The 46,934-nt window shown below is 72.4% G+C and carries 39 protein-coding genes and 1 riboswitch; of the genes, 20 read left to right on the top strand and 19 right to left on the bottom strand.

What is annotated here, in order from left to right; genetic code table 11:
- On the top strand, positions 1 to 771 hold a 771-nt coding region (locus E1295_RS23815), incomplete at its 5' end, for an ATP-binding cassette domain-containing protein (protein WP_132632784.1).
- Positions 768 to 2,555, top strand: coding sequence for an ABC transporter ATP-binding protein (locus E1295_RS23810; RefSeq protein ID WP_132632782.1), 1,788 nt, complete (start codon positions 768 to 770; stop codon positions 2,553 to 2,555). The genes E1295_RS23815 and E1295_RS23810, both read left to right, overlap by 4 nt.
- Before the next feature lie 82 nt (positions 2,556 to 2,637).
- Here the strand turns inward: E1295_RS23810 and E1295_RS23805 are convergent, their stop codons facing one another.
- From E1295_RS23805 to E1295_RS23795, 3 genes are all read right to left on the bottom strand, one after another.
- Entirely contained in the window at positions 2,638 to 3,324 is a 687-nt protein-coding gene (locus E1295_RS23805) for a CHAP domain-containing protein (protein ID WP_132632780.1), read from the bottom strand.
- Between the two features lie 12 nt (positions 3,325 to 3,336).
- Positions 3,337 to 3,473, bottom strand: a riboswitch (cyclic di-AMP (ydaO/yuaA leader).
- 114 nt (positions 3,474 to 3,587) lie between these two features.
- On the bottom strand, positions 3,588 to 4,541 hold the full coding sequence (locus tag E1295_RS23800; protein WP_166427377.1) for a Gfo/Idh/MocA family protein: 954 nt from the start codon (positions 4,539 to 4,541) through the stop codon (positions 3,588 to 3,590).
- A 19-nt stretch (positions 4,542 to 4,560) separates the two neighbouring features.
- On the bottom strand, positions 4,561 to 5,382 hold the full coding sequence (locus E1295_RS23795) for an aldo/keto reductase (RefSeq protein WP_220448850.1): 822 nt from the start codon (positions 5,380 to 5,382) through the stop codon (positions 4,561 to 4,563).
- A gap of 97 nt (positions 5,383 to 5,479) precedes the next feature.
- Between E1295_RS23795 and E1295_RS23790 the strand changes: the two genes are divergently transcribed.
- A complete protein-coding gene (locus E1295_RS23790) occupies positions 5,480 to 6,436 on the top strand; it encodes a hypothetical protein (protein WP_132632774.1) in 957 nt (318 codons plus the stop codon).
- A complete protein-coding gene (locus E1295_RS23785; RefSeq protein ID WP_246080283.1) occupies positions 6,433 to 7,734 on the top strand; it encodes a DUF6716 putative glycosyltransferase in 1,302 nt (433 codons plus the stop codon). The genes E1295_RS23790 and E1295_RS23785 overlap by 4 nt, the downstream gene beginning before the upstream one ends.
- Positions 7,735 to 7,809: 75 nt before the next feature.
- Here E1295_RS23785 and E1295_RS23780 read toward each other — a convergent pair whose 3' ends face one another.
- From E1295_RS23780 to E1295_RS23760, 5 genes are all read right to left on the bottom strand, one after another.
- Complete coding sequence (locus tag E1295_RS23780) at positions 7,810 to 9,063, bottom strand: polysialyltransferase family glycosyltransferase (protein ID WP_181958036.1); 1,254 nt, start codon at positions 9,061 to 9,063, stop codon at positions 7,810 to 7,812.
- The gene (locus E1295_RS23775; RefSeq protein ID WP_132632772.1) at positions 9,060 to 10,046 is read right to left on the bottom strand and encodes a glycosyltransferase family 2 protein; all 987 of its coding nucleotides are present in this window, start codon (positions 10,044 to 10,046) and stop codon (positions 9,060 to 9,062) included. Before E1295_RS23775 ends, E1295_RS23780 begins: the two co-directional genes overlap by 4 nt.
- A 23-nt stretch (positions 10,047 to 10,069) precedes the next feature.
- A complete protein-coding gene (locus E1295_RS23770) occupies positions 10,070 to 12,133 on the bottom strand; it encodes an N-acetylneuraminate synthase family protein (protein WP_132632770.1) in 2,064 nt (687 codons plus the stop codon).
- Positions 12,134 to 12,206: 73 nt separating this feature from the next.
- Positions 12,207 to 12,872 carry a response regulator gene (locus E1295_RS23765; protein ID WP_132632768.1) on the bottom strand — a complete coding sequence of 222 codons (666 nt, stop codon included), beginning with the start codon at positions 12,870 to 12,872 and terminating at the stop codon, positions 12,207 to 12,209.
- On the bottom strand, positions 12,869 to 14,368 hold the full coding sequence (locus tag E1295_RS23760; protein WP_132632766.1) for a sensor histidine kinase: 1,500 nt from the start codon (positions 14,366 to 14,368) through the stop codon (positions 12,869 to 12,871). Before E1295_RS23760 ends, E1295_RS23765 begins: the two co-directional genes overlap by 4 nt.
- A gap of 114 nt (positions 14,369 to 14,482) precedes the next feature.
- Between E1295_RS23760 and E1295_RS23755 the strand changes: the two genes are divergently transcribed.
- Positions 14,483 to 15,808, top strand: coding sequence for a cation:dicarboxylate symporter family transporter (locus E1295_RS23755; protein WP_132632764.1), 1,326 nt, complete (start codon positions 14,483 to 14,485; stop codon positions 15,806 to 15,808).
- Positions 15,809 to 15,833: 25 nt separating this feature from the next.
- On the opposite strand, the gene E1295_RS23750 is transcribed toward E1295_RS23755, so the two are convergent.
- On the bottom strand, positions 15,834 to 17,177 hold the full coding sequence (locus tag E1295_RS23750) for a sensor histidine kinase (protein WP_246080281.1): 1,344 nt from the start codon (positions 17,175 to 17,177) through the stop codon (positions 15,834 to 15,836).
- A gap of 65 nt (positions 17,178 to 17,242) precedes the next feature.
- The gene (locus E1295_RS23745; protein WP_132632762.1) at positions 17,243 to 18,736 is read right to left on the bottom strand and encodes a glycoside hydrolase family 13 protein; all 1,494 of its coding nucleotides are present in this window, start codon (positions 18,734 to 18,736) and stop codon (positions 17,243 to 17,245) included.
- A 290-nt stretch (positions 18,737 to 19,026) separates the two neighbouring features.
- Between E1295_RS23745 and E1295_RS23740 the strand changes: the two genes are divergently transcribed.
- Both E1295_RS23740 and E1295_RS23735 read left to right on the top strand, forming a co-directional pair.
- Positions 19,027 to 20,274, top strand: a complete 1,248-nt coding sequence (locus E1295_RS23740) for a right-handed parallel beta-helix repeat-containing protein (RefSeq protein WP_246080279.1) — start codon at positions 19,027 to 19,029, stop codon at positions 20,272 to 20,274.
- A gap of 36 nt (positions 20,275 to 20,310) precedes the next feature.
- Positions 20,311 to 20,610 (top strand): hypothetical protein, encoded by a 300-nt coding sequence (locus E1295_RS23735; RefSeq protein ID WP_132632760.1) that lies wholly within the window; start codon positions 20,311 to 20,313, stop codon positions 20,608 to 20,610.
- Positions 20,611 to 20,616: 6 nt separating this feature from the next.
- Here the strand turns inward: E1295_RS23735 and E1295_RS23730 are convergent, their stop codons facing one another.
- The gene (locus E1295_RS23730) at positions 20,617 to 21,183 is read right to left on the bottom strand and encodes a TetR/AcrR family transcriptional regulator (RefSeq protein ID WP_166427376.1); all 567 of its coding nucleotides are present in this window, start codon (positions 21,181 to 21,183) and stop codon (positions 20,617 to 20,619) included.
- Positions 21,184 to 21,236: 53 nt separating this feature from the next.
- On the opposite strand from E1295_RS23730, the gene E1295_RS23725 reads away from it, so the two are divergent.
- On the top strand, positions 21,237 to 24,350 hold the full coding sequence (locus E1295_RS23725) for a bifunctional cytochrome P450/NADPH--P450 reductase (RefSeq protein WP_132632756.1): 3,114 nt from the start codon (positions 21,237 to 21,239) through the stop codon (positions 24,348 to 24,350).
- A gap of 24 nt (positions 24,351 to 24,374) precedes the next feature.
- Here E1295_RS23725 and E1295_RS23720 read toward each other — a convergent pair whose 3' ends face one another.
- A complete protein-coding gene (locus E1295_RS23720; protein ID WP_132632754.1) occupies positions 24,375 to 25,454 on the bottom strand; it encodes a serine hydrolase domain-containing protein in 1,080 nt (359 codons plus the stop codon).
- A gap of 202 nt (positions 25,455 to 25,656) precedes the next feature.
- On the opposite strand from E1295_RS23720, the gene E1295_RS23715 reads away from it, so the two are divergent.
- From E1295_RS23715 to E1295_RS23695, 5 genes are all read left to right on the top strand, one after another.
- Entirely contained in the window at positions 25,657 to 26,280 is a 624-nt protein-coding gene (locus E1295_RS23715) for an ACT domain-containing protein (protein ID WP_132632752.1), read from the top strand.
- Positions 26,281 to 26,339: 59 nt separating this feature from the next.
- Positions 26,340 to 26,852: a MaoC family dehydratase gene (locus E1295_RS23710; RefSeq protein ID WP_132632750.1), complete on the top strand. Its 513-nt coding sequence runs from the start codon at positions 26,340 to 26,342 to the stop codon at positions 26,850 to 26,852.
- Between the two features lie 16 nt (positions 26,853 to 26,868).
- Positions 26,869 to 28,032 (top strand): acyl-CoA dehydrogenase family protein, encoded by a 1,164-nt coding sequence (locus tag E1295_RS23705; protein ID WP_132632748.1) that lies wholly within the window; start codon positions 26,869 to 26,871, stop codon positions 28,030 to 28,032.
- Positions 28,033 to 28,117: 85 nt separating this feature from the next.
- Positions 28,118 to 29,431: an acyltransferase family protein gene (locus E1295_RS23700; protein WP_246080277.1), complete on the top strand. Its 1,314-nt coding sequence runs from the start codon at positions 28,118 to 28,120 to the stop codon at positions 29,429 to 29,431.
- Between the two features lie 425 nt (positions 29,432 to 29,856).
- A complete protein-coding gene (locus tag E1295_RS23695) occupies positions 29,857 to 31,050 on the top strand; it encodes a CysS/YqeB C-terminal domain-containing protein (protein WP_132632744.1) in 1,194 nt (397 codons plus the stop codon).
- A 13-nt stretch (positions 31,051 to 31,063) separates the two neighbouring features.
- Here E1295_RS23695 and E1295_RS23690 read toward each other — a convergent pair whose 3' ends face one another.
- A complete protein-coding gene (locus E1295_RS23690) occupies positions 31,064 to 32,344 on the bottom strand; it encodes an ABC transporter ATP-binding protein (protein WP_132632742.1) in 1,281 nt (426 codons plus the stop codon).
- 230 nt (positions 32,345 to 32,574) lie between these two features.
- Here E1295_RS23690 and E1295_RS23685 point away from each other — a divergent pair, with 230 nt between their 5' ends.
- The 5 genes from E1295_RS23685 to E1295_RS23665 are packed head-to-tail and all read left to right on the top strand — an operon-like array spanning position 32,575 to position 37,619.
- Complete coding sequence (locus E1295_RS23685) at positions 32,575 to 34,044, top strand: glycoside hydrolase family 13 protein (protein ID WP_132632740.1); 1,470 nt, start codon at positions 32,575 to 32,577, stop codon at positions 34,042 to 34,044.
- Positions 34,041 to 35,066, top strand: coding sequence for a LacI family DNA-binding transcriptional regulator (locus E1295_RS23680; protein WP_132632738.1), 1,026 nt, complete (start codon positions 34,041 to 34,043; stop codon positions 35,064 to 35,066). The genes E1295_RS23685 and E1295_RS23680 overlap by 4 nt, the downstream gene beginning before the upstream one ends.
- On the top strand, positions 35,063 to 35,938 hold the full coding sequence (locus E1295_RS23675) for a carbohydrate kinase family protein (protein WP_132632736.1): 876 nt from the start codon (positions 35,063 to 35,065) through the stop codon (positions 35,936 to 35,938). Before E1295_RS23680 ends, E1295_RS23675 begins: the two co-directional genes overlap by 4 nt.
- Before the next feature lie 20 nt (positions 35,939 to 35,958).
- Positions 35,959 to 36,867: a dihydrodipicolinate synthase family protein gene (locus E1295_RS23670; RefSeq protein ID WP_132632734.1), complete on the top strand. Its 909-nt coding sequence runs from the start codon at positions 35,959 to 35,961 to the stop codon at positions 36,865 to 36,867.
- A gap of 50 nt (positions 36,868 to 36,917) precedes the next feature.
- On the top strand, positions 36,918 to 37,619 hold the full coding sequence (locus E1295_RS23665) for a FadR/GntR family transcriptional regulator (protein ID WP_132632732.1): 702 nt from the start codon (positions 36,918 to 36,920) through the stop codon (positions 37,617 to 37,619).
- On the opposite strand, the gene E1295_RS23660 is transcribed toward E1295_RS23665, so the two are convergent.
- Positions 37,616 to 38,944 (bottom strand): MFS transporter, encoded by a 1,329-nt coding sequence (locus tag E1295_RS23660; RefSeq protein WP_132632730.1) that lies wholly within the window; start codon positions 38,942 to 38,944, stop codon positions 37,616 to 37,618. The two genes, E1295_RS23665 and E1295_RS23660, sit on opposite strands and share 4 nt — an antisense overlap.
- A gap of 106 nt (positions 38,945 to 39,050) precedes the next feature.
- Between E1295_RS23660 and E1295_RS23655 the strand changes: the two genes are divergently transcribed.
- Both E1295_RS23655 and E1295_RS23650 read left to right on the top strand, forming a co-directional pair.
- A complete protein-coding gene (locus E1295_RS23655) occupies positions 39,051 to 39,803 on the top strand; it encodes an IclR family transcriptional regulator (RefSeq protein ID WP_132632728.1) in 753 nt (250 codons plus the stop codon).
- Positions 39,800 to 40,705 carry a D-isomer specific 2-hydroxyacid dehydrogenase family protein gene (locus E1295_RS23650; protein ID WP_132632726.1) on the top strand — a complete coding sequence of 302 codons (906 nt, stop codon included), beginning with the start codon at positions 39,800 to 39,802 and terminating at the stop codon, positions 40,703 to 40,705. Before E1295_RS23655 ends, E1295_RS23650 begins: the two co-directional genes overlap by 4 nt.
- Before the next feature lie 205 nt (positions 40,706 to 40,910).
- Here E1295_RS23650 and E1295_RS23645 read toward each other — a convergent pair whose 3' ends face one another.
- The 5 genes from E1295_RS23645 to E1295_RS23625 all read right to left on the bottom strand — a co-directional run.
- The gene (locus tag E1295_RS23645; RefSeq protein WP_166427374.1) at positions 40,911 to 42,980 is read right to left on the bottom strand and encodes a serine/threonine-protein kinase; all 2,070 of its coding nucleotides are present in this window, start codon (positions 42,978 to 42,980) and stop codon (positions 40,911 to 40,913) included.
- Positions 42,981 to 43,131: 151 nt separating this feature from the next.
- Positions 43,132 to 44,277, bottom strand: coding sequence for a cytochrome P450 (locus E1295_RS23640; protein ID WP_132632722.1), 1,146 nt, complete (start codon positions 44,275 to 44,277; stop codon positions 43,132 to 43,134).
- Positions 44,278 to 44,495: 218 nt separating this feature from the next.
- Positions 44,496 to 45,308, bottom strand: a complete 813-nt coding sequence (locus tag E1295_RS23635) for an IclR family transcriptional regulator (protein ID WP_132632720.1) — start codon at positions 45,306 to 45,308, stop codon at positions 44,496 to 44,498.
- Between the two features lie 161 nt (positions 45,309 to 45,469).
- Positions 45,470 to 46,084 carry a bifunctional 4-hydroxy-2-oxoglutarate aldolase/2-dehydro-3-deoxy-phosphogluconate aldolase gene (gene eda / locus E1295_RS23630; RefSeq protein ID WP_132632718.1) on the bottom strand — a complete coding sequence of 205 codons (615 nt, stop codon included), beginning with the start codon at positions 46,082 to 46,084 and terminating at the stop codon, positions 45,470 to 45,472.
- 77 nt (positions 46,085 to 46,161) lie between these two features.
- Positions 46,162 to 46,934, bottom strand: a 773-nt coding sequence (locus E1295_RS23625) for a glucokinase (protein ID WP_132632716.1), incomplete at its 5' end; no start/stop codon positions are given.

Genomic DNA, 46,934 nt, shown 5'->3' with positions numbered 1-46,934 from the left:
GCTTCCGCCCGCGCCGCCTCGGTGGCTGAGCCGGGCGCCGGGGAGCCTGCGCTGGTCAAGGTGAGCTTCGGCTATCCCGGCCGGGCGGAGCCGGTGCTGAAGGAGGTGGACCTGCGGGTGCGGCCGGGGGAGCGGCTGGCCGTGGTCGGGCTGAACGGCGCGGGCAAGACCACCCTGGTCAAGCTGCTCGCCGGCCTGTACGCCCCTCAGAGCGGCACCGTCGGCACCGCCCGGGACGCCGCCGTGGTCTTCCAGGACTTCGCCCGCTACCCGCTGCCGCTGCGGGACAACGTCCGCCTGGGCGCGCCCGCGCACGGGGGGACGGACGCCGACGTGCTGGCCGCGCTGGCCGCCGTCGACGCGCTCGACCTGCTCGAAGGGCTTCCGCACGGGCTGGACACGCCACTGTCGCGCTCGTTCACGGGCGGGCGCGACCTGTCCGGCGGGCAGTGGCAGAAGGTGGCGCTGGCCAGGGCGGTGTACGCCCTCGACGCGGGCCGCCGGATCCTGATCGTCGACGAGCCCACCGCCCACCTGGACGCGCGGACCGAGCAGGAGGTGTTCGAGCGGCTGCTGGAGCGTACGCGCGGGCGCACCCTGGTGCTCATCTCGCACCGTTTCGTCACCGTACGCCGGGCGGACCGCATCGTCGTCCTCGACGGCGGCACCGTGGCCGAGCAGGGCGGCCACGCCGAGCTGCTGGCGATGGGCGGCCGGTACGCGCGCTGGCACCGCCTCCAGACCTCCCTCATCGCGGGGACGAACCGGTGACCGCGACCCTGCGCACGCTGGTGGCACTGGCCTGGCGCACCGACCGGCGGGCCTTTCTCACCCTGACCGTCTTCCTCGCTCTCGGCGCCGTCAGCCACGGCATGGTCGGCGTCTTCCTGCGCGAGCTCACCGACGCCGCCACCGCCGGCGACGGCCTGCGGGCCTCGTCCTGGGGCCTGGCCGCGGGGGCCGCGCTGGCCACGGGCGTGGCGTTCGGCCGCGCGGAGCTGACGCTGATGGAGGAGCTGGGGGAGCGCATGGGCCTCGCCGTACAGGAGGAGATCCTCACCCTCACCTCCGGCGTGCCCACCATCGAGCATCTGGAGCGGCCCGCGTACCTGGACAGGCTGGCCACGTTGCGCGAGGAGAGCCGGCAGCTGTACTTCGCGGTGTGGGCGCTCGCGCTGGTCGGCGAGCACGCCGTGCAGATCGGGCTCGGCGTCGTGCTCGTGGCCGCCGTGCATCCGCTGCTCACGCTGCTGCTGGGCGGGGCCGTGCTGCCGTCGCTGCTGGTACGCGGCCGTGCGGCCCGCCACGTCGACGCGGCCGTCGAGCGCACCGCCGAGACGGCCAGGCTGGAGGAGCACCTGTCGCAGTCCGTCACCACGCCGGGAACGGCCAAGGAGGTACGGCTCAGCCGCGCCGCGCCCGCCCTGGAGGCGATGGCGGCGCAGCGGTGGGAGGAGGTGTCGGCGGGGTTGTCGCGGGCCAGGGTCCGCGCCGCGCTGCTCACGTTCGCCGGGTCCGGCACGTTCCTCGCCGGGTACGTGGCGGCGCTCGGCTGCGCGGCGTGGCTGGCCGCCCGGGGGCAGGCCACGGCCGGCGACGTGGTCCTGGTGGCCACCGTCGGGGTGCAGTTCGTCACCCAGGCCTCACGGCTGGCCTTCCACGTGGGGTCGGTGGCCGCCGGCCTGCGCGCCGCCGGGCGGCTGGCCTGGCTGCGCGCCTACGCCAGGACCCGTACGCCACCCGCGGCGAAGCCCGGAAGGGCCGAACCGCCCGGGAGCCTCACGTACGGCATCACGCTGCGGGACGTGTCGTTCACCTACCCCGGCACCACGAGACCCGTGCTGCACGGGATCGACCTCCGCCTGCCCGCCGGCGCGACCGTCGCGCTGGTCGGATCGCCGGGCTCGGGCAAGACCACGCTGGCCAAGCTGCTGTGCGGCCTGTATCAGCCCACGGGCGGCGAAATCCTGCTGGACGGCGTCCCGCTCCGCGACGTGCCCGCGGGGCGCTGGCGGCGCCGGATCAGCGCCGTGTTCCAGGATTGGGTGCCGTTCGAGCTCACCGCCGCGGAGACCGTCGGCATCGGCGACCTGCCCCGCATGAGCGACCGCGCAGCCGTGGACCGGGCGCTGGAGCGGGCCGGCGCCACGGACGTGGTGGCCGGGCTGCCGGACGGCCTGGACACCGAGCTGGGTGACAGCTTCGCGGGTGGGGTGAAGCTGTCCGGCGGGCAGTGGCAGAGGCTGGCGCTGGCGCGCGCCTCGATGCGGGAGGAGCCGCTGCTGCTCGTGCTGGACGAGCCGACCGCCTCCCTGGACGCGCCCGCCGAGAGCGCGCTCTTCGCCCGGTACGCGCAGGCCGCCCGCCGCCACCGTGCGGCCATCACCCTCCTGATCACCCACCGTTTCCCGACGGTGCGCATGGCCGACCTCATCGTGGTGCTGGAGGACGGGCGCATCGCCGAGCAGGGCGGCCACGACGAGCTCATGGCCCTTGACGGCCGCTATGCCGGGCTGCACGCCGTTCAGCGGGCCGCGGCGGGCGGCGAGGGCTGAGACGGGTGGCGAGGGCTGTCCGGACGCGCGAGAGCGCGCGTCCCATGCGGGACGCGCGCTCGTACGCGGGGGGACCGGGGGGTCAGGCGGCGTACTCGGGGTATCCGTAGCCGACGACCTGGGAGGTCGGACGGGTACGCTCCTCGACCTTGCCGTTGCCGGTGTTGCCTTCGATCGTGGAGATGGTGCCGTCGCCGTTGTCCTTCACGACGAAGCCGACGTGCTGGATGTCGCTGATGTCCTTGCTGCCGTCCCAGGAGAAGAACACCACGGCGCCGGGCCTGGCCTCGGTGCCGAAGCGGTCGTTGGCGGCGAACCACTTGGCGTGGGCGACGGTGTAGGCGTCCCAGCCGACCTGCGGGCGGGCACCGGTCTGCTCACCGACCCAGGAGACGAACATCGCGCACCAGGCGGCGTTCAGGTACGCGGCCCGGTTGCCCCCGTCACGGGCGATGGTCTCGGAGGCGCGCTGCGAGTTGGCGTACCACTTCTGGTACGGGGTGCCGCCACCGGCGGCGTTCTCGGAGACGCCGACCTGGGACTTGGCGAAGTCCAGCACCTGGGAGGCGGTCACGTTGACCTTGGTCTCCTTGGCGGCGCGCTTCTCGGACTCGGTCACCGGCGAGACGGCGGCGGGCCTGTCACCGGGAGGGGTGTCGGCGTTGGCGGCGACGACGTTCACGCCGAAGGCCGAGGTGAGGACGGCGGCGCCGAGTGCGGCGCGGGCGATGGTGCGCTTCGGGACAGCGGTAAGTCGGAACGTGGCCATCGAGGGGATAACTCCTTGCTTCCATGCCGCTTACCGGGTTAGCTGACGGGTTCGGGCGTGGAAGCTGCCCTACGGCACCAAGGTGCCGATTCACCCCAAAGGACGTGGGTCCCCGGTTCCGCGTGATGCGGATTCAGCGGTCACAGGACGATCCTGTGATCTCGTGCGATGGTCAGACATAGCCGGACAAACCGGACGTATGCCTTGAGATGCCCCACAAGGTAATACATGAGGCAAGAGGATTACAACTGCATAAAGCCCAGCTAGGCGAGTTGCCTGCGAGCGTCGGCCAGAAGCCCAAGCATGGCAAGGGATTCGTCAAGAGGCATGATCGAGGATTCGATCCTGCCCTCGGCCGTGGCGGCGCGGACCTCGCGGAGCTCACCGGCGTATCCGTTGTCGGCCGGATCGAGCACATGCTCCTCCGGCTCCATGGAGGGCCCGGTGAGGACGATCCGCTCGGGCGCCCAGAACGGCGCATGGATGTCCGCCCGCATCTGAGTACCTACAACACAGGCCTGGTTCGGGTAATTCCCCAGCAAGGAGGTTTCCACGAAAGCCCTTGCGCCGCCGGGGTAGAGCAACATCCCGGCCGCCTCCGCGTCAACTCCGTTCGGCGCCAGCGAGCCCGTGACGCGCAGGCCCGTGGGCATGCCGAGAAGCAGCTGGGCCAGGCCGAACGGGTAGACGCCCAGGTCGAGCAGCGCGCCGCCGCCCAGCTCGGGGGCCCACAGCCGGTGCACCGGGTCGTACGGCATGGCGAAGCCGAAACTGGCCTGCACGGACCGGATCTCGCCGAAGCGCGCGTCGCCGGCGATGAGCCTGATCAGCGGGTTGAACCGCATCCACATGGCTTCCATGAGGAACACGCCGGCCTCACGCGCCATGCGTACCATCTTCTCGGCGTCGTCCACGGTCGCGGCCAGCGGCTTCTCGCACAAGACGGACTTGCCCGCGGCGATGGCGGCCTGCGTGACCCGCAGGTGCTCGGTGTGCGGCGTCGCCACGTAGATCGCGTCGATCGCCGGGTCGGCGCACAGGCGCTCATAGGAGCCGTAGGCCGACTCCGCGCCCAGCGCGGCCGCGAGGGCCCGCGCCCGTTCCGGATTCCTGGAGCCGACGGCGCCCACCCGCATCCCGGGTTCCGCCACGATCGCCGCCCCGACGGTCCGTGCGATGACGCCCGTCGCCGCTATGCCCCATGTGAAATCGCGCACGCCGACGATGCTAGACGCATCAGATCACGTTGAACGTGTCCGGGTCTCCCCCGAAGCGAAGGCCCCTGTTCAGGGCGCCGACGGTGGCCATGCTCTCCGGGTCGAGGATGAAGTCGAACACATCGATGTTCTCGGCGATCCGCGACGGCGTCACCGACTTGGGGATGACGACGTTGCCGAGCTGCAGGTGCCAGCGGAGCACGATCTGCGCGGGCGTCTTGCCGTGCTTGTCCGCCAGCACCGCCAGCGCCGGATCGTCCAGCAGCCCCTTGCCCTGGCCGAGCGGGCTCCACGCCTCCGTGAGGATGCCGTTGGCCTCGTGAAAGGCCCGCATCTCCCGCTGCTGGAAGTAGGGGTGGAGCTCGATCTGGTTGATGGAGGGCACGATGTCGGTCTCGTTCATCAGCCGGGTGAGCGTGCCGACCGTGAAATTGGACACACCGATGGCCTTGGCCCGTCCGTCACGGTAGATCTTCTCGATCGCCTTCCACGCCTGGACGTACTTGTCCTGCTTCGGCACCGGCCAGTGGATGAGATAGAGATCGACGTGATCGAGACCCAGCCGGGCCAGGCTCTCGTCGAAGGCCTGCTCCGCGCGGGCGTGGTCGGCGTTGGCCAGCTTGGTGGTGACGAACACCTTCTCGCGGCGCAGGCCGGACGCGCGCACGGCACGCCCCACGCCCTCCTCGTTCCCGTAGGCGGCGGCGGTGTCGATGTGCCGGTAACCGGCCCGCAGCGCCGTCGCCACCACCTGCTCGGCCTCGTCGGCGGGCACCTGCCAGACGCCGAAGCCGAGTTGCGGGATCTGGACGCCGTCGGTGTTGAGCATGAGCGAGTTCATGGGTCCCATTGTTCACGTACCGTTTCTGGCCGCTTAAGGCGGCCGGGCTAGCTTGAAGCGGTCGTGAACGTGCCCTCACCCGGCTGGGAGGACTGGAGTGGTCGAACAGGCGTCGGCCTGGGTGGAGTCCCCGCTCCAGATGCTGTGCGCCGTCGAGGCCCACCACGCCGGGCTCCTCGGGCCCGCCACGGCCGTCGTGCCGCGGGCGGGGCTTCGCCCGCTGAAGGCGACCCGCCGGGAGCTGCGCGCGCTCGGGCTGCCCGACGGGCTAGAACTCGCGGAACCGCGCGAGGCCATGCCGAGGCGCGTGCACGCCGTCGGCGACGCCTTCTCCGGCAAGGTCCAGCTGCGCTGGCTCACCTCCGGCACCGGGCTCACCTCGGGACGCATCGTCATCGTCGACGACGGGCTGGCCACGCTGCGGCTGCTGGAACTGCTGGCCGCCGGGCCACGGCGGCCGCTGCTGCGGGCCCGCGCCAGGCCCACCGTGCCGCGCTCCGCGCTCGGCCTGGCGGCCGCGCTGCGGCTGCGCGTGAGCGACGTCTCCGTCTTCACCGCGCTGCCCGTGGCCGGCGACCTGGCCGCCGCCGTACGCCGGACCGGCGTCGACCTCGTACGCCACGACTTCGCCTGGTTGCGCGCCCAGCCGCCCAGCACGCAGGGGCCGGCCGAGCGCACGGTCGTGCTCGGCACCTCGCTCGTCAGGAACGGCCTCGTGCACCGCGACCACTACCTGCGCTGGCTGACCGAGCTGGCGGCGCGGGAGCCGCTCGCCTACTACCCGCACCGCCGCGAGGACCCCGTGGACGTGGCCCTGATCCGGGAGCGTCCCGGCATCACCGTGCACGACGCGGGCGTGCCCGCCGAGCTGACGTTGCGCGGACTCGACGCGGGCCAGCGCGTCCTCAGCCTCCCCTCGACCGCGATCACCTCGCTGCGGGTGCTGCTCAGCCCGCGCGGCGTCGCCATCGAGCCCGTGAACGTTCCCGATGACTGGTGGACCAGCAGGGCGGAACCCGCTCTGCGCTCGCATCTGACTGGAGTGACCGGGTGAGAGTGCTGGCGGTTGCCGACTCCGACTCCTACCTGAAGTGGGCGGCCTGCCTGCTCGGCGACCTGCCCGCCGGCTGCGAGACGGAGCTGGCGGTGGTACGCACGCCGATCGCGCCCTCGCCCGAGCAGATCGCCGCGGCGGTGCGGGGGCCCGCGGAAGGCCAGGCCATCAGCGCGCCCGCCCCGCCGCCGACCGGGCCGCCGACCGGGCCGCCGACCGGGCCGCCGACCGGGCCGCCGACCGGGCCGCCGACCGGGCCGCCGACCGGGCCGCCGAGTGGGCCGCCGAGTGGGCCGCCGGTGCTGTCGGCGCGGGCGGTGCGCCGGCTGGCCGAGCGCACGCGGCCGGACGTGATCCTCGTGGCCTGCACGGGTCCGGTGGTGGACGTGCTGGTCTCCGACGTGTTCGCGGGGCTGCGGCCGAGGCCCGTGTTCGTCAGCGGGCTGCCGGGCATCTCGGTGCCGGCCACGGAGAAGGCGTGGGTGTTCCGCAGCGGCTGCGACCTGTTCGTGGTGCACAGCGAGCGGGAGGTGGCCGAGTTCCGCGAGATCGCCGCCCGGCTCGGCGGTGGAGGAGCGGTCGGCCTGGCCAGGCTGCCGTTCCTGCGCCCCGGCGCGGTCGCCGGGAGCGGGAACCGGATCGTGTTCGCCACCCAGGCCAAGGTGCCGCGCCCCCGCGAGGAGCGCGAGCGCATCCTGCTGGCGCTGGCCGAGCTCGCCGGGCGGCGGCCGGAGCTGGACGTGGTGGTCAAGCTGCGCGCCCTGGAAGGCGAGCGGCAGACGCACAACGAGCGCCACCCCTACCAGCGGTTGTGGCGGGAGCTGGGCGAGCCCGGGCGGCTCACCTTCGCCGCCGGGTCGATGCACGACCAGCTCACGCGGGCGGCCGGTTTCGTCACGGTGAGCTCGACGGCGGCGCTGGAGGCGATCGCGCTCGGCGTACCCTCGCTGGTCCTGAGCGACTTCGGCGTCAGCGCCGAGATGATCAACCTGGTGTTCGAGGGCAGCGGCCTGCTGGGCACGCTGGACGACCTGGCCAAGGGCGACTTCCGCGCCGCCGCGGCCGAGTGGTGCGCGGCCAACTACTTCCACCCGCCCGAGCGCGGCGACTGGTCGGAGCTGCTGTCCGGGCTGGTGAGCGCCCGCCCGTGCGAGCCGGCCCGGTCGCTGCTGGACGGGCCCGAGCACGCCGCCGCCCGCCGCAAGGCCCGGCTGCGGGTGGAGGTCCATCCCACGATGTTGCGGGCGGGCTACCGCGCCAAGCGCCGCATGCGCCGCTACCTGAAGGCCCTCTCCTGAACGCTGTCATGAGCCCTGGGCTGGGCGCCGTCGTTGGCGCCGTCGTGGGCGCGGCGGGGGCGCGGCGGGGGACGCTCAGATCGCTGATCGGAGCTTCCTGCGCAGCCTGGTCAGCGCGGTGGGCGTGGCGGGCCTGGCGGGCGGCGCCACCAGGTCCAGCGCCTCGAGCCGCCTGCGCTTGAAGTAGCGGGCGTCGAACGTGACGGTGTCCGGCCGCAGCTCCGGGTAGGCGTCGGCCTGCATGCAGTAGCCCACCGTCCGTACGAGGCCGGGCAGGTCGAGGGCGGGCGGCTGCTCGATCACGCCCTCCTCCGACAACCGCGGCAGCAGGGCGTCCACGATCGTGACCGGGATCCTGTTGCTGTTCTCGTACGGCGTCAGCCGCTCCAGCACCATGCCGGTGCCGTACGACGCGGCCTGCAGCCCGAAGAAGCGCCGCGCGGTCACCAGCCCCGTGGAGAAGCAGCCCACGACCAGCTCGGGCCGCAGCGCCGCGAAGCACACCTCGGCGGGTACGTTCCCGGCGGCCACCGACAGGTTCACCCCCAGCGGCGCGGCAGCGGCCCGCAGCAGCCTGGCGTGCCGGCGCCCGGCGGCCGGGTGCGGCTTGAACACGACGTCGGTGCAGCCGCGGGCGGCCAGCGCCGCCAGCATCGTCTCGTGCAGCGCGGCCTCCTCCTCCGGCGTGACGATCTCCAGCGCCGACAGATACTGGCCGAGGATCAACGCCTGCCCCCGCGGCGGGCCGGGTGCGGTGGCGGCCACCTCCTCCAGCACCGCGAGGAAACGTTCGCCGGGCAGGATCTCGGGCTCGACGCCGTACTCGCTGAGCAGCAGCGGCTTCAGCCCCGGCACGAGGTCCAGGTGGAGCAGCCGCCCGACGCGGCGGAAGATCTCGGCGGGCAGCGGGTCGCGGGTCGGGCCGTAGCTCATCAGCCCGTCGGAGTAGACGGTGATCGGGCAGTCGCGCACCAGCCCCGCGATCGTCCGGGCGGGCGGCACCGCGATCGACTCCAGTACCAGCTCCTCCACCCCGTCCAGCCCCCAGTGGGAGCGGACGAGGCGCTCCAGCATCGGCACCTCGATGACGCGCGCCCGCCAGTCGGACGGATGCAAGGGGGCGATGAGCTCGTTCCACGAGACGACCTGGTCGAAGCGGCCGCGCAGCGGCGCGAAGCCAGGCGACTCGTCGAGCGGCGCCGCCACCTCGGGCACGGCCGCGTTGTCCGACACCACGAGCACGCGCCGGCCCGCGCCGAACCGGCCGTCGTCGACGGCGGCGGCCAGGGACATCGCTCCGAACAGCGTGGAGGCGTAGAAGACCTTCACTGGGGCTCCTCCCGGTCACGGCGGACCCGGATGTGCGGGCTGGGGGGCAGGCCGGGCGCCAGGGCCCGCAGCAGGGCCTCGCGCTCGCAGGACATCCGCGCCACCGACTCCGCCACCAGGTCAGGGGGCAGCCTGCCCACCATCTCGGCGCCGCGTTCCTCGAAGCGGGCGCGCAGCTCGGGCGTGAGACGGTCGCCGAGGTCCAGGTGGTGGGCCAGCAGCGCGCAGAAGTTCCGCACCGCCTTGGGCAGGAACTCCGGCTCCAGGTCCTTGAACACCAGCTCGAACGCGTCGAAGAAGTGCAGCTGACGCTCGTCGCCCACCTGCGTCAGCGACCCGGACACCAGGCGCCGGTAGAACACGCCGGCCAGCGACACCACCGCGAACGTGGCGGCCTCCCTGTGCAGCCGCCAGATCCACGGGCGGTCCTCGGCGGTGTGCAGCGAACCGGGGAAGTGCAGCAGGTCGCCCAGGGAACGCCGGTAGATCCCGGCCCACGCGTACGGGTAGTCCACCATGGTCCGCACCCCGGCGGGCATGATGGCGCCGCGCGCGTCGAGCACCGTACCCCTCGGGGCGGCCAGCGGGGCCCGGTGCACCACCCGCTTGCGGCCCTCGACCTGGACGTGGTCGGTGCGTACGAAGTCGCACCCGAGCCCCTCGGCCGCCTCGACGAGCCTCGTGAGGTGGCCGGGGGCCAGCCAGTCGTCGCCGTCCATGAACGTGACGTACCGGCCGGAGGCGGCCGACAGGCCCGCGTTGCGCGCGTCGGCCAGCCCCACAGGAGCACGGTTGCGCAGCACGCTCAGCCCGGGCAGGTCGAGGAAGAAGTCCTCGACGATGTCGCCCGTGGCGTCCTCCGACCCGTCGTCCACGACGATGAACTCGAAGTCGCGCCGGGCGTTGCGGCGGAGCGAGGCCAGCGCGTCGGCGATGTACCGCTCGCCGTCCCGCACGGGGACGACGACGGAGAGAGTGATCAACGTGCGGTCTCCTGCCGGCGACGTCAGACCGTCACCCGGCGCAGGCGGGCCTTGGGGGCCTCCTCGCCGGGGAAGACGCGCTTGACGCCGTCGCCCATGGCCTGCTCGATGATGCGGATGTCGCGTACGAGGTGCTCAAGGCCCGCCGGCTCCAGCGAGGCCGCGTGGTCGGAGCCCCACATGGTGCGGTCGAGCGTGATGTGGCGCTCCACGCAGACCGCTCCAAGTGTCACGGCGGCCAGCGAGATCTGCAGGCCGCGCTCGTGCCCGCTGTAGCCGACGGGCACGCCGTAGCGCTCCTTCAGCGTGGTGATCGTGCGCAGGTTCGCCTCCTCGGGAGGCAGCGGGTACGTGGACGTCGCGTGCATCATGATCAGCTTCTCGGTGCCGAGGATCTCGACGGCCTGGTCGATCTCCGTCAACGTGGACATGCCGGTCGACAGGATGACCGGTTTGCCGGTGGCGGCCAGGACGCGCAGCAGCGCGTGGTCGGCGACGCTGGCCGAGGCCACCTTGTGCACCAGGACGTCCATCTCCTCCAGGAACTTCACCGACGGCACGTCCCACGGAGAGGCGAACCAGTGCAGCCCTCGCTCGTCGCAGTATTTCGCGATCTGGCGGTACTCGTCGTGGCCGAACTCGGTCCGCTCCTTGTACTCGAGGTACGTCATCTCGCCCCACGGCGTCTGCCGGATCTGCCCCTTCTGCTCCTCGGGCACGCAGATCGCCGGGGTGCGCTTCTGGAACTTGACCGCCTGGCAGCCCGCGTCGGCCGCCACATCGATGAGGCGGCGGGCGATGTCGAGGTCGCCGTTGTGGTTGATGCCGATCTCGCCGATCACGTAGACGGGCTCGCCGTCGCCGACCGGCACGTCGCCGATGCTCACCGGGCCGAGCCTGCGCTCCGTCCTCGCCTCGGCGGCCCCGGCGGCAGGACCGCCGGAGCCCGCGGAAGCCGCGGGGCGGGCGGCCACGACCCGGTCGCACAACTCGCGCACCGCCCCCGACCCGCCGGGTCTGGTCAGCACCACGCGGGCGGCGGCGCGCACGCGCGGGTGCGCGTCGGGCGTCGCGACCGGCCAGCCGACCTCGGCCATCGGGCCCAGGTCGTTGACGTCGTTGCCGACGTAGGCGACCCTGGCCGGGTCGAGGCCCTCGATGGTCAGCCAGTCGCGCAGCACGGTGCGCTTGTCGGCCAGCCCCTGCAGCACCGGCACGCCCAGCTTGCGGGCGCGGGCGGCCACGACCGGGTTGCGCTCGGTCGACATCACCAGCACCTTGACGCCCGACCGCCTCAGCAGCGACACGCCCATCCCGTCGGAGCGGCTGACCAGCACCATCTCCCGGCCCTCCGAGTCGACGTAGGCGCGGTCGTCGGTGTGCACGCCGTCGAAGTCGGTGATGACGGCGTCGACGTCGATCGGCTCCGGCTCGTCGAGGAACGGCGCCAGCGCGCGTACCAGCTCCAGGTCCTCGGGGTTGTCGATCTCGACGGCGTGCTGCGGCGGCACGGGCTGCACGGCGACCTCGCCGAAGAAGCGGTGGCCGCGCTCGCGCAGGCCGGAGGTGCGCATGACGTAGAAGGCGCCGTTCTCGCGGAACTGGGGCTCGCGGTCCTGGCGGCGCGGCCTGACGGCGGGGTCGTGGTTGATGCCCCCGCCGCCGGCCGTCCAGAGGAACTCGTGCGTCGGCAGCCCCGACACGACCGAGTCGGCCCGGCCGTCCAGCACCTTGCGCACCGCCGCCGACAGGTCGGCGGGGTCGATGAACGCGCTCGTGCACTGCACGAGCACCACGACCTCGGGGTCGGCGCCGAGGGCGTCGAGCGCGTGCAGCACCGCCGACTCGCTGGAGGCGGTCGCGCCGCTCAGCTCCTCGGGCCGGTCCACCACGGTCGCCCCCGCCAGCCTGGCGGTCTCGGCGATGCCCGCGTGGTCGGTGCTGACCACGACCTCGTCGACGAGCTCGGCGCGCAGGCACGCCCGTACGGCGCGGGTGACCAGGGGGACACCTCCGACCAGGGCGAGGTTCTTCAGGGGAACGCCCGCCGAACCTCCGCGGGCGGGAACTACGGCCAGGACTCGCACGGTGGGTCTCCTCGGTACGTGGGATCGCACCCAGAAGCTAGAAGGCCGGGTTGAACGGCCAGCGTCACCGTCATTAACTTTCCATGGGGATCCGGTAGAGCAACTCTGGCCGGCCCACCCCTCCGTACCGCGGGGCACGCTCGGCCACCCCCAGCTCCACCAGGTGTTCCAGGTAGCGGCGCGCGGTCACCCTGGACACCCCGACGGCGTCGGCCACGGCCTGCGCGGCCATGCCGTCCGGTTCCCCGCGCAGCCGCGCCGCCACGGCGTCCAGCGTGTCCCTCGCCAGGCCCTTCGGCAGCTCCGAGCTGCCCCTGAGGGTGCCCAGCACCCGGTCCACGTCGCCCTGCCCGACGGCCAGGCCGGCCTCGTCCTTGAACCGGGCGTACCGCGTGAGCTTCTCCAGCAGTGTCGCGTAGGTGAACGGCTTGAGCAGGTACTGGGAGATGCCGAGCGACACCGCGGAACGGACCATGGCGAGGTCGCGCGCGGACGTGACGGCGATCACGTCGCACAGGAGCCCGCCGGCGCACACCGCCCTGACCACCTCCAGCCCGTGCATGTCCGGCAGGTACAGGTCGAGCAGGACCAGGTCCACCGGCCGCCCGCGCAGGAACCGCAGCGCCTCCCCGCCCGACCTGGCCACGCCCGCCACCTCGAACCCCGGCACCCGCCCCACGTAGACGCGGTTGGCCTCGGCGGTGATCTGCTCGTCCTCGACCACCAGTACGGAGATCACCGCGCCCTCCCGGTCACCGGCGCGGGCAGGCGCACGGTGAACACCGACCCCGCCGCCTCGATGGAACCGCCCAGCCGCCGCACCGCCTGGCCCACCAGCGCCAGCCCGAGCCCGCGTCCGTCGCCCTTGGTCGTCCACCCCTTCTCGAACGCCTCCCGCCCGGTCAGCCCGGGCCCGTCGTCGGCCACCCGGATCAGCAGCCCCCGCTCGTCCGCGCTCAGATGCACCTCCACCCGTCCGGCCGCGTCGATCGCGTTGTCGATCAGGTTGCCCACGATGGTGACGAGCTCGCGCGGGTCCAGGCCGGGGTCGTCGAGCTCACTGTCCTGGGTGAGCACCAGCTCGGCGCCGCGCTCGGCGGCCTCGGCGCTCTTGCCCAGCAGCAGCGCCGCCAGCACCGGCTCGCGCACCGCGCCCACCACCCGGTCGGTCAGCTCCTGCGCGGCCCGCAGCTCCGCCGTCCCCAGCGCCACCGCCTCCTCCGTACGGCCCAGCTCGACCAGCGTGATGACCGTGTGCAGCCGGTTGGCCGCCTCGTGCGCGGCGGAGCGCAGCGAGTCGGCGAAACCGCGCTCGACGTCGAGCTGACCGGTCAGCGCCTGCAGCTCCGTGTGGTCGCGCACGGTCACCACGGTGCCGAGCTCGCTGGCGGCGACGTTGACGGCGAGAACCCGGTCGCCGGCCAGGTGGACGCGCTCCTCCCCGCCGGCCACCAGCTCCGCCAGCCCCAGCTCGGCCACGTGCCGCCCCTCGGCGTCGGCGGGCAGGCGGAGCAGGTGCCGGGCGGCGTCGTTGCACAACGTCAGGGCGCCGTCCTTGCCGACGAGCAGCAGGCCCTCCCTGACCGCGTGCAGCACGGCGTCGTGGTGGCCGTGGATGCGGCCCAGCTCCACCGGCCCGAGCCCGTGCGTCTGGCGGCGCAGGCGCGCGGTGACGAGCCACGTCCCGGCCGCCCCCAGGCCGAGCGCCAGCGCAACGACGAGCCCGGCCCAGGGGAGCCGGTCGCGCAGCCTGGCGCTGATCCTGTCGATCGTGATGCCGGCGCTCACCAGTGCCCGCACCCGGCCGCCCGCCACGACGGGGGTGACCGCCCGCTTGGACGGCCCGAGCGTGCCCGTGTACGTCTCGGTGAACGTCTCGCCCGCCAGCGCCCGCTCGGTGTGCCCGAGGAAGCGCCCGCCGATCCTGGCCGGGTCGGGGTGGGTGTAGCGGGTGCCGTCCGGCCGCATGATCGTGATGAAGTCGACGCCCGTCGCGCCGCGCACCCGCTCCGCGTACGGCTGCAGCCGCCCCGACGGGTCGGGGTCGTCGAGGGCGTCCAGCACGTCCGGCGAGGCCGCCACGCTGAGCGCCACGGCCCTGGCCGTGCCGGCCGCCTCCTCCGTGAGCAGCTCGTGGGCCTGCACCACCGCGAGCGCCCCGCCGCCCGCAACCGTGACGGCGACCACGAGCAACTGCAGCACGAGCATCTGCCCGGCCAGGCTCAAGCGCCGCATGCCGACAACCTCCCGTGAACGAAACGTACGCAATGGTGACCTGCATCACTGTGAGGCGCATAGTCGCACAACCGGCAGTGCGTACGTTCCCTCACCCCATTGGAGAAGCCCCCCATGCGCGATCGCACGCGATATCTCTACGTGGCCGTCATCGCGGCCGCCCTGCTCGGCATCGTCGTCGGACTGCTCTGGCCGGACGTAGGCAAGGAGCTGAAACCCCTCGGCACCGGGTTCGTCGCGCTGATCCAGATGGTCATCGGCCCGATCATCTTCTGCACGATCGTGCTCGGCGTCGGCTCCGTACGCCAGGCCGCGCAGGTCGGCAGGGTCGGCGGCCTGGCGCTCGGCTACTTCCTCGTCATGTCGACGGTGGCGCTGGTCATCGGTCTCGTGGTCGGCAACCTCATCGACCCGGGGTCGGGGCTGCAGATCACCGACACGGCCCGGCAGGCCGCCGAGGCCGAGGCCGCCAAGGGTGCCGAGGCCAGTACCGTCGACTTCCTGCTCGGCATCATCCCCGACACGCTGCTGTCGGCGCTCACCAGCGGTTCGGTGCTGCAGGCGCTGCTCGTCGCGCTGCTGGCCGGGTTCGCGCTGCAGGCCATGGGCGACAAGGGCGCGCCGATCCTGCGCGGCGTCGAGCACCTGCAGCGGCTCGTGTTCCGCATCCTCAGCATGATCATGTGGGCGGCTCCGGTGGGCGCTTTCGGGGCCATCGCCGCCGTCGTCGGCGCCACCGGCATCGAGGCGCTCAAGAGCCTGGCCATCATCATGATCGCCTTCTACGTGACCTGCGTGCTGTTCGTCGGCGTGGTGCTCGGGGCCATCCTGTGGCTGGTGGCCAGGATCAACCTGGGGGCGCTGCTGCGCTACCTCGGCCGAGAGTTCCTGCTCATCCTGTCGACGTCGTCGTCGGAGACGGCCCTGCCCAGGCTCATCGCCAAGATGGAGCATCTCGGCGTGAGCAGGACGGTCGCGGGCATCACCGTACCGACCGGCTACTCCTTCAACCTCGACGGCACCGCCATCTACCTGACCATGGCCACGCTGTTCATCGCCACGGCCACGGGCTCGCCGCTGGAGTTCGGCGAGCAGGTGGCGCTGCTGGTGTTCATGATGATCGCGTCCAAGGGGGCCGCGGGCGTGACCGGCGCCGGGCTGGCCACGCTGGCGGGCGGCCTCCAGGCGCACCGGCCCGAACTGGTCGACGGCGTGGGCCTCATCGTGGGTATCGACCGGTTCATGTCGGAGGCCAGGGCGCTGACCAACTTCGCCGGCAACGCCGTCGCCGCCGTGCTCGTCGGCACCTGGACGGGCGGATTCGACCGCGAGCGCGCGGGCCGGGTGCTGGCCGGCCAGGCGCCGTTCGACGAGGCCACCCTGCTGGACGAGACCGAGCCGCAGGAGTCCGGGCCCGGCCGCGAGATGACGAAGGTCTAGCCCGGTGCGCGGGGCGGGCGCACGGTCACTCCGCGAGCGGCAGCCGCAGGACGAACCTCGCCCCGCCCCGGCACTCCTCGACCATGATCCGGCCGCCGTGCGCCACCGCCACGTCCCGGGCGATGGCCAGGCCCAGCCCGGTGCCGCCCGCGTCGCGGCTGCGGGCCGCGTCGAGGCGGGTGAAGCGTTCGAAGATGCGCTCGCGGTCCTCCTCGGCGATCTCCATGCCGTCGTTCTCCACCGCCAGCACCGCCATGCCGTCCGCGCGGAGGACCTGGACGAGGACCCGGGACTCGGCGTGCCGCTGGCCGTTGTCCAGCAGGTTCGTCAGCACCCTGCTGAGCTGGACGCGTACCCCTTCCACCACCACCCCCTCGGCCAGCTCCACCTGGACGGGCACCTTGTCCGAGCGGGTGGCCAGCTCCTGGCGCACCAGCGCCGCCAGGTCGATGCGCTCCTTGGCGGCGTCCACCTGGGAGCCGATCCTGGCCAGCAGCAGCAGGTCGGTGATGATGGCCTCCAGACGGTCGGTGTCGCGCAGGCTGCCGCTCACCAGCGCTTCGACGTCGGTGTCGTCGGGATAGAGCTGGGCGCTCTCCAACTGGGCGCGCAGCCCGGCGATGGGGGTGCGCAGCTCGTGCGAGGCGTCGGAGGCGAACTGGCGCTGCTGCTCGGCCGAGCGTTCGAGCCTGGCCAGGGTGTTGTTGACCGAGCGGGCGAGCTGGGCCAGCTCGTCGTCGCCCGGCGGCTGCGAGACCCGGTGGCTCAGGTCGCCCGCCCTGACGGCGTCCAGCTCGGAGCGCATGATCGCCACCGGCCGCAGCGCCCTGCCCGTGATCAGCCACGTACTCCACGAGGCCAGCGCGATCAGCACCGCCACCTGGACGAAGACGATCACGTCGAGAACGTGGCTGGCGAGCACCTCGGGGGACCTGCGGCCGGCGTACACGACGGGGGAGTCGGCGAAGATGGTCACCCGCACCGCCGACAGGTGCACGCACTCGGTCGGCAGGCAGTTGACGGTGCTGATGTCCTGGGTCTCCTTGGTGGGACGTACGTCGCTGAGCGGCGGCAGGTTCCTGGCCGCGTCGCTCGTGGCGAGGATCTGCCCGCTGGGGCCGACGACCTGGATGAGATCGACCGACGGGTTCACCACCGGGATGGCGGCGCCCGTGGGCAGGGCGCCGCCGCGCATCTCGGCGGCGATGCGCTCGGCGGTGTCCCTCGTCGTCTGGAAGACGTTCGCCTCGACGACGGATCTGGCCACGACCATGCCGACGACGGCGAGAGGAATGAACACGAGGGCGGCGACGGCCGTCGCGATGAGCGTCACGCGTCCGCGCAGGGACCTGGCCCACCAGGGTGCCACTCCCCGAGGTTACCGAGGGTGACTGCCGCTCCATGTCCCGTCAGGACAAAGATTCACCCAACCGTTCAGCGCTGGAGCCAGACCGTGGTGTCGGGCGGCACGGATCCGTCGCCCGGCAGCGGCCCGCTGGACAGCAGCACCTCGCCCGTCACGCCGGGCCGCACCGGCTCCTCACCCGTGTTGACCACCACGACCAGGCCGGGCTCGCGCTCGATGGCCAGCACGTCCTCGGGGGAGTCGAGCCACGTGAGGGTGCCGCCGCCGAGCGCCGGGTGCTCCTTACGGATCCTCAGGGCGGCCCGGTAGAGGTTCAGCGTGGAGCCGGGGTCGTCCTCCTGGGCCTGCGCCGACAGCGCCGCCCACGACGCGGGCATCGGCAGCCACGGGTCCGTCCAGCCCATGTCGCCGGAGCTCGTCCACGGGATCGGCACCCGGCAGCCGTCGCGGCTGTCGCCACGGCGCAGGAACGCCGGGTCCTGGCGCAGGTGGTCCGGCAGGTCGAGCACCTCGGGCAGGCCCAGCTCCTCGCCGTTGTAGAGGTAGGCCGAGCCGGGCAGGGCCAGCATGAGCAGGGTGGCCGCCCGCGCGCGGGCCAGGCCGCCGTGGCGGGTGACGTGGCGCGGCTTGTCGTGGTTGGACAGCACCCACGTGGTGGGCGCGCCGACCAGCTCCGCCTCCTTCAGCGACTTCTCGATGACGGTACGGAACGACTTGGCGTGGAAGTCGGCCAGCATGAAGTCGAAGTTGAACGCCTGGTGCAGCTCGTCCGGGCCGATGTAGCGGGCCAGCCGCTCCGGCGAGGACACCCACGCCTCGGCCACCGCCATCCTGCCGCCCGGGTAGGAGTCGAGGATCGGCCGCCACTCGCGGTAGATGTCGTGCACGCCGTCCTGGTCGAAGTACGGCACCTGCTCGCCGCCGAGCATCTCGGCCTGCCGTCCGTCCTTGGACCCCACGTCGGGCAACCCTTCGGCCTTGACCATGCCGTGTGCCACGTCGATGCGGAAGCCGTCCACGCCGCGGTCGAGCCAGAAGCGCAGGATGTCGCGGAACTCGGCGCGTACCTCGGGGTTCTCCCAGTTGAGGTCGGGCTGTTCCGGGGCGAACAGGTGGAGGTACCACTGCCCGTCCTCGGCCTGGGTCCACGCCGGGCCGCCGAAGATCGACTCCCAGTCGTTGGGCCGGTCGCGGAAGATGTAGCGGTCGCGCATCCCGGCCTGGAACCACGGGTGCAGGTCGGAGGAGTGGTTCGGCACGAGGTCCACGATGACCCTGATGCCGGCCTCGTGCGCGTCGGCGACGAGCGCGTCGAAGTCGCCGAGCGTGCCGAACATGGGGTCGACGTCCCGGTAGTCGGCCACGTCGTAGCCGCCGTCGGCCATGGGCGAGGTGTAGAAGGGGCTCAGCCAGATGGCGTCCACGCCCAGGCGCGCGAGGTAGGGCAGGCGGCCGCGCACGCCTTCGAGGTCACCGACGCCGTCCCCGTCGGAGTCGGCGAAGCTGCGGGGATACACCTGGTATACGACGGCGTCGCGCCACCAGTCGTCGTTGCCGAGCATGGTGTCCTTCCCTCGGATGTCCGAGATGTCGGGATCTTCTGGTGAAGGATGGCGTCATCGTTCTCCGGCGGTCAAGTGCAACTTGCGGAAAGTTGCAGAAATCACGTTGTCGCAACAGGTCCGGTCACGAGGCCGGACGGGCCGCTCGGCCGCCGGTCGGGTTGCGCAAGTCCTTGCGGCGGGTAACGGACAGGTCAGGGGTTCGGTAAGGTGTGGCGTCACGCGCGGTGATCACGCTACGGTTGCGTTTCCCAGTGGTCCGTGTTTCAACTAGATAGTGGTGTGCTCGCATGAGGCTGTTGCCCGTAGCCGTCATCGTTTCGCTCCTGCCTGCCGCTCCCGCGGCGGCCCAGGCTCACGCGGGAACGACGTACTACGTCGATTCCCGCGCGGGGGACGACGCGGCCGCCGGCACCAGCGCGAGCACGCCGTGGAAGACGCTCGACCAGGCCGTCGCCGGCCTCGAGCCGGGCGACACCGTCAGCGTCAGGCGCGGCAGCGCCTTCACCGGTCCCCTCACCCTCACCGCCGGCGGCACCAAGGCCAAGCCGATCACCGTCACGACCCACGGCTCGGGAGCCAGGCCCAAGATCACCGGATCGGATGACGACTGCGTCGTCGTGAAGGGCGACCACTGGCGCATCAGCGGCCTGTGGGCCTCGAGCTGCCGCTGGGCCGGATTCCGGATCGACGGCGACCACAACGAGCTGATCGGCGTGCTGGCCGACAAGAACATCGCCGGGGCCGTCGTCACGCCCTCCGGCGCCCGCAACACCATCCGTGACAGCGTCTTCACCGGCAACAACCGGATGAGCGTGAACGACAAGGGCGGCGACAACGACTCCGGCGCCTTCGGCGTGCTGCTCAACGGCGACGACAACGTGGTGACCGGCAACACCATCACCGGCAGCGTCGCCAGGAGCAAGGACTACGGCTACGACGGGGCCGCCGTCGAGATCTTCGGCGGCGACCGCAACCGCGTCACCCACAACATCGCCAGGGACAACGAGACGTTCACCGAGCTCGGGGCCAAGAAGGGCAAGACGGCCACCGGCAACGTGGTCGCCTTCAACGTCGTCACCTCCTCACTCAAGCGCGGCTCCTTCCTCGTCACCCGCGGCCCCCGCCACATCGTCGGCCCGGTCAAGGGCACGATCGCCGTGCACAACTCGGTCTTCCTGCCGGCCAGACGCACCGTCGGCTGGTCCTGCCACGACGGCTGCGCGCCGTCCATCCTGAAGCTGCGCAACAACGTGATCGTGGTCGGCGGCGAGACCGGCTTCGAGGACGGCAAGGGCGCCGACGAGGGCGGCAGCGTCTACAAGGGCCGCAAGCACAGGTTCAAGCTGGGCCCGAAGTCGGTCAAGGCCGACCCGATGTTCATCTCGGCCACCGACCTGCGGCTACGCCCCGGCTCCCCGGCGCTAGGCCGCGGCATCGCCCTTCCCCCGTCCTGGTACGGCGGCAAGGCCTTCGCCAAGGACATGAAGGGCAATGCGCTGACCGGCTCGCCCGACGCGGGGGCCTACCAGCGCTGACGCGCGCCCCGTCCGCGCGGGACTACAGTGGACGGTGTGCTCCATGATGTCCGCGCTCCGCTGGTGAGGCAGCTCGCCGAGTCCGACGCCCCACGCCGCTACTGGCACATGGGCGACGAGGACGGGCGGGCCTGGCTGTTCGAGAGCGTCGAGGGCGATGGCGAGCACTGGGCGGTCAGGCAGGTGGAGGTGGGCGCCGACCGGGCCGCCCGCCGCTACTGGTGGCGGCGGCTGCAGGACGACGACGGCTTCCTGACCGACCAGCCACTGGAGATCTGGGAGCTCACCGAGATCACCGAGGCGGCGTTCGAGGCCGTCTGGGCGGCCGCCGGCTGAGCCCGGCTAGCGGGCGGAATAGCCGGCCAGGCCATTGATCATGAGGTGCACGGCCGTGTCGAAGGTGTGGGCCGTCTCTTCGGGGTCGTCCGGCACGTGGCCGTGGAGCTCGGTGGTGATCAGCCCGGTGACGAACGCGTGCAGGACGTCGCTGGTCCGCCGCAGCTCGGGCTCCGGCACCCCGGCCATGCGCAGGATGCGGTAGAGGGTCGCCCAGATCGCCAGCGTACGGTCCTCGATCACTTCCCGGTGGGCGTGCAGATAGGTCCACATGGCCGGGTGGCTGCGCGCGTGCCGGTAGTAGGCCACGGCGAGGGCCCGGAGCTGGTCCTGCCAGGGGGTTCCGTTGTCCTCCGGCAGGTGCACGCGCTGCTGGATCGTGCCGCAGATCAGCCGGATCAGCGCGTCCTTGCTCGCCACGTGGTGGTAGAGCGACATCGGGTTGACGTCCAGCTCGGCGGCCAGCTTGCGCATGGACAACGCCTCCACGCCGCCCTCGTCGATCAGGCGAAGTGCCGTCGAGCTGATCTCCTCCAGGGTCAGAGGCGTCCCTCTGCGCGCGCTCACAGCCATACGCCGTATGGTAGCGTCCGCCATACGGTGTATGGCTACTCAAGGGAGCTCTTATGGCACGCATCCCCGCCCCTCCGGGCCTTCCCGTCGTGGGCAACACGCTGCAGATCCCCTCGCACGCCCCGGTCGAGCACTTCGTCAAGCTCGCCTCCCAGTACGACGAGGGCATCTACCGGCTCGAGATCGCCGGTCGCACCCTGGTCCTCGTGTACGACCCGGACCTGGTGGCGGAGGTGTGCGACGAGAGCAGGTTCGTCAAGCGCATCGGCCCGCCGCTGTCGATCGTGCGCGACTTCGCCGGGGACGGACTGTTCACCGCCGACCATGACGAACCCGTCTGGGGACAGGCGCACCGCATCCTGATGCCGGCGTTCAGCCAGCGCTCGATGAAGGCGTACTACCCGCAGATGCTGGAGATCGCCGAGGAGCTCGTCGCCTCGTGGGCCGGCCGCCAGGGGGAGGACCTGCACGTCGCCGACGACATGACCCGGCTCACCCTGGACACGATCTCGCTCACCGGGTTCGGTTACCGCTTCCACTCCTTCGACTCGCCCGAACTGCACCCGTTCCTCAAGGCCATGGGCGGCGCGCTGACCGAGGCCATGCTCCGCAACCAGCAGCTCCCGTTCGTCACCAGACTGCAGCGCAAGCGCGAGGAGAGCTACCGGCGCGACATCGCCACCATGCACGACCTCGTCGACGAGGTCATCAGGCAGCGCCGCGCCGAGGCCGTCACCGGCTCGAAGGACCTGCTCGGGCTCATGATGGAGGCGTCCGACCCGCGCAGCGGCGCCCGCCTGTCCGACGAGAACATCCGCAACCAGGTCCTCACCTTCCTCATCGCCGGGCACGAGACCACCAGCGGCCTGCTCTCCTTCGCGCTGTACAACCTCCTGCGCGAGCCTCACACCCTGGCCCGCGCGTACGATGAGGTGGACCGGCTGCTGCCGGACGACGAGCCGCCGGCGTACGAGACGATCATGAAGCTCGACGTGATCCCCCGCATCCTGGAGGAGACGCTGCGCGTCTGGTCGCCGATCCCGCTGTTCGGCCTGACCCCGGTCGAGACCACCACCACGCTCGGTGACTACGCCCTGCCCGAAGGCGCCAGGCTCGGCGTGCTGCTGCCGGCGTTGCACCGCCATCCCGGGGCGTGGGACCGGCCCGGCGAGTTCGACATCGACCGCTGGCTGCCCGAGCAGCGCAAGGCACACCACCCGGCGGCGTACAAGCCGTTCGGGAACGGCGAGCGGGCCTGCATCGGCCGCCAGTTCGCGCTCACCGAGGCCAGGCTCGCCCTGGCGCTGGTCCTGCGGCGCTTCGCCCTGTCCGACCCGAGCGTCTACCGCATGAAGATCAAGCAGATGCTCACCCTCAAGCCCGACGGCTTCACGCTCAGGGTCCGTGAGCGCCGCGCCCACGAGCGGACCGTCGTGGCCGTGCCCGACGTGGGCGAGAGCGAGCAGCAGGACATCGCCGTCACCGGCGTGCCGCTCACCGTCGCCTACGGCTCCAACCTCGGCACCAGCGCCGACATCGCCGAACGGCTGGCCGAGCGGGCCGGGCGGGCCGGCTTCGCCACCACGCTGACCTCGCTCGACGAGCTGACGCCGCCGGCCGGGGGCCTGCTCGTCGTGGTCGCCTCCTCCTACAACGGCAAGGCACCCGACAACGCCCAGCGCTTCGACGCGCTCGAGTCGCTGCCCGACCTGTCCGGGGTGCGGCTGGCCGTGCTCGGGTGCGGCAACACGCAGTGGCCCACCTACCAGGAGTTCCCGAGGCGGGCGTACGAGAAGCTGACGGCGGCGGGCGCCGTGCCCCTGGTCGAGCGCGGCGAGGCCGACACGGACGGCGACTTCGACGGCGACGTGTCGGCCTGGACGGCGCGGTTGTGGGAGGCGCTGGCCGAGGAGTACAGCGCGCCCACGGCCGGTGTGGGCCCCCGCTACGAGATGGAGGTGCTCGCCGAGACCGAGGTCAGGCCGGCGGTCGTCTCCGAACGGGCCTTCCCGTTGACCGTCGTCTCCACCGAGGAGCTGACCGGCGACCCCGCCGGGCTCTGGGACTTCTCGGTCGAGGCGCCCCGCCCCGGCGTGCGCTCCGTCGTGGCCAGGCTGCCCGAAGGCGTCACGTACACCGCGGGCGACCACGTGGCCGTCTTCGCCAAGAACGACCCCGAGCTGGTCGAGTGGGCACTCGGTCGGCTGCGCGTCCCCCGCGACCAGGTCGTACGGCTGCGCGCCGCCGGAGCCACCCACCTGCCCGTCGGCACGCCGGTCACGGCCGGCCTGCTGCTGACCGAGTTCGCGGAGCTGCAGGAGGTGGCCACCAGGTCCGACCTGGAGGCGCTGGCCGCGCACACCGCCTGCCCGTGGACCCGCGGCCAGATCGCCGAGCTGACCGCGAACTACGCCGACGAGATCCTCGCCAAGCGGGTCTCCCCGCTGGCCCTGCTCGAGCGTTTCCCCGCGATAGAGCTGCCGCTGCCCGCCTTCCTGGAGATGGCCGGGCCGATCAGGCCGCGCTACTACTCGGTGTCCTCCTCGCCGCTGGACGATCCCGGGCTCGTACGGCTCACCGTCGGCCTGGTCGAGGGGCCCGCCTGGTCCGGCTCGGGCACCTACCACGGCATGTGCTCGGCGTACCTGGCCGGGCTGGAGGAGGGCGACGTCTTCTACGGCTACGTGCGGGTCCCCGCGCCGCCCTTCCGGCTGCCCGCCGACCCGGCCACGCCCGTGATCCTCGTCGGGCCCGGCACCGGGTTCGCGCCGCTGCGCGGCTTCCTGGAGGAGCGGGCGCTGAGCGGCGCGTCCGGGCGGGCCGCGGTGTTCACCGGCTGCCGTCACCCGGACCACGACCAGCTCTACGCGGGCGAGCTGGCCGCCTGGGCGGCGTCGGACACGGTGACCGTGCACGCCGCGTACTCCGCGGTGCCGGGGCATCCGTACCGGTTCGTCCAGGACGCCGTCGCCGCGCGCGCGGACGAGGTGTGGGAGCTGCTGGACCAGGGCGCCCACGTCTACGTCTGCGGCGACGGCCTGCGGATGGCGCCGGCCGTGCGGCAGGCGCTGCTGGACGTCCACCGGCGGGCGACCGGCCGCGACGGCGCGGGGTGGCTGGCCGGGCTGGAGGCGGACGGCCGTTACCAGCAGGACGTCTTCGCCTGACGCCCGTCCCAAGCGGGGCCCTGGTCAGCAGAACGTGGTGTCCAGGGCCTTCTGCAGGGCGTCGGCGGGGGTCGCCCCGCTGTACGGGTTGCCGGACAGCACCAGCGTGCGGCCGTCGTCCGAGCGCAGCGCGTACGTGAGGTAGCCGAAGATGGCGCCGCTGTGGCCGTAGAGGCTCTTGCCGCACGTCGTGCCGAACTTCTGCAGGCCGAGCCCGTAGTCGAGGCCATCGCCCGCCGGCCGGGTGGCGCGCATCTGCTTGAGCCCGGACGCGCTGGTCAGCTTGCCGCCCAGCAGGGCGTCGAGGAAGCGGGACAGGTCGGCCGTGGTCGAGATCATCTCGCCGGCGCCGTACTCCAAGGAGGGGTTGATCCGGGTGGCGTCCACCATCTTGCCCTTGTGGAGGACGTAGCCGCGGGCGTGCGGCCGGGGCACCGTCTGGCGGTGGCCCGGCAGGGACGTGTGGGTCAGGCGGAGGGGACGCAGGATCCTGGAGGTGATCGCGTCGGCGTACGGGCGGCCCGTCAGCTTCTCGATCAGCATGGCGGCCACCACGTAGTTGGTGTTGGAGTAGCGCCGGCCCTGGCCCGGCTTGAAGTAGGGCGGCTTGGACAGCCCGACGGCCAGCAGTTCCTCCGGCGTCTGGTCGTAGCGCGACTCGACCGGCCGGAAGTCGCGCAGCGACCAGCCGGGGATGCCCGCGCCCGCGTAGTCGAACAGCCCGCTGCTGTGGCCGAGCAACTGCCGCACCGTGATCGGGCTGCCCTCGGGCAAGGCGCCGGGCAGGTGCTTGGAGACGCGGTCGTCGAGCTTCAGCTTGCCCTCGTCGGCCAGTTGCAGCGCGACGGTGGCCACGAACGTCTTGGTCACGCTGCCGATGCGGAAGTGGCCCGCGGGGTCGGCCGGCTTGCGCGAGGTCGTGTCGCGGTAGCCGGCGGCGGCCGTCCAGTCCTTGCCCTGGTCACTGACCCTGACCAGGGCCGCCGACAGGGCCTTGGTCTTCACCAGGTTGTCGAGCTGCCGTTCGAGGGATTCCAGTCGGTCGTCATTGGGCGTGAGTGAGGTGAGAACAAGTGAAAGAGCGGCGATCTTGAGGGAAATCATGGGGACGACTGTAGAAATGAGGGGAAGACCGGGCCATGCGGTGCGCCATACGATGACCTGCGGAAAACCGCACCACCCTTTATCGACAATCCGGACTTAACGCTGCATGCTGGGATATAAACCGCAGCATGTGCGACACATCCGTGGAACATGGTCGAAATGTCGCCACGGCACTGTGGAAACCCTTGGAAAGGGAGGCGCGATGCTGCTGCGACTGAGGGTGTCCCTACCCGACAGACCGGGCGGTCTGGGGCAGGTCGCCAAGGCGCTGGGAGCGCTGGGGGCCGACATCCTGCAGGTCGTCGTGCTCGAACGCGAGTGCGGCCGGGCTGTGGACGACTTCACCGTCTCATGGCCGGGGCCGATCACCCCGTGCGAAGCGCGCGAGCGGCTGTCCTCCATGCCCGGCGTACGCGTCGAGGGGGTCTGGCAGACCAGGGAGATGCCGGGATCCGCTCCCGACTACGATCTGCTGACGCACGTCGCGGCCGAGCCGGCACGGGGGTTCGCCACGCTGGTCGACGCGCTGCCCGGGCTGTGCGGAGCGGAATGGTCGGTGGCCGTGGCCGACGGCGCCGTACGGCACGCCTCGCTGGCCGCACCCGCCGAGTTCGACCCCCCGGACCGCCCGCCGCGGGCCATCACCGTCGACGCCCGCGAACTGCGGCTCATGGTGCTGCCGGTGGTCACCCAGGGCCTGCACGTGGTGATCGCCAGGCCCGGCGGGCCGGTGTTCCACCGCGCCGAGGTGGAGCGCGCCGCGCGCATCGTGGACGTGGTCGCCACGCTCGCCGCCCGCCACGCCTCGGTACGCGCGGGTGATTGACCGGGCAATCACGTCGTCACTAACGTGAACGCGTCGACCGGTGTGAACAGGAGCCGCCCTTGACCGTTCACGAGCCCAGCATCGGCCGCTACTACGAGGACTTCACCGTCGGGGACGTCTACCAGCACCCCATGGGCCGCACCATCAGCGAGGCCGACAACACCTGGTTCACGCTCCTGACCATGAACACCAACCAGAACCACTTCAACGCCCACTTCGCCGCCCAGGCGCCCACCGGCAAGATCATCGTGAACTCCGGCCTGACCGTGGCCATCGTGCTCGGCCTCTCCGTCATCGACGTCAGCCAGACCGCGATCATGAATCTCGGCTGGGAGGGCATCCGGCTCACCCACCCGGTGTTCGTCGGCGACACCGTCTACGCCGAGTCGAAGGTCACCGCCAGACGCGAGTCGCGATCGCGCCCGTACGCGGGCATCGTCACCTGCTACACGCGCGGGCTCAACCAGGACGGCGACGAGATCATGTCGTGGACGCGCACCGTCATGGTCTACAAGCGTGACGCCCCGCACGACAAGCACTACTTCCCGCAGGCCAGGACCGGCCCCCTCTGACGACGGATCGGACGCCATGGACTTCGAGCTGACGGACGAGCAGAAGGCGTTCCGCGAGAGCCTGCGGGCGTTCGTGGACAAGGAGATCCTGCCGGTGGCCACCGAGTGGGAGCACTCCGGCAGATACCCGGCCGAGATCATCGGCAAGATGAAGCAGATGGGGCTGTTCGGCCTCAGCGTGCCCGAGGAGTACGGCGGGATGGGCGCCGACATGGTCTCCCTCGCCCTCGTCTTCGAGGAGATCGCACGCGGCTGGATGGGCGTGGCGGGCACCATCGGCTCCCACTCGCTGGCCTGCTGGATGATCGCCCGCCACGGCACCGAGGAGCAGAAGGAACGCCACCTGCCCGACCTGGCCGGCGGCGTGCGCCGTACCGCGATCGCGCTCACCGAACCGGGCGCCGGCACCGACCTGCAGGGCATCCAGACCCGCGCCGTACGCGACGGCGACCACTACGTCGTGACCGGCACCAAGACGTGGATCACCAACGCCCGGCACGCCGACCCGCTGCCCGTGCTCGTCAAGACCTCGGCCGAGGATCCGGCGCACAAAGGCATGTCGGTGCTGCTCGTCGACCCGTCCACGCCGGGCTTCAGCATCGGCCGTGACCTGCCCAAGCTCGGCTACAAGGGCACCGAGACGTGCGAGGTGGTGCTCGACGCGGTGCGCGTGCCGGTGTCCTGCCTGCTCGGAGGCGTCGAAGGGCGCGGGATGCAGCAGGTGCTCGGCGGGCTGGAGATCGGCCGGATCAACATCGCGGCCCGCGCCGTCGGCGTCGCCCAGGCCGCCTACGACGCGGCGCTCGGCTACGCCCGCGAACGCACCGCCTTCGGGCAGCCGATCGCCGGCTTCCAGGCCATCCAGCTCAAGCTCGCCGACATGGCCACCGAGATCCAGGCCGCCCGCCTGCTCACCTACTGGGCGGCCGCGCGGGCCGACAGGGGAGAGCGGGTGGACATGGAGGCGGGCATGGCGAAGTACTTCGCCTCGGAGGTGGCGCTGAAGGCGTCGCTGGAGTCGATGCGCGTCCACGGCGGCTACGGCTACTCGCAGGAGTACGTCGTCGAACGGCTCTACCGGGACGCGCCGCTCATGGCCATCGGGGAGGGCACCAACGACATCCAGCGCATGGTGATCGCCCGCGCGCTCGTCTCCGGCAAGGGCCGCCTCGGCTGGTGACACGGGCCGCTTTTCCAGGGATTCCGCGCACTGCGAAACCCGTGCGGGCGGCATCACCCGGCCCGTTACGGGTAGGTTGGTGCGGGTGTCCGCAGCCGCCTTCGCCTCCGCGTCCCCTCGCCCGCTTCCCTCCACCAGGCTTGCCTGGCTGGACGCCCTGAGGGGCATTGGCGCGCTGGCGGTGGTGGCCGAACACATGCTGCCCTGGTTCATGCCCCAGCTACGGCCCTACTGGTTCAACATCGGCGTCTACGGCATCCTGGTGTTCTTCCTGGTCAGCGGTTACATCATCCCCGTCTCCCTCGAACGTCACGGCGACGTGCGCGCGTTCTGGTTCAGCCGGTTCTTCCGCCTCTATCCGCTCTACCTCGCCGTCATCGCCATGGTGCTGGCCCTCGCCTGGTGGGTGCCGGTGCGCGAGGCCGTCCCGCGCGACGTGAGTGCCGTGGCCGCACACGCGACCATGCTGCTCGACGTCGTCGGCGTCGGGGGCGTGGCCGACACGATGTGGACGCTGTCGTACGAGATGGTGTTCTACCTGCTGGTCACGGCGCTCTTCCTGCTCAGGGGCCACGGCTACAGCGGGGTGCTGGCGATGGTGTTCGCGGCCGGCGCCGTCGTCGTCGGCCTGGTGACGTCGGGGGCGCTCATGGTGGGCGTCTGGCCGGCGTACGTGTCGTGCGCGGTGTTCGTGGTCGGGCTGGCGTGCGTCATCACGGGCAGGTTCCGCACCACCGCCGCCTGCGTGCTCGGGGTGATGGCGCTGCTGCTGCTGGTGCTGAGCAGCCGGGTTCCGTGGCTGGGCGTGGCGGTGGTCGCGGTGATGTTCGCCGGCACGGCCATCCACCGCTGGGAGCGCGGCGACGGGCGGCTGTGGCCGGTCGCGGTCACCACGGCGCTGGTCGTGATCGCGCCCCTGTGGGCCGTCACCAGTGGCTGGTGGTGGGTGCAGGGCGACGTGTGGCTGACCACGATCGTGCTGACCGGCCTGACGTTCGCCGGCGGCATGGCGCTGCGCGGGCGGCGGCTGCCCAGGGTGCTCACCTGGCTCGGGCTGATCAGCTATTCGCTCTATCTGGTGCACCATCCGCTGCTGAAGTATTTCGTGGCGGTCGCCGGCGACCTGCGCCAGGCGGACCTGCCGGTGCAGATGGGCATGACCGTGCTGGTCATGATCCTGATCCTGGCCGGCAGCGCGCTGACCTACCGTTTCGTCGAGAAGCCCATGCAGGAGCTCGGCCGGCGCCTGTCAGGCAGGGGCGGCCACCGGCTCGAGAGCCCGGGCGAGGCCGGGGTGCAGCCGGAGCACCCGCGCGACGACGGGGTCCTCGGCGAGCAGGAAGGCGAGGTGCCTGACGGCGTGCGCGACCACGTTGGCCGCAGTGACCCGGTCAGGTGACGGGGTCGCGGGCGCCGGGCCTCGCGCGATCTCCAGCACGGGCACCTCGACCGCCGGCAGCCACGGCTCCGGATCGGGGCACACCACGTAGGTCAGGACGATCTCGCCGCCCGGCTCGTGGCGCCAGCTCGTGGAGTGCACGACGGTGGCCGGATCCGCGGCGGCGACCCCGCTGAGCCGCCGGGCGGCCTCGTCGGGGCTTTCGCCGTGCTCCGGATGGGTACGTGCATGCCGGTAGGACCAGCGATTGCCGGAGTTCACCCTGAGCATCAGCGTCTCCACCGAGACCACGTGTCTTCCCGTCACCGCCACCAACTTACTGCCATTCACATGCAGGTACGTCCCATGCGCATTCGTGCTCCGCTCTTGAACAACCCGGCCGGCCCGGCTGTGATCGATGAGGTGCGAGAGAGGAGCCGACAGGCATGCCCGGTTCGCTGGTGCTGATGGGGTCGGGGGAGACGAGCCCGACCATGGTCGAGGTCCACCGTGCCGCGGCGCGGACGCTGCGCGCCGGGGCGCGGGCCGTGCTGCTCGACACCCCCTACGCCTTCCAGGAGAACCGCGCCGACATCTCCACCCGCGCCTGCCGCTACTTCGCCCGCAGCGTCGGCCTCGACGTCGAGGTGTCGGCCGGCGTCACCGGCGCCGACTGGGTGTTCTCCGGTCCCGGCAGCCCCACCTACGCACTCGAGCGGTGGGACGGCTCAGGCGTGGCCGGCGACCTGCGGGCCCGGGTGCGGGCCCGCCAGGGGGTGACCGTGCTCGCCTCGGCGGCGGCCTGCACGGCGGGCCTGGCCACCGTACCGGTCTACGAGATCTACAAAGCGGGCGCCGACCCCCACTGGCGCGCGGGGCTCGACCTGCTGGAGCCGCTCGGCCTGCGGGCCGTGGTGATCCCCCACTTCGACAACGCCGAGGGCGGCACCCACGACACCCGCTACTGCTACCTCGGCGAACGCCGGCTCTCCCGCATGGAACGCGAGTTGCCGCCCGGCACCGCGGTGCTCGGCCTCGACGAGCACACGGCGCTCGTCATCGACCTCGGGAACGAGTCCGCGCACGTCGCCGGCAGGGGCGGCCTGACCGTCCGGCGGCCGGGTTCGCGCGTCACCCTGCCCGCCGGCACCCGTACCGGCCTCGCCGAGTTGCGGCGCCTGGCCGAGGGCCGCGCGGGCGCGACCGTCCCGCCGCCGCCCGTCCCCGGGCCCGCCGTCGCGCCCGCCGGGGCGACGCTGGAGGAGACCGCCCACGCGTGCGAGCAGCGTTTCAACGCCGCCATGGCCGGGCCCGACATGGTGGCCGCCGCGCAGGCCGTGCTCGACCTGGAGGCCGAGATCGTCAAGTGGGCCGCCGACACGGAGGAGGACGCCGGCGGCGTCGAGCAGGCCAGGGAGCTGATGCGGCTGCTCATCGCCCGGCTCGGCGAACCGGCCGCGACCGCCCGCCTGCGCGCCCTGGGCCTGAGCGCCCTGGTGGAGCCGCTGCTCGCGCTGCGCGCCCGGCTGCGCGACGAGGGCCGCTACGAGTTCGCCGACACCCTGCGTACGGCGCTGCTCGAAGGCGGCGTGGTCGTGGAGGACACCCCCGACGGCCCTCGCTGGACCCCCGCCTCCTGAAGGGCGCGGCGTTCTAGCGGCGCGGAGGGTCGATGCGGGCGCCGTCCAAGGTGAAGATCATGACGCGGCTGAGGTCCACGCCGACCTTGGCGGGGTCGCCGGCACGCCAGACAGGGTGGTTGCCCAGCCGTACGATGAGGTCGGAACGGCGGTGGACGCCGCTGTTGGGGTGCTGGCCCACCCGTTCCTGCTCCTGGTGCTGCTCCGGCTGCGAGAACAGCCGCTTGACCAGCCCGGCCAGCCGGCCCGACCCGTTCTTCGAGCCGTTGAGGCGGCGGGCCGGGTCCGGCGGCTCGGGCACCGGGGCGAACGACATCCCCGACTCCAGGTACGCCAGCCACTCGTGCCCGTGATATTCCAGCGCCCGCACCCGCCCGTAGAACGAGGGCCCGTCGTAGCTCTCCGGCACCGGCGCCAGCCCGTCGGGCCGCAGGCCGACCAGCACCTGCCCGCCGGTGTGCTGGGAGATCGCGTACGCCCTGGGATCGCTCCACGGCATCGTCAGCCGGTGGGGGCCGAAGTCGAGCATGACGTACTGGTTCTGCGGCGTCCTGACCGTGGCCGCCAGAAGGTTCAACTGCTGGGAGTTGAGGAAGGCGGCCACGAAGGCCGTGGCTGGATCGTTGTAAATCTGGGCCGGGGTACCGACGTCCTGGAGGACGCCGCGGTTGAGAATGGCGATCCTGTCGGCCAGGGTCAGGGCCTCCACCTGGTCGTGCGTCACGTAGATCGTGGTGACGCCCAGCGATCTGACCAGGGCCGAGATCTCCATGCGCAGCTCGGTGCGCATGCCGGCGTCGAGGTTCGACAGGGGCTCGTCCATGAGGAACAACTTGGGCTGCCGGACGATCGCCCGGCCCATCGCGACGCGCTGGCGCTGGCCGCCGGAGAGGGTGCCGGGGCGGCGTTCGAGCGTCTCGTCGATGTGCAGCGCCTTGGACAGCTCGGTGACGCGCTCACGCACCATCGCCGGGTCCGACTTGGCGATCTCCAGGGGAAAGGCGATATTGCCGCGTACGGTCCTGTGCGGGTATAAGGCGCCGTTCTGGAACACCATGGCCACGTCACGGTCGCGCGGGGCGAGGTGGTTGGCCATCTGGCCGTCGAGCCAGAGCTCCCCTTCGGTGATCTCCTCCAGGCCGGCGATCATCCGGAGCAGGGTGGACTTCCCGCACCCGGAGGGGCCGAGCAGGACGAGGAACTCGCCGGCTTCCGCCCGCAGGCTGAGGCGGTCGACTGCGAGGTAGTCGCCCGGATACACCTTGGTCACTTTGTCGAGAACGACCGAGCTCATGGGCCCACACCTTGCGCGCGTGTCACCTGTGACGGGGGCTGATTGATGAGGTAGTACATCGCGCCTTAACGGTACATGTCCACCCTTGATGTAAAGAATCTCGTTCGAATGCGTTTCGGTCGGGGGTTATGGGCATCCGTAGGCCTTGTTTTCCGGTTGTTAGGGGTGTGGAAGGGCTTGCGCAAGCTTGCGGAAAGAGCTTTCATGGTCGAAACGTACCGGGGGAGACTATGACCGCATGGTGGCGTGACGCCGTGATCTACCAGGTATACGTACGCAGCTTCGCCGACGGCGACGGAGACGGAGTCGGCGACCTGATCGGTGTTCGCGATCGCCTGCCGTATCTGGCCCGGCTCGGCGTCGACGCCCTGTGGCTGACGCCGTTCTACACCTCGCCCATGGCCGACTTCGGCTATGACGTGGCCGACTACCGCGACGTCGACCCGCTGTTCGGGACGCTCGCGGACGCCAAGGCGCTCATCGACGAGGTGCACGCCCTGGGACTGCGGATGATCGTCGACATCGTCCCCAACCACACCTCGGCGGCCCACCCCTGGTTCCGGCAGGCGCTGCTCGGCGAGGGGCGTGACCGCTACATCTTCCGCGACCGGCCGAACGACTGGGAGTCGATCTTCGGCGGGCCGGCGTGGACCCGGGTCGAGGACGGGCAGTGGTACCTCCACCTGTTCGACCCCTCCCAGCCCGATCTCAACTGGGACAACGACGAGGTGCGCGGGGAGTTCGAGTCGATCCTGCGGTTCTGGCTCGACCTCGGCGTCGACGGCTTCCGGGTGGACGTGGCGCACGGCATGGTCAAGCCGGAGGGTCTGCCCGACATCGGCCGCGGCGGCCAGGCCACGCTGGTCGGCCGGGAGCCGGTGCCGTTCTTCGACAACGACGGCGTCCACGAGATCCACCGTTCATGGCGGCGCGTGCTCGACTCCTACCCCGGGGAGCGGATCGGCGTGGCCGAGGCGTGGGCCCCCACCCCCGAGCGGCTGGCCCGCTACGTGCGCCCGGACGAGCTGCACCAGGCGTTCAACTTCCACTACCTGTTCGCCCCCTGGGACGCCGCCGAACTGCGCGCGGTGATCGACACCTCCCTCGCCACGGCCGGCTCCGTCGGCGCCCCCACCACCTGGGTGCTGTCGAACCACGACGTCAAGCGGCACGTCACCCGCTACGGCAGCCTGGCCAGGGCCCGCGCCGCCGCGCTGCTCACGCTCGCGCTGCCCGGCTCTGCCTACGTCTACCAGGGCGAGGAACTGGGCCTGCCCGAGGTGCTCGACCTGCCGGAGGAGCTGTGCCAGGACCCGCAGCGGTTGCGCGACCCCGACAGCGGGCGCGACGGCTGCCGCGTCCCGTTGCCGTGGACGCGCACGTCCGGCTGGACCCGCCCGTGGCTGCCCATCCCCGAGGAGTGGGCGGAGCTGAGCGTGGAGGCCCAGCAGGGCGTGGCCGGCTCGACACTGGAGCTGTACCGTACGGCGCTGCGGCTGCGGCGCGACCTCGGCGGGGAGCTGACCTGGCGCGACTCGCCCGAGGGCACGCTCGTCTTCTCCAGGGGACCGTTCGTCTGCACGGTCAACCTCACCGCCGGCCCGGTGGACTTCGAGGTCGACGGCGAGCTGCTGCTGGCCTCCGACGTCCCCGGCGCACCCGATTCCGCGGCCTGGTGGAAAGTAAAGTGTGAGGCATGAATGGTCACGCTCGCCTAGCCGACATCGCCGCCCAGGCCGGGGTGAGTGAGGCCACGGTCAGCCGGGTGCTCAACGGCAAACCCGGCGTCTCGGCCGCCACCCGCCAGGCGGTCATGGCGGCGCTCGACCTCATGGGCTACGAGCGCCCGTCCCGGCTGCGGCAGCGCAGCAACGGCCTGATCGGCCTGGTGACGCCCGAGCTGGACAACCCGATCTTCCCCGCGTTCGCCCAGGCCATCGAGAAGGCGCTGACCCAGCACGGCTACACGCCGGTGTTGTGCACGCAGCTGCCGGGCGGAGCCCCTGAGGACGAGTTCACCGAGCTGCTGGTGGACCGCGGGGTCAGCGGCATCGTGTTCGTGTCGGGGCTGCACGCCGACACCACCGCGCGGATGGACCGCTACACCCGCCTCACCGACCGCGGGCTGCCGATCGTGCTGGTCGACGGCTACAGCGAGCACATCGACGCCCCCTTCATCTCGCCCGACGACCGCCTGGCCGCCCGGCTGGCCGTGCAGCACCTCGTCGACCTGGGCCACGAGCGCATCGGCATCGCGCTCGGGCCCCACCGGTTCGTCCCCGTGATCAGGAAGATCGAGGGCTACAAGCAGGCCATGGCGCAACTGCTCGCCACCTCCGACGTCGACGAGCTGATCGCCCACTCACTGTTCTCCGTCGAGGGCGGACAGGCGGCCGCCACGCAGCTGCTGGCCCGCGGCTGCACCGGCATGGTGTGCGCGAGCGACCTGATGGCGCTGGGCGCGATCCGCGCCTGCCGGCAGAAGGGCCTGTCGGTTCCGGCGGAGGTGTCCGTGGTGGGGTTCGACGACTCGCCGCTGATCGCGTTCACCGACCCGCCGCTGACCACCGTACGCAAACCGATCGGCGCGATGGCCTCGGCGGCCGTGCAGACGCTGCTCGAAGAGGTCAACGGCGCCGCCCCCAGACACGTCGAGCTGATCTTCCAGCCGGAGCTCGTCGTCCGCGGCTCCACCGGCTCCGGCCCCCTGGTCAACCGGTGAACCGCGACCTTCTCGTCCTCGGCGGCGCCGGGGTCGACACCACGGTCTACGTGCCCGGGCTGCCGCTGCCCTACCGCGACACCTACCACGTGCCGCCGGTCGTGGACCGGATCGGCAACACCGGCGCCGGCGTGGCGCTGGGCTGCCACGCGCTCGGCCTCACGGTCGCCTTCGCCGACCTGATCGGCGACGACCCGCAGGGCGCGCTGGTCCGCCGGGCCCTGGGCGCGCTCGAGTGCCGCTGGGGCCGCGCGGAGGCGGGCACCCGGCGCAGCGTCCTGCTCGTGGGCCCCGACGGCCGCCGCACCTCGCTCCACGACGCGAAGGTCACGCCGGGGGAGCGCCTGCCGCGCGAGCTCTACGCGGACGTACGTCCCCGGCACGTGCACGTGTCGATCATGGACTTCTGCCGCCACGCCCTCGGCGACTTCGACGGCGTCCCGATCTCCACCGACCTGCACGACTGGGACGGCGCCTCCGACCACCACAAGGACTTCGCCTACCGCGCCGACCTCGTGTTCCTGTCGGAGGCCGCGCTGCCCGACCCGGCCGCCGCCATGCGCGACCTCATCGCGCGAGGGCGCGCCCGCACGGTCGTGTGCACGCGCGGCGCCCGTGGTTGCCTCGTCCTGACGCGCGACGGCGGTGTGCGCGCCTTCCCCGCCGAGCCGCTCCCCGGGCCCGTGGCCGACAGCAACGGCGCGGGCGACGCGTTCGTCTCGGGCTTCCTGTACGGCACGGTGCGGGGCAGGCCGCTGGAGGAGTGCGTACGACTGGGGGCGATCGCCGGCGCGCACGCCTGCACGGTCGCCGGCACGCACGAGTCCCCGATCAGGGAGCCGCTGCTGCTCGCGAGGGCCGCCGCTCGGTAATGTGATAGTACGATTGAGTCGTGCTCGATCTCGTACGCGGCGTCTCGCCGGTCCTGGAGGTGCCCTTCCACGACGACGGCGCCCTCGATCCCGACGGCTTCGTCACCGTGGCCGGCGAGGTGCTGGCCACGGGCGTCACCTCGGTCATGTTCCCCGGCTTCGCCGGCGAGGTGCACAAGCTCGACGACGCCGAGCGGGAGCTGCTCACCGGCCTGCTCCTCGACATCACCCGCCCCCGCGACGACGTGGCCGCGATCGTCTCGATCCCCGACCACGCCACCTACCACGCCGTCGCGCGGGCCGTACGCACCGCCGAGCGGGGCGCCGACGCGATCAACCTGCTGCCGCCGCACTTCCTCGGCCCCTCGCGTGAGGCCGTGCTGGCACACGTCCGCGCGGTGCTGTCCGCGGTGGCGCCGCTGCCGGTCGTCCTGCAGTACGCTCCGGCGCAGACCGGCACCGCGCTCGACGCCGGCACCCTGCACCGGCTGGCCGCCGAGCACCCCAACCTGCGCTGGGTGAAGGTCGAGTCGGCGCCGCCCGGCCGGCTGGTCGCGGCGCTGGCGGAGGGGGAGCGGCCACTGCCCGCCCTGGTCGGCTACGCCGGGCTGCACCTGCCCGACGCGCTGCGCCGCGGCGCCGCGGGCGTGCAGCCGGGCTGCTCGTTCACCGACCTCTACGTCGAGTTGTGGCGGCGATGGGAGAGCGGCGACGAGGCGGGCGCGCTGGCACTGCACACCCGCATGCTGCCCTACCTGTCCTACTGGATGCAGGGCGTGGAGCTGATCGTCGCCGCGGAGAAGGAGATCTCGCGCCGCCGCGGCTGGATCGGCTCGGCCCACTGCCGCGCCCCCGGCCACCGGCTCGACGCGGAGGAACACCGGATGATCGACCGGTTCGTCGCGGAGTTCGCGCTGGCGCCGGCATGACGGCCGGCCGGCGCTCAGCCCCTCCGGCGACCCCGCTGACGGGGAGCGGCATGGAACTGCAGGGCCTGCACGGGCAGGTGGTCGACAGGATCGGCGGCGCGCTCGCGGCGGGGGAGCTGCGCGCCGGCGAGGTGCTGCGGCTGGAAGACGTCCAGGAGCGCTATTCCGTCTCGCGCACGGTCGCCCGCGAGGCCGTACGCGTGCTGGAGTCCAAGCGGGTGGTCACCAGCCGTCCGCGCGTCGGCGTCACCGTGCGCCCGATGAGCGCCTGGAACCTCTACGACCCCCAGGTGATCCGGTGGCGGCTCGCCTCGCCGGGGCGGGCGGCGCAGCTGCGTGAGCTGGCCGAGCTGCGCGCCGCGGTCGAGCCCGCCGCCGCGGCGCTGGCCGCCGGGCTCGCGGGGCAGGCCGTGCGGCGGGAGCTGATCGCCCACGCGCAGGCCCTGACCAGCGCGGCGCGCGACGGCGACAGCGAGGGGCTGGTGGTGGCCGACGCGGCCTTCCACCGGGTGCTGCTCGCCGCGTCGGGCAACGGCATGTTCGCCCAGCTCGCGGAGGTGACCGAGGAGCTGCTCAAGGCCCGGCGCGATCAGCTGCTGCTGCCCGAGCGGCTCGACACGGCCGCCGTACGGCGCCACCTCGACGTGGCCGAGGCCGTCGCGGCGGGCCGCAGGGCCGAGGCGGCCGAAGCGGTGCGCTCGATCGTGGAGTCCGCCCGCGACGAGGTCGAACACCTGCTCGACGGCGCTTAGGCGGGGTCCCGCTCGGCCTTGGCAGCGGTCTCGGCGGCCAGCCGTCCAGGGGCCGTGAACGGTCCCGACGCCATCGCCACGGCCGCCGCGAGGAACATGGCCCCGGCGATGACGAGCAGCGGCGCGTCGAACGAGCCCGTGGCCTCCTTGACCACCCCGATGAGCGGCGTGACGGCCAGGCCCGCGATGTTGGCGACGGAGTTGATGAGCGCCACCCCGGCCGCCGCGGCCACACCCGTCATGAACGACGTGGCGCTGCCCCACAACGCGGGCACGGCCGACCACGCGGCCCCCGTGGACAGCGCCAGCAGCGCGAACCCGAGCACGCCCGGCCCGGCCAGCACGCTGCCCACCAGCATCACCCCGGAGGCCGCCATCGGCACCGCCATGTGCAGCGCGTGCCTGCCCCGCCGGTCGACGCCACGCGCCACGAGCACCATCGCCACCACCGCCAGCGCGTACGGCACCGCGGTCAGCAGCGCGGTCACGAAGTCGCTCGGCTCGCCGAACCCGCCCTGGATCACCTGGGGCATCCACAGGGTCAGCCCGATGCTGTTGAAGGAGTACAGGAAGAAGAACAGCGCCAGCAGCAGCACCCCGGGGCTGGCCAGCGCCTGCCGTACGGAGATCGCCCGCTGCCCGTCGATCTCCGCCTGCTCGCGCGCGAGCCGCTCGACCAGCCACGTACGCCCGCGCTCCGGCAGCCACCCGGCCTCGCGCGGCTCGTCGGTGAGGAACCGCAGCACCACGAACCCGAGCAGGACGGCGGGCAGCCCTTCGACGACGAACAGCCACTGCCAGCCGGCCACGTCGAGGAACCCGTCCATCTTCATGATAAAACCGCTGATGGGCGCACCGATGACCGTGGCCAGCGCGGCGCCGACGTAGAAGCGGCCCATCGCGCGGCCCCGGTGGCTGGCGGGGAACCAGCGGGCCAGGTACCAGATGATGCCCGGGGTGAAGCCGGCCTCGGCGGCTCCGAGCAGCAGCCGTACGATGATGAACGACTTCTCGCCCTGCACCAGGGCCATGCAGGCCGACACGATCCCCCAGCTGATCATGATGCGCGCGATCCAGCGGCGCGCGCCGATCCTGGCCAGCACGATGTTGCTGGGGATCTCGAAGATCACGTACGTGACGAAGAACATGCTGACCCCGAGCCCGAACTGCGCGGCGGTCAGGCCGATCGCCTCGTTCATGCTCAGGGCGGCGACCGAGACGTTCGACCGGTCGATGTAGGCCACGATGTAGCAGACGATGATCAGCGGCATCAGGCGGCCGGTCACCCGGCGCATGGTCTCTCGCTCCAGATCGCCGACGCTCATCCCGTGACCTCCTGTGCAATATATGCACACTGTGAACCAATGGTGCTACCATTACCCTGCTGCAGGGATTCCGGTCGTGTCAACACCGCTGTAAAGGGCAGGGCTTATGTCGCAGACCGTGAGCAGGGCGACCACGATCCTCCAGCTGGCGTGCGGCGGCCCGCGCAGCCTCGCGGAGATCGGCGACCGGCTCGGCGTGCACCGCACCACCGCCCTGCGCCTGCTCCACACCCTCGCCGAGGCCGGGCTCGTCCGGCGGCTGCCCGACGGCACATGGGGCGCCGGGCACGGGCTCACCGCGCTGGCGGCGCGCGCCGGCGGCCAGTTCGGGCTGCGCGACCTCGCCCACCCGCACCTCGCCGCGCTGCAGGAGGAGACGGGCCACACCGTCCACCTGGCCGCCCTGCGGGAGAGCACCATCGTCTACGTGGACAAGATCTCGCCACCCGGCCCGGCGCGCATGTACGCCCGCATCGGGCGGCCCGTCCCCCTCCACACCGCGGGCGTGAGCAAGGCCATCCTCGCCCACCTGCCCCCCGCCCACGCCGACGAGGTGCTGGAGGGCTGGGAGTTCACCCCGCACACTCCCGCTACGCTGACCACCAGGGCCGCGCTCGACCAGGAGCTGCGGGCCGTGCGCGAACGGGGGTGGGCGGCCGATGACGGCGAGTTCGAGGAGTTCGTCCACTGCGTGGCCGTGCCCGTGCGCAACGCCTTCGGCGACGTGACCGCGGCGGTCTCGCTCACCGCGCTGCGCGCCCAGGCCGGCCGCGCCGCCCTGCACGCCCTGCTGCCGCCGGTGATCCGGTGCGCCGCGGCCATCTCTGAGCAACTCGGTTACCAGGAGGACCCACCATGACCGTCGCCGTCCACGTCGGCCCCGAGCCCGTGCCCGTCCTCGTCGAGGCCGTGGAGCGGGCGGGCGGCAAGGTCGTACCCCTGGAGCAGGCCGAGGCGATCGTCTACTACGGCAGCGACGACCCCGCGCAGATCCGCGCCATGATGCACGGCGGCATCCGCTGGGTGCAGTTGCCGCACGCGGGCGTCGAACGCTGGGCCGACGCCGGGGTCATCACCGAGCAGCCGGTCTTCACCGCCGCCGCCGGCGCCTACGGCCCGGCCGTGGCCGAGCACGCGCTGGCCATGATGCTGGCGGCGGCGCGGGGGCTGCACCGGCACGCCAGGGCCACCTCGTGGGGTCCCAACACCTCGAAGGAGTTCGCCGGCTCGACCGTCTCCATCGTCGGCTACGGCGGCATCGGGCGGGCGCTCATGCGGATGCTGGAGCCGTTCGGCTGCCGCGTCCTCGCGGTCACCGACAGGGGAGAGGCGCCGGGCGCGGCCCTGATCGTGCCGCGCGACCGCTTCCGCGAGACGCTGCCCGAGGCCGACTACGTGGTCGTCGCCGCTCCCGCCACGCCGCAGACCCGGGGGATGTTCGGGGCGCGCGAGTTCAGCCTCATGCGCTCGGACGCGTGGCTGGTCAACGTCGCGCGGGGCGGGCTCGTCGTGACCGGCGACCTGGTGGACGCGCTGCGCGAGGGCCGCATCGGCGGCGCCGCCCTCGACGTCACCGACCCCGAACCGCTGCCGGACGGGCATCCGCTGTGGGAGCTCGACAACGTCCTGATCACGCCCCACTGCGCCAACCCGCGCGACGCCTACTGGCACGGCCTGGCCGAACGCGTCACCGCCAACGTACGCCGCTTCACCGAAGGCGCCCCCCTCGAAGGCGTCGTCTCCCCTGCCCAGGGCTTCTGACCGCCCGGGTCACCAGGCGCCCGGCCACGACGCCGCCCGCCACGCCAGGACGGGCGACCCGGCCGCCGCGCACCCACGCACAGTGACGCCGGACACGGAGTCGCTACGGCGGTGCGAGCGCTGCTCAGGCGCTCACGGCGCCGGCGCCGCGGCGGGCGCCGCTCGTCCCGCGTGACGTGTACGGGACGCGTCGGGCGGGCGGGTGTTACGGCGCGGTGGCGTCCGGCCGGTCGGGGAGGTTGATGCGGGCACCCGCACTCAGCCCCGAGTCGTGCACCTCGAGCCCCACGGGTGTGAGGTCCTTGGCCAGGTCGAACACCAGCGCGCCCGTGAACGTCCGCCCGGCCTCGATCCGGAACGGCGTGATCTCCTTGCCCGCCTTGTCGAGCAGCCGGGTGCCCGCGTGCAGCGCGTCGTCCTCGTCGATCAGCTTCTGCTGCCCCGGGTAGAGCACCCGGGCGTCAGGGCCGACGTTCTCGATCTTGACGCCGATCCGGCAGGCCCGTGTGGTCGCCGATTTGGCGGGCTTGCCGCATTTCGTGCTGGTCACGGCGAACTTCAGCTTGCCGTCCTGCACGGGCCCGTCCGCGCCGGACGCCGGCGGCGGGCGGAACACCCAGGCGAGTACGGCCACCAGCAGCACCAGCAGCACCGCCGCCACGACCAGGACGGTCAGGCAGCCGGCGAACACGCTGCGTTTGCGCTCCGGCGGCCGGTAGCCCGGCAGCGGGCCCTGCCCGGTCATCGCGCCGGTCATCGCTCCGGTCACCGCTCCGGTCACCGCTCCGGTCACCGCATGGTGCGGCGGCGCCTGGCTGCTTCGGCGGTGCGGCAGCGGCCCGTGCCCGGTGGCGAGCGGGCCGGTGTGCTCGGGGTGCGGCGTCTGCGGGCCGTGCGCGATAAACGGCATGGGCCCGGTCCGCTCGGGATGCGGCGGCCGGCTCTGTCCGGTCGGCGTGGGGCCGGTGCGTTCCGCGGGCGGTGGAGGGTGCGGGCTCCGGCCCGAGCCCGGTGTGGAGCCCGGTGTGGGGCCCGTCCGCTCGGCGGGCGGCACGTGGTGGGGGCCGCGACCGGAACCGGACGTCGGCCCGGTGCGTTCGGCGGGAGAAGGTTGCCTCGGCCGTCCCGCCGCACCGGGCAGGGGGCCGGGCCCTGTGCGCTCGTGGTGAGCCTGTTGCGGCGCACGGCCGTCAGGGTGCCGCGCCTGAGCCCCATGGCCCCCGGCGTCGTGCTGCGGGCCGCGCTGGGCTGCCTCCGGGTGCGGGCTTTGGTGGGTGGACTCCGGGTGCGGGGTGCGGTGAGGGGCCTCGGGATGGCGGTGCGGAGGGGGCGAACCGGGCGCGGCACGGTCGGGCGGCGGCCGGTGCGGCGCCCGCGGCATCAGCGGCCCGAACTCCGACGGGTTCCACGCGTTGGTCAGGTGCTTGGTCGCGGCCAGCTGCGCGGCCGGCTCGTCGGCCGCCTCCACCAGTTCCAGCAGCAGCTGCCTGGCCGCGGGCCGCCGCGCGGGGTCGGGGTGGATGGCCGCCGCCACCAGCCGGTCGAGCGGCGCCGGCAGCCCCCGGAGGTCGGGGGGCGCGGTGCGGGCCCTGGCCGCCATCACGTAGGCGTCGCCCTCGCCGAACGGATGCCCGCCGAGCCCCGCGTACGCGATGAGCGAGCCCCACGCGAACACGTCGCCCGCCGGGCTCGTACGCCCCTCGAAGACCTGCTCGGGAGCGATCCACCCGGGTGTGCCCATCACCATGCCGGCGTTGGTGTGCCGCGAGTTGACGTGCGAGGAACGGGCCAGGCCGAAGTCGATCACGCGCGGCCCCGCCAGCGTCAGCATCACGTTGGCCGGCTTGAGGTCGCGGTGGACCAGCCCTGCCGCGTGGATCGCGGTCAGCGCGGCGGCCACGCCGACGGCCGCCGCGTGCAGCACGGACGGCGACAGCGCGCCGTGCTCGATGAGGTGGTCCTCGAGGGAGATGCCGTCGATGTACTCGGTGACGAGATAGAGGCGGCCGCGGTCCTCGCCGTGGTCGAGCACCCGCGCCGTGCAGAACGACGCCACTTTGCGCGCGTTGGACACCTCTTCGTGGAAGCGCGCGCGGTAGACCGGGTCGGCGGTGAAGTCACGCCGGATCGCTTTGACCGCCACCCGTGACCCGTCGGCGGCCTGGGCGAGGTAGACCACCCCCATGCCGCCGGAGCCGAGACGGCTGAGCAGCTCATAAGGGCCGATCGCCGGCGGATCGTCCGGCTTCAACGGAGAGCCAGCGGAGCGCCCCAACGTCGCCGTCCTCTCGCCGTCGTCATCCCGTCTCAACCCGAACCGATCCTCCGCCCCGGCCGGTCGTCGTGCAGCGACCCGCACCGTTCCGCCGCACGGCATCCCGTTTGTACCCAAGACTCTAACGGAGGACGGGCCCGCTCGTTGGCGACTAGGCGTGAGCAGGCTTGCGGCGCGCGGGGCGCATCGTCACCCGCAGCCGCGCGAGATTGAGCGCGTAAGGCAGTGGCCGGTGCGGCGAGATGAGCCGCCCGACCGGCTTGGGACGTGAGGCGCGCAGGATGCCGGCCAGGAAGGCCGTGCCGACCGCCAGGGTCAGGTGCACACCCTCGCAGCCCGGCCGGGCCCACCACTCGCCGGCGGCGGTGCCGTCCTGCCAGATCTCGGGTGCGAAGGTGTTCGCGTACGGCAGGCGCGGGCTGCGCTGGTGGGCGACCATCGGCACGAGGACGGTGGTGCCCGCGGGCAGGGTGGCGCCGTACCAGGAGGTCTCTGTTGTGGTGATCCGGGTCAGCGCCGGCACGGGCGGCCACAGGCGCAGGCTCTCGCGCAGGCAGGCGCGCAGGTGGCAGGGGTCGGCGCGGGCCGCCTTGCGGTGCGCCGGGTGGGCGGCGAGCAGGGCGAGGGTCTGCATGAGGCCGGGCGCGGTCACCCCGAGCCCCATGAGCCAGAACGCGGCCTGCATGAGCCCGCGCGCCTCGGCCTGTCCGGGGTTCTCGGCGATCAGCCCGGCCAGGCTGCCGGGCTCGGCGCGGCGCAGGTGGTCGATGATCCGCGCGTCGTAGCGGCCCGACAGGAGCTGCTGGCGCCGCCTGGCCCGCAGCCGTCCCGCCCGCGTGAGGTCCGCCAGCAGCCGGGTCAGTTCCTCGTCCTCGGCCGCGCCGTCGCCGTAGACGCAGCGCCGGGCGACGCGCTGCCAGCAAGTGTCGAGCCGGGCGTAGTCCACCACGCCGTCGGTCAGTCCTTCGGCCTCCTCGCGGGCGATCTCGATGAACGCGGGGCGCAGCACGTCCGTCGGCAGGCCCAGCGGGCGGATCTCCACCGCCGGCGCGTACGCGTCGTCGTCCTCGGCCAGCACGCGCAGCGCGTCCCGCTTGGAGATGACCAGCAGCGCGGGGCCGCGCGTGCCGCGGACCAGGACGGGACGGCCGCCGTAGCGGGCTTCGAGCTCCATCAGCAGCGTGCGGGAGCGCAGCAGGTCGCGCCCGGAGGTGAGGTGCGGGGTGCCGGGCGGTACGAGGGCGGACCTGAGGCGCAGGCTCTCCAGGGCGGTGGCCCTGGGCAGCCCCCTAGGCACGTGCGGCTCCCCAGGATCCGGCCGGCGCCCGCGAATCCCGGGCCGTGTGGGCCCTGGGCCCTGGGCCCGCGGGCGCCTCCTGGATGGCCGGAGCGGGGAGGATGTTCATATCCCGATGTGATCGCCGCAGGTCTGCCTTCGCAATCTGGGGTTTCGGTCACCGGAACGCCTGCGGCTCCACGCGCCCGGGGTGTTCCGGTGACCGGAACGCCGGGGTGTCACGGCACACGCAGCGGTTCGGGGCAGGGGGAGAGCGCGGCCGAGATGGCCTGCGCCGCGCCGCGTACGGAGATGCCGAGCCGGGCGAGCTGGGCCGCGTGCGCGGGAGCTGCCACGCCGAGCGCCATGCAGACCGTGCCCGCGGGCCCGAACACCGGGGCGGCCACGCAGGCCACGCCGTCGGTGTACTCCTCCTGCGCGTACGCCACCCCGTGCCTGCGGACCTGGGCCAGCTCCCGCTCCAGCCCGGTCAGGGTGGTGACGGTGCGGCGCGTCCAGCGTTCGAAAGGGCCGCGGGCGATCAGCTCGTTGCGCAGCCGGGGATCGAAGGCCAGCAGCGCCTTGCCCGTGGCGGTGCAGTGCAGCGGCGCGCGGTCGGTGCCGTCGGAGCGTGAGCCGACGCGGTTGTGCCCGTAGAGGCGCTCGACGTAGCGGGCCTCCAGGCCGGCGGGCACGGCCAGGTTCACGGTCTGCCGGGTGGCCTCGTACAGGTAGAGCAGGTACGGGAGCACTACCGCGCGGGTTCCCGGCACGAGGGCGCGGGTGGTGCCGGCCATGGTCTCCAGCACCTCGCCGGGCACGTAGCCGTTGCCGACCCGCCGGGCCAGCCCGCGCGCGCACAACACGCCGAGGATGCGGTGCGCGGTCGACTTCGGCAGTCCTGTGCTGCGGCACAACTCCGCCAGGTTCGCCGGGCGGGAGGACGCGCTGAGCGCGAGGAGGATGTCGATCCCGCGCTCCAGGCTGCCCGGCTGCGACACTCTGCGGTCGTCGGTGACGGATCGCTCGTGACCGGCGGTCTGTGTCGGCATGACTGTCCTTTCGCTTTCCGAGGAGCGAAAGGGGCTTCCCGGAGTCGCTTTTGTGCATGCCTTGACCTACCCGGCTGACCGTGCGTTGATGCCCCGTCAACCCAGAGTGACGATCTTCGCGTAGCCAGCAGGGGTTTCGTGGCTCTTGCCCGGTCCGCGCGTCACCTCAGTGCGGCGGCCTCCGACGCGAGCTTCTCGACCCGGCCCCAGTCGCCCGCCGCCAGCGCGTCGGCGGGGGTCAGCCAGGTGCCGCCCACGCAGCCCACGTTCGGCAGCGCGAGATAACCGGCCGCCGTGTCGGCCCGGACGCCGCCCGTCGGGCAGAACCGCACGTCCGGCAGCGGCCCGCCCAGCGCCTTGACGTAAGGGACGCCGCCCGCGGCCTCGGCGGGGAAGAACTTGAGCTCCTTGACGCCGCGCTCGGCCAGCGCCATGGCCTCCGACACGGTGGCCACGCCGGGCAGGTAGGGGACGCCGCTCGCGTCCAGCGCCTCGACCAGCGACAGGGTGGTGCCCGGCGAGACCAGGAACCGGGCCCCAGCCGCCACCGATGCCGAAATATCAGCAGAAGTCCGGATCGTGCCGGCACCCACGGTCGCCTCGGGCACCTCGGCGGCGATCCTCGCGATCGCCTCACGGGCGACCGGCGTGCGCAGGGTCACCTCGATGACCGGCAGGCCACCGGCGACCAGCGCCCTGGCCAGCGGCACCGCGGTGTCCGCGTCGTCGATCACCACGACGGGGATCACCGGGGCGAGATCGAGCAGACTACTCATACGTTCTTCTCCTCGTCGGCCCCATCCGGGACCCTTCCGTACTGATATTTCCGGCCTGCGCCACGCAGGGATATGCCTCAACCCGCCGGTTCCCTGCGCGCACACTGGCTCAGCCAGGCCGCGGCGCCCGTCAGCGCCGGCTGCGGTGCGACGATCAGCGCCGTTCCGATCCCGGAGAGATAGTTCGCCATATCGGGATTGGCGGTGAACCGCGTACGGAACCCGCCGGCACACACGCGCTCCACCATACGGGGCAGCACTCCACCACCCAGGTAGACCCCGCCCCTCGCGCCCAGGGTGAGCGCCACGTTCCCGGCGAAGTTGCCCAGCAGCCCGCAGAACACCTCGACCGTCTCGGCGCACAGCGCGTCGTCGAGCCCGGCCACGATGTCCGAGGCGGTCAGCTCCGGCGCGGCGACCCCGTTCACCTGGGCCAGCGCCCGGTGCAACCGGACCAGGCCCGGCCCCGACAACACGTGCTCGGCCACGACGTGCGGCAACCCCTGCGACTGAAGGGCCCGTACGACCTCGAACTCGCGCCGTTCCACCACCGGCACCGTGACGTGCCCGCCCTCGCCCGGGATCGGCGTCCAGCCGTCCTCGGAAGGGACCAGCCCGCCCACGCCCAGCCCGGTGCCCGGCCCCAGCACGGCCTTGACCCCGTGGCCCAGCATGGGGCCGCCCAGGTGCACCAGGTCGTCGCCCTCCAGGTGCGGCAGCGACACGGCCAGCGCCTCGAAGTCGTTCAGCAGCCGCGCGTACGGGATGCCGAGCTCACGCACGGACCCGGCCCACGGCGCGTTCGTGAGCCGGTAGCGGTCATCGTCGATCGGCCCCGCCACGGCCAGGC

This window comes from Nonomuraea mesophila (assembly GCF_004352805.1).
GTDB lineage: Bacteria > Actinomycetota > Actinomycetes > Streptosporangiales > Streptosporangiaceae > Nonomuraea > Nonomuraea longispora.
Note: the sequence above shows the minus strand (reverse complement) of the source record. Positions and strands in the feature narration are given on the sequence as shown.

Coding starts and splice junctions, on each gene's coding strand:
- E1295_RS23805 (WP_132632780.1), bottom strand. CDS start 3,324: ATGGCCACGTTCCGACTTACCGCTGTCCCGAAGCGCACCATCGCCCGC.
- E1295_RS23795 (WP_220448850.1), bottom strand. CDS start 5,382: ATGAACTCGCTCATGCTCAACACCGACGGCGTCCAGATCCCGCAACTC.
- E1295_RS23760 (WP_132632766.1), bottom strand. CDS start 14,368: ATGCGGCGCTTGAGCCTGGCCGGGCAGATGCTCGTGCTGCAGTTGCTC.
- E1295_RS23755 (WP_132632764.1), top strand. CDS start 14,483: ATGCGCGATCGCACGCGATATCTCTACGTGGCCGTCATCGCGGCCGCC.
- E1295_RS23745 (WP_132632762.1), bottom strand. CDS start 18,736: ATGCTCGGCAACGACGACTGGTGGCGCGACGCCGTCGTATACCAGGTG.
- E1295_RS23740 (WP_246080279.1), top strand. CDS start 19,027: ATGAGGCTGTTGCCCGTAGCCGTCATCGTTTCGCTCCTGCCTGCCGCT.
- E1295_RS23730 (WP_166427376.1), bottom strand. CDS start 21,183: ATGGCTGTGAGCGCGCGCAGAGGGACGCCTCTGACCCTGGAGGAGATC.
- E1295_RS23725 (WP_132632756.1), top strand. CDS start 21,237: ATGGCACGCATCCCCGCCCCTCCGGGCCTTCCCGTCGTGGGCAACACG.
- E1295_RS23720 (WP_132632754.1), bottom strand. CDS start 25,454: ATGATTTCCCTCAAGATCGCCGCTCTTTCACTTGTTCTCACCTCACTC.
- E1295_RS23715 (WP_132632752.1), top strand. CDS start 25,657: ATGCTGCTGCGACTGAGGGTGTCCCTACCCGACAGACCGGGCGGTCTG.
- E1295_RS23705 (WP_132632748.1), top strand. CDS start 26,869: ATGGACTTCGAGCTGACGGACGAGCAGAAGGCGTTCCGCGAGAGCCTG.
- E1295_RS23695 (WP_132632744.1), top strand. CDS start 29,857: ATGCCCGGTTCGCTGGTGCTGATGGGGTCGGGGGAGACGAGCCCGACC.
- E1295_RS23690 (WP_132632742.1), bottom strand. CDS start 32,344: ATGAGCTCGGTCGTTCTCGACAAAGTGACCAAGGTGTATCCGGGCGAC.
- E1295_RS23685 (WP_132632740.1), top strand. CDS start 32,575: ATGACCGCATGGTGGCGTGACGCCGTGATCTACCAGGTATACGTACGC.
- E1295_RS23680 (WP_132632738.1), top strand. CDS start 34,041: ATGAATGGTCACGCTCGCCTAGCCGACATCGCCGCCCAGGCCGGGGTG.
- E1295_RS23665 (WP_132632732.1), top strand. CDS start 36,918: ATGGAACTGCAGGGCCTGCACGGGCAGGTGGTCGACAGGATCGGCGGC.
- E1295_RS23660 (WP_132632730.1), bottom strand. CDS start 38,944: ATGAGCGTCGGCGATCTGGAGCGAGAGACCATGCGCCGGGTGACCGGC.
- E1295_RS23655 (WP_132632728.1), top strand. CDS start 39,051: ATGTCGCAGACCGTGAGCAGGGCGACCACGATCCTCCAGCTGGCGTGC.
- E1295_RS23650 (WP_132632726.1), top strand. CDS start 39,800: ATGACCGTCGCCGTCCACGTCGGCCCCGAGCCCGTGCCCGTCCTCGTC.
- E1295_RS23635 (WP_132632720.1), bottom strand. CDS start 45,308: ATGCCGACACAGACCGCCGGTCACGAGCGATCCGTCACCGACGACCGC.
- eda (WP_132632718.1), bottom strand. CDS start 46,084: ATGAGTAGTCTGCTCGATCTCGCCCCGGTGATCCCCGTCGTGGTGATC.